56 protein-coding genes (2 of these 56 running past the window's edge) are annotated in these 57,151 nt (G+C 68.0%); 16 read left to right on the top strand and 40 right to left on the bottom strand.

Features of this window, described 5'->3' with window-relative positions; all coding sequences use genetic code 11:
- Positions 1-1,251, top strand: the 3' portion of a protein-coding gene (locus DTA22_RS09825; protein WP_112299311.1) for an NTP transferase domain-containing protein. It extends 498 nt beyond the left edge of the window; 1,251 of the gene's 1,749 nt are visible here — the last part of the coding sequence; its start codon lies beyond the left edge, outside the window; the stop codon is at positions 1,249-1,251.
- Positions 1,252-1,255: 4 nt separating this feature from the next.
- Here DTA22_RS09825 and DTA22_RS09820 read toward each other — a convergent pair whose 3' ends face one another.
- The 6 genes from DTA22_RS09820 to DTA22_RS09795 all read right to left on the bottom strand — a co-directional run bounded on the left by DTA22_RS09820 (position 1,256) and on the right by DTA22_RS09795 (position 8,951).
- Positions 1,256-1,960, bottom strand: coding sequence for a sirohydrochlorin chelatase (locus tag DTA22_RS09820; RefSeq protein WP_037245196.1), 705 nt, complete (start codon positions 1,958-1,960; stop codon positions 1,256-1,258).
- Positions 1,957-3,114 carry a uroporphyrinogen-III synthase gene (locus DTA22_RS09815; protein WP_005259684.1) on the bottom strand — a complete coding sequence of 386 codons (1,158 nt, stop codon included), beginning with the start codon at positions 3,112-3,114 and terminating at the stop codon, positions 1,957-1,959. Before DTA22_RS09815 ends, DTA22_RS09820 begins: the two co-directional genes overlap by 4 nt.
- On the bottom strand, positions 3,111-3,512 hold the full coding sequence (nirD, locus tag DTA22_RS09810; RefSeq protein ID WP_005574158.1) for a nitrite reductase small subunit NirD: 402 nt from the start codon (positions 3,510-3,512) through the stop codon (positions 3,111-3,113). Before nirD ends, DTA22_RS09815 begins: the two co-directional genes overlap by 4 nt.
- A gap of 81 nt (positions 3,513-3,593) precedes the next feature.
- Positions 3,594-6,104 (bottom strand): nitrite reductase large subunit NirB, encoded by a 2,511-nt coding sequence (nirB, locus tag DTA22_RS09805; protein ID WP_005574157.1) that lies wholly within the window; start codon positions 6,102-6,104, stop codon positions 3,594-3,596.
- A gap of 52 nt (positions 6,105-6,156) precedes the next feature.
- On the bottom strand, positions 6,157-7,569 hold the full coding sequence (locus DTA22_RS09800; RefSeq protein ID WP_052033811.1) for an MFS transporter: 1,413 nt from the start codon (positions 7,567-7,569) through the stop codon (positions 6,157-6,159).
- A gap of 131 nt (positions 7,570-7,700) precedes the next feature.
- The gene (locus DTA22_RS09795; RefSeq protein ID WP_112299310.1) at positions 7,701-8,951 is read right to left on the bottom strand and encodes a CynX/NimT family MFS transporter; all 1,251 of its coding nucleotides are present in this window, start codon (positions 8,949-8,951) and stop codon (positions 7,701-7,703) included.
- A gap of 11 nt (positions 8,952-8,962) precedes the next feature.
- Between DTA22_RS09795 and DTA22_RS09790 the strand changes: the two genes are divergently transcribed.
- Positions 8,963-9,628, top strand: a complete 666-nt coding sequence (locus DTA22_RS09790; RefSeq protein WP_112299309.1) for a FadR/GntR family transcriptional regulator — start codon at positions 8,963-8,965, stop codon at positions 9,626-9,628.
- Here DTA22_RS09790 and DTA22_RS09785 read toward each other — a convergent pair.
- From DTA22_RS09785 to DTA22_RS09775, 3 genes are all read right to left on the bottom strand, one after another.
- Positions 9,625-10,479 (bottom strand): TIGR02569 family protein, encoded by an 855-nt coding sequence (locus tag DTA22_RS09785; protein ID WP_005562508.1) that lies wholly within the window; start codon positions 10,477-10,479, stop codon positions 9,625-9,627. The two genes, DTA22_RS09790 and DTA22_RS09785, sit on opposite strands and share 4 nt — an antisense overlap.
- A 92-nt stretch (positions 10,480-10,571) precedes the next feature.
- On the bottom strand, positions 10,572-11,756 hold the full coding sequence (moeZ, locus tag DTA22_RS09780; protein ID WP_037245180.1) for an adenylyltransferase/sulfurtransferase MoeZ: 1,185 nt from the start codon (positions 11,754-11,756) through the stop codon (positions 10,572-10,574).
- A 134-nt stretch (positions 11,757-11,890) separates the two neighbouring features.
- The gene (locus DTA22_RS09775; RefSeq protein WP_112299308.1) at positions 11,891-13,027 is read right to left on the bottom strand and encodes a DUF3152 domain-containing protein; all 1,137 of its coding nucleotides are present in this window, start codon (positions 13,025-13,027) and stop codon (positions 11,891-11,893) included.
- Positions 13,028-13,251: 224 nt separating this feature from the next.
- Between DTA22_RS09775 and DTA22_RS09770 the strand changes: the two genes are divergently transcribed.
- Positions 13,252-13,923 carry a TetR/AcrR family transcriptional regulator gene (locus tag DTA22_RS09770; RefSeq protein ID WP_005259707.1) on the top strand — a complete coding sequence of 224 codons (672 nt, stop codon included), beginning with the start codon at positions 13,252-13,254 and terminating at the stop codon, positions 13,921-13,923.
- Positions 13,924-13,981: 58 nt separating this feature from the next.
- On the opposite strand, the gene DTA22_RS09765 is transcribed toward DTA22_RS09770, so the two are convergent.
- Together DTA22_RS09765 and DTA22_RS09760 are read right to left on the bottom strand one after the other, a co-directional pair.
- On the bottom strand, positions 13,982-14,212 hold the full coding sequence (locus DTA22_RS09765) for a DUF3107 domain-containing protein (RefSeq protein WP_005259708.1): 231 nt from the start codon (positions 14,210-14,212) through the stop codon (positions 13,982-13,984).
- 130 nt (positions 14,213-14,342) lie between these two features.
- A complete protein-coding gene (locus tag DTA22_RS09760) occupies positions 14,343-15,023 on the bottom strand; it encodes a ferritin-like fold-containing protein (protein ID WP_037245178.1) in 681 nt (226 codons plus the stop codon).
- A 322-nt stretch (positions 15,024-15,345) separates the two neighbouring features.
- On the opposite strand from DTA22_RS09760, the gene DTA22_RS09755 reads away from it, so the two are divergent.
- Both DTA22_RS09755 and DTA22_RS09750 read left to right on the top strand, forming a co-directional pair.
- The gene (locus DTA22_RS09755; RefSeq protein WP_037245175.1) at positions 15,346-16,989 is read left to right on the top strand and encodes a DEAD/DEAH box helicase; all 1,644 of its coding nucleotides are present in this window, start codon (positions 15,346-15,348) and stop codon (positions 16,987-16,989) included.
- Positions 16,990-16,998: 9 nt separating this feature from the next.
- Positions 16,999-18,213 carry an Rv3212 family protein gene (locus DTA22_RS09750; RefSeq protein WP_112299307.1) on the top strand — a complete coding sequence of 405 codons (1,215 nt, stop codon included), beginning with the start codon at positions 16,999-17,001 and terminating at the stop codon, positions 18,211-18,213.
- A 9-nt stretch (positions 18,214-18,222) separates the two neighbouring features.
- On the opposite strand, the gene DTA22_RS09745 is transcribed toward DTA22_RS09750, so the two are convergent.
- Entirely contained in the window at positions 18,223-18,636 is a 414-nt protein-coding gene (locus tag DTA22_RS09745) for a VOC family protein (RefSeq protein WP_112299306.1), read from the bottom strand.
- Positions 18,637-18,690: 54 nt separating this feature from the next.
- Complete coding sequence (locus tag DTA22_RS09740; RefSeq protein WP_037245167.1) at positions 18,691-19,677, bottom strand: GlxA family transcriptional regulator; 987 nt, start codon at positions 19,675-19,677, stop codon at positions 18,691-18,693.
- Positions 19,678-19,776: 99 nt separating this feature from the next.
- Here DTA22_RS09740 and DTA22_RS09735 point away from each other — a divergent pair, with 99 nt between their 5' ends.
- Together DTA22_RS09735 and DTA22_RS09730 are read left to right on the top strand one after the other, a co-directional pair.
- Positions 19,777-20,607: an NAD(P)H-dependent oxidoreductase gene (locus DTA22_RS09735; protein ID WP_112299305.1), complete on the top strand. Its 831-nt coding sequence runs from the start codon at positions 19,777-19,779 to the stop codon at positions 20,605-20,607.
- An 8-nt stretch (positions 20,608-20,615) separates the two neighbouring features.
- Complete coding sequence (locus tag DTA22_RS09730; RefSeq protein WP_112299304.1) at positions 20,616-21,446, top strand: SDR family oxidoreductase; 831 nt, start codon at positions 20,616-20,618, stop codon at positions 21,444-21,446.
- On the opposite strand, the gene DTA22_RS09725 is transcribed toward DTA22_RS09730, so the two are convergent.
- Positions 21,418-22,215, bottom strand: a complete 798-nt coding sequence (locus tag DTA22_RS09725) for a ParA family protein (protein ID WP_037245159.1) — start codon at positions 22,213-22,215, stop codon at positions 21,418-21,420. The two genes, DTA22_RS09730 and DTA22_RS09725, sit on opposite strands and share 29 nt — an antisense overlap.
- A 69-nt stretch (positions 22,216-22,284) precedes the next feature.
- Here DTA22_RS09725 and DTA22_RS09720 point away from each other — a divergent pair, with 69 nt between their 5' ends.
- The gene (locus DTA22_RS09720; RefSeq protein ID WP_005240106.1) at positions 22,285-22,899 is read left to right on the top strand and encodes an acid phosphatase; all 615 of its coding nucleotides are present in this window, start codon (positions 22,285-22,287) and stop codon (positions 22,897-22,899) included.
- The gene (locus DTA22_RS09715) at positions 22,896-23,375 is read left to right on the top strand and encodes a GNAT family N-acetyltransferase (protein WP_037245153.1); all 480 of its coding nucleotides are present in this window, start codon (positions 22,896-22,898) and stop codon (positions 23,373-23,375) included. Before DTA22_RS09720 ends, DTA22_RS09715 begins: the two co-directional genes overlap by 4 nt.
- Here the strand turns inward: DTA22_RS09715 and DTA22_RS09710 are convergent.
- A complete protein-coding gene (locus tag DTA22_RS09710; protein ID WP_005240102.1) occupies positions 23,372-23,809 on the bottom strand; it encodes a hypothetical protein in 438 nt (145 codons plus the stop codon). The genes DTA22_RS09715 and DTA22_RS09710 overlap by 4 nt on opposite strands.
- A 76-nt stretch (positions 23,810-23,885) precedes the next feature.
- On the opposite strand from DTA22_RS09710, the gene DTA22_RS09705 reads away from it, so the two are divergent.
- Together DTA22_RS09705 and DTA22_RS09700 are read left to right on the top strand one after the other, a co-directional pair.
- A complete protein-coding gene (locus tag DTA22_RS09705; RefSeq protein WP_037245151.1) occupies positions 23,886-24,842 on the top strand; it encodes a diacylglycerol/lipid kinase family protein in 957 nt (318 codons plus the stop codon).
- 239 nt (positions 24,843-25,081) lie between these two features.
- On the top strand, positions 25,082-25,336 hold the full coding sequence (locus DTA22_RS09700) for a WhiB family transcriptional regulator (protein ID WP_005240099.1): 255 nt from the start codon (positions 25,082-25,084) through the stop codon (positions 25,334-25,336).
- Between the two features lie 60 nt (positions 25,337-25,396).
- Here the strand turns inward: DTA22_RS09700 and DTA22_RS09695 are convergent, their stop codons facing one another.
- Both DTA22_RS09695 and DTA22_RS09690 read right to left on the bottom strand, forming a co-directional pair.
- A complete protein-coding gene (locus tag DTA22_RS09695) occupies positions 25,397-26,899 on the bottom strand; it encodes a sensor histidine kinase (protein WP_037245148.1) in 1,503 nt (500 codons plus the stop codon).
- A gap of 17 nt (positions 26,900-26,916) precedes the next feature.
- A complete protein-coding gene (locus tag DTA22_RS09690) occupies positions 26,917-27,132 on the bottom strand; it encodes a biotin/lipoyl-binding carrier protein (RefSeq protein ID WP_005240095.1) in 216 nt (71 codons plus the stop codon).
- A 94-nt stretch (positions 27,133-27,226) separates the two neighbouring features.
- On the opposite strand from DTA22_RS09690, the gene DTA22_RS37125 reads away from it, so the two are divergent.
- Positions 27,227-27,301 carry a 50S ribosomal protein bL37 gene (locus tag DTA22_RS37125; RefSeq protein ID WP_022597109.1) on the top strand — a complete coding sequence of 25 codons (75 nt, stop codon included), beginning with the start codon at positions 27,227-27,229 and terminating at the stop codon, positions 27,299-27,301.
- 70 nt (positions 27,302-27,371) lie between these two features.
- On the opposite strand, the gene rsrA is transcribed toward DTA22_RS37125, so the two are convergent.
- Together rsrA and DTA22_RS09675 are read right to left on the bottom strand one after the other, a co-directional pair.
- Positions 27,372-27,653 (bottom strand): mycothiol system anti-sigma-R factor, encoded by a 282-nt coding sequence (gene rsrA / locus DTA22_RS09680; protein WP_005240092.1) that lies wholly within the window; start codon positions 27,651-27,653, stop codon positions 27,372-27,374.
- Positions 27,650-28,387, bottom strand: a complete 738-nt coding sequence (locus tag DTA22_RS09675; protein ID WP_112299347.1) for a sigma-70 family RNA polymerase sigma factor — start codon at positions 28,385-28,387, stop codon at positions 27,650-27,652. The genes rsrA and DTA22_RS09675 overlap by 4 nt, the downstream gene beginning before the upstream one ends.
- Positions 28,388-28,485: 98 nt before the next feature.
- Between DTA22_RS09675 and ybaK the strand changes: the two genes are divergently transcribed.
- Entirely contained in the window at positions 28,486-28,980 is a 495-nt protein-coding gene (ybaK, locus tag DTA22_RS09670) for a Cys-tRNA(Pro) deacylase (RefSeq protein WP_112299303.1), read from the top strand.
- On the opposite strand, the gene DTA22_RS09665 is transcribed toward ybaK, so the two are convergent.
- Complete coding sequence (locus DTA22_RS09665) at positions 28,967-29,725, bottom strand: SOS response-associated peptidase (RefSeq protein WP_037245719.1); 759 nt, start codon at positions 29,723-29,725, stop codon at positions 28,967-28,969. The two genes, ybaK and DTA22_RS09665, sit on opposite strands and share 14 nt — an antisense overlap.
- Before the next feature lie 78 nt (positions 29,726-29,803).
- On the opposite strand from DTA22_RS09665, the gene aroA reads away from it, so the two are divergent.
- Complete coding sequence (aroA, locus tag DTA22_RS09660) at positions 29,804-31,120, top strand: 3-phosphoshikimate 1-carboxyvinyltransferase (protein WP_112299302.1); 1,317 nt, start codon at positions 29,804-29,806, stop codon at positions 31,118-31,120.
- Entirely contained in the window at positions 31,066-32,106 is a 1,041-nt protein-coding gene (gene rsgA / locus DTA22_RS09655) for a ribosome small subunit-dependent GTPase A (protein WP_081792784.1), read from the top strand. The genes aroA and rsgA overlap by 55 nt, the downstream gene beginning before the upstream one ends.
- Positions 32,107-32,135: 29 nt before the next feature.
- Here rsgA and DTA22_RS09650 read toward each other — a convergent pair whose 3' ends face one another.
- The 6 genes from DTA22_RS09650 to DTA22_RS09625 form a co-directional block, all read right to left on the bottom strand.
- Positions 32,136-33,374: a fatty acid desaturase family protein gene (locus tag DTA22_RS09650; RefSeq protein WP_037245142.1), complete on the bottom strand. Its 1,239-nt coding sequence runs from the start codon at positions 33,372-33,374 to the stop codon at positions 32,136-32,138.
- A 112-nt stretch (positions 33,375-33,486) separates the two neighbouring features.
- Entirely contained in the window at positions 33,487-34,743 is a 1,257-nt protein-coding gene (locus tag DTA22_RS09645; RefSeq protein WP_009479539.1) for a fatty acid desaturase family protein, read from the bottom strand.
- A gap of 62 nt (positions 34,744-34,805) precedes the next feature.
- A complete protein-coding gene (locus tag DTA22_RS09640) occupies positions 34,806-35,921 on the bottom strand; it encodes a ferredoxin reductase (RefSeq protein ID WP_037245141.1) in 1,116 nt (371 codons plus the stop codon).
- Positions 35,922-36,012: 91 nt separating this feature from the next.
- Positions 36,013-36,525: a DUF6912 family protein gene (locus DTA22_RS09635; protein ID WP_009479537.1), complete on the bottom strand. Its 513-nt coding sequence runs from the start codon at positions 36,523-36,525 to the stop codon at positions 36,013-36,015.
- A gap of 30 nt (positions 36,526-36,555) precedes the next feature.
- Complete coding sequence (locus DTA22_RS09630; RefSeq protein ID WP_037245137.1) at positions 36,556-37,980, bottom strand: WS/DGAT/MGAT family O-acyltransferase; 1,425 nt, start codon at positions 37,978-37,980, stop codon at positions 36,556-36,558.
- On the bottom strand, positions 37,974-38,411 hold the full coding sequence (locus tag DTA22_RS09625) for an HAD-IA family hydrolase (RefSeq protein WP_037245135.1): 438 nt from the start codon (positions 38,409-38,411) through the stop codon (positions 37,974-37,976). Before DTA22_RS09625 ends, DTA22_RS09630 begins: the two co-directional genes overlap by 7 nt.
- A 105-nt stretch (positions 38,412-38,516) precedes the next feature.
- On the opposite strand from DTA22_RS09625, the gene DTA22_RS09620 reads away from it, so the two are divergent.
- Complete coding sequence (locus DTA22_RS09620; protein WP_112299301.1) at positions 38,517-39,044, top strand: Rv3235 family protein; 528 nt, start codon at positions 38,517-38,519, stop codon at positions 39,042-39,044.
- Between the two features lie 16 nt (positions 39,045-39,060).
- Here the strand turns inward: DTA22_RS09620 and secA are convergent, their stop codons facing one another.
- The 14 genes from secA to DTA22_RS09550 all read right to left on the bottom strand — a co-directional run.
- On the bottom strand, positions 39,061-41,931 hold the full coding sequence (gene secA / locus DTA22_RS09615) for a preprotein translocase subunit SecA (protein ID WP_037245132.1): 2,871 nt from the start codon (positions 41,929-41,931) through the stop codon (positions 39,061-39,063).
- A 151-nt stretch (positions 41,932-42,082) separates the two neighbouring features.
- Positions 42,083-42,760, bottom strand: a complete 678-nt coding sequence (gene hpf, locus DTA22_RS09610) for a ribosome hibernation-promoting factor, HPF/YfiA family (protein ID WP_037245130.1) — start codon at positions 42,758-42,760, stop codon at positions 42,083-42,085.
- 171 nt (positions 42,761-42,931) lie between these two features.
- The gene (locus DTA22_RS09605) at positions 42,932-43,630 is read right to left on the bottom strand and encodes a ComF family protein (protein ID WP_112299300.1); all 699 of its coding nucleotides are present in this window, start codon (positions 43,628-43,630) and stop codon (positions 42,932-42,934) included.
- 31 nt (positions 43,631-43,661) lie between these two features.
- A complete protein-coding gene (gene lpqB / locus DTA22_RS09600; protein ID WP_081792783.1) occupies positions 43,662-45,455 on the bottom strand; it encodes an MtrAB system accessory lipoprotein LpqB in 1,794 nt (597 codons plus the stop codon).
- The gene (gene mtrB / locus DTA22_RS09595; protein WP_037245119.1) at positions 45,452-47,224 is read right to left on the bottom strand and encodes an MtrAB system histidine kinase MtrB; all 1,773 of its coding nucleotides are present in this window, start codon (positions 47,222-47,224) and stop codon (positions 45,452-45,454) included. The genes lpqB and mtrB overlap by 4 nt, the downstream gene beginning before the upstream one ends.
- On the bottom strand, positions 47,221-47,898 hold the full coding sequence (mtrA, locus tag DTA22_RS09590; protein ID WP_005240059.1) for an MtrAB system response regulator MtrA: 678 nt from the start codon (positions 47,896-47,898) through the stop codon (positions 47,221-47,223). The genes mtrB and mtrA overlap by 4 nt, the downstream gene beginning before the upstream one ends.
- 45 nt (positions 47,899-47,943) lie before the next feature.
- The gene (locus tag DTA22_RS09585; protein ID WP_037245116.1) at positions 47,944-48,627 is read right to left on the bottom strand and encodes a dTMP kinase; all 684 of its coding nucleotides are present in this window, start codon (positions 48,625-48,627) and stop codon (positions 47,944-47,946) included.
- Positions 48,628-48,683: 56 nt separating this feature from the next.
- Positions 48,684-50,168 (bottom strand): adenosylhomocysteinase, encoded by a 1,485-nt coding sequence (ahcY, locus tag DTA22_RS09580; RefSeq protein ID WP_037245113.1) that lies wholly within the window; start codon positions 50,166-50,168, stop codon positions 48,684-48,686.
- A 90-nt stretch (positions 50,169-50,258) separates the two neighbouring features.
- A complete protein-coding gene (locus DTA22_RS09575) occupies positions 50,259-50,879 on the bottom strand; it encodes a TetR/AcrR family transcriptional regulator (protein WP_037245110.1) in 621 nt (206 codons plus the stop codon).
- A gap of 84 nt (positions 50,880-50,963) precedes the next feature.
- The gene (locus DTA22_RS09570; protein ID WP_009479525.1) at positions 50,964-52,472 is read right to left on the bottom strand and encodes an amino acid permease; all 1,509 of its coding nucleotides are present in this window, start codon (positions 52,470-52,472) and stop codon (positions 50,964-50,966) included.
- A gap of 33 nt (positions 52,473-52,505) precedes the next feature.
- The gene (locus DTA22_RS09565; RefSeq protein ID WP_037245103.1) at positions 52,506-53,426 is read right to left on the bottom strand and encodes a cation diffusion facilitator family transporter; all 921 of its coding nucleotides are present in this window, start codon (positions 53,424-53,426) and stop codon (positions 52,506-52,508) included.
- Between the two features lie 78 nt (positions 53,427-53,504).
- A complete protein-coding gene (manA, locus tag DTA22_RS09560; protein WP_037245101.1) occupies positions 53,505-54,737 on the bottom strand; it encodes a mannose-6-phosphate isomerase, class I in 1,233 nt (410 codons plus the stop codon).
- Positions 54,737-55,816, bottom strand: coding sequence for a hypothetical protein (locus DTA22_RS09555; RefSeq protein WP_009479522.1), 1,080 nt, complete (start codon positions 55,814-55,816; stop codon positions 54,737-54,739). The genes manA and DTA22_RS09555 overlap by 1 nt, the downstream gene beginning before the upstream one ends.
- 77 nt (positions 55,817-55,893) lie before the next feature.
- Positions 55,894-57,151 carry the 3' portion of a phosphomannomutase/phosphoglucomutase gene (locus tag DTA22_RS09550; protein WP_112299299.1) on the bottom strand. It continues 110 nt past the right edge of the window, so the window shows 1,258 of its 1,368 coding nt (coding positions 111-1,368); its start codon lies off the right edge, out of view; the stop codon is at positions 55,894-55,896.

Here is a 57,151-nt window from a genome sequence, read left to right as displayed (position 1 = left end):
GACACGGTCCTCTTCCGCGGCGTCACGGACTGCGACACACCGGAGGACGTCGAGCGAGCCCGGAGCAGGGCCGCGGCGACGCCGGTCACGATCGACGAGGCCCGGGACGCGATCCTGACCGCCGTCCCCCCGCTCCCACCGCGGTCCGCGGCACTCGGCACGTCGCTCGGCGCCACCCTCGCCGAGCCGCTGCTCGCCGCCGAAGCTCTGCCTCGCATCGCCGTCTCCGCCATGGACGGATACGCCGTCGCAGGCGACGGTCCGTGGGTGCTGCGCGACGACATCCGGTACGCGGGGAGCTCCGAGGAACTCGAGCTGGCGGAGGGCGAAGCGGCCCGGATCGCGACGGGCGCGCACCTCCCCAGCGGTGCCACCGCCATCGTGCGGGACGAATTCGCCGTGGTGACAGACATTTCCGAGGGACCGCGACTGTCCCGCAAGGAGGACGCCCCCGTGCGCGACGACGCGCGGCGGCGCGGGGAGGACTGGCACGAGGGGTACCGGCTCGCAGTGGAGGGCACGGCCGTCACGCCCGCACTCGTCTCCGCCGCCGCGAGCGCGGAGGTGACCACCGCGGGGGTTCGCGGCCCCGTCCGCGCACACGTGGTGGTGACGGGTGACGAGATCCGGCGGGACGGTCCGCTGCGACACGGGCAGACGCGGGACGCCCTGGGACCCGTTCTCCCCCAGTTCCTCTCGTGGTGCGGCATCCGGACGGTCGCCGACACCCACCTGCGGGACACGTCCGACAGCTTCGACGAACTGTTCCGGGAAGTCCGCCAGCCCGATCTGATCGTGATCGTCGGGGCGACCGGTGGCGGCGCGGCCGACCAGTTGCGTGCCGCGCTCGACCGGGCGGAGGCCCGGATCGTGGTGGGGCGGGTGCGGTGCCGCCCGGGCGGTTCGCAGGTGACCGCCCTGCTACCCGACGGTCGGGTGGTGCTGGGGCTGCCCGGAAACCCGTACGCCGCGGTCGTCACGCTCCTGACCACGGTTCCGTCCATCGCGGCCGCACTCACCGGTCGCACCCCGGCGCCGCGTCAGCTGGGACGTATCGCGAATGCGTCCGAGGTCAGTGGCGACGCCACCCGGATCCTGCCCGCCGTCCCGCAACCGGACGGCACGTGGCGTGTCGACCCCGGAATCCGGACCGCGCATCTCGCGGGCCTGATCGACCGCGAGGCGCTCGCGCTGGTCCCGGCGGGTGCGGCCGACGGCGATCTGGCCGAGCTGATCCCGCTACCGCGCTGACGGTTCAGCGCTGGAACGACAGTGTGCGCAGCGCGGCCGGAATTCCACTGCGGTAGCGCTCCGCCACAAGGCCGACGATGGCCGGATCGACACCGAGCGGCTCGGCTACTCCGTCCGCACCGGCATCGGCGAGACGCGCGTGGAACAGTCCGTGGGCCAGGAGATACGACGCGACGAACACGCGCTTCTCGCCGTCCGCCCGCAGCCCGGCCACCACGTCGGGGACGCGCGGCTGCGCTGTCGCCACGTAGCCGATCCGGACCCGCGACGCCACGAGTTCCGACAGCAGCGCCGCGGCGCGCCGGACGTCGCGCAGGGCCCGCGGGTCGGACGAGCCGGCCGCGGCGAGCACGACCGCGTCGCCGGGCCGCCAGCCCGCGTCGACCAGCCGCCGCAGCAGGACCTCCGCGAGAACGGGGTCCGGTCCCAGCGCCCGGGTCACGGCCACCGACGGGTGACCGCTGTCCGCGACTTCCCGCGGAACATCGGTGTGGACGTGGTAGCCCGACGCGAGGAACGCCGGGACCACGACGGCGGGCCCGGTGATGTCGCGGAGCACCTCGGCGGGCGACGGCCCGAGAACGTCCACGAAGGACACCCGGGTCGGTCCGACCTGCTCGGCGACGGCGTCGGCGAGCGCGGCGATCATCTCCACGCCCCGGGGACTCCGCGTTCCGTGTGCCACCAGTACCAGTGCTGTCTCGTTCACTGCTGTCCCTCCTCACGTGAATCGACGCAGTCGACGGGGTCGAGCGCGAGGCGATATCCCCGCTTGACCACCGTCTGGACGGCTTTCGGTGCGCCCAGGGATGCGCGCAGCCTCGCCACGGCCGTCTCCACGGCGTGGGTGTCGCCGCCGCCACCGGGCAGCGCCGCGAGCAGTTCGTCCCGCGGCACGACCCGGCCGGGACGGGCGCCGAGTGTGCGCATCAGCGACATGGCGGCGGGGGGCAGCTGCCGCACCTCGCCGTCGACGACGACGCATCCGCCGCGGATGCTCAGCTCGTGTCCGGCGGTCTGGATCTTGTTCGCCCGCCTCGGCAGCTCGTCGGCGATGTGCCGGGCGAGTGCCCCCAGCCGCGAGCGTGCCGGCATCGTCGTCGGCACCTCGAGTTCGCGCAGCGGTCCGGCGGTCACCGGTCCCACGCAGGCCGCGAGAACTCGGTGCCGGAACGAGTGCAGCACCATCTCGATCATTCCGGTCTCCTTGGCGCGGGTCAGCAGCGAGGCCACCGCCGGTGCGCTGGTGAAGCTGACCGCGTCGAGTCCGCCGGAGGCGATCAGTTCGATCATCCGGTCCATCGGGGCCTGGTCCTCGAGCGGCGTCCACCGGTAGACGGGGACGGCGATCACGTCGGCGCCCGCGCAGCGGAGCACCTCGCAGAAGTCCGCGACCGGCTCCCATTCCGTGGTGGCACCGTGCAGCTGGACCGCGATGCGCTTGCCTTCGACGCCCTCACCGAGCAGGTGATCGAGCACCTCCGCCGACGACTCCGAGGCGGGTGACCACTCTTCCCGCAGGTCTGCGGCCCGGATCGCGCCCTTTGCCTTGGGTCCGCGGGCCAGCAGGCGGCTCGAGGCCAGTGCCCTGCCGAGCTCCTCCGCTTCGCCCCAGCCGTCCGCGGCCTCCATCCAGCCGCGGAAGCCGATCCCCGTCGTCGCGACGACGATCTCCGGCGGGTTGTCGATGATCTGGCGTGTGACGCGCTCGAGTTCCGTGTCGTCGGCCAGCGGGATGATGCGGATGGCCGGGGCGTGCACGACGGTGGCGCCGCGCCGCGTCAGCAGCGTGGCGAACTCTTCCGCACGCCGGGACGCCGTGATTCCGATCGTGAACCCGCACAGCGGCGTGTCGTCGTTCACGCGTTCGTGCTGTGAACCTGGACGACGCCGGCCCACACCCGCACGTCGTACACGGGCAGCCGCACCGACTCGTCGTCGAGGCAGCGTCCGTCGACCAGCGAGAACACCTGCTTGAGCAGCGGCGACGCCACGGTAGGCTCGCCGGCCCGGTCACCAACGAGGCCGCGGGACATCACGGCCGCGCGCCCGAACGGGTCGATGTTGCCCACGGCGCGCAGCGATCCGTCCTCGAGCAGGAACAGTGCCACCTGCTCCCCGCCCCGCAGCAGCACCGCCACCCCGAGACCGGGAATCAGCTGGCTGAGCGGGCACGCGGACGTCCATTCGAGACGGCCTGACTGGACGCTTTCACGCCTGGTTCCACTGGCACTGTGCACGTTCATGTCGACGACGGTCATCACAGTCCTCCTTCGGGCTGGTGTGTATCCGTGCTTGGATACATCGTTCGGGGTCGGTGTTTCCGCAGCGTTAAGCGGGGATTACTCCGATGTAGAAGCTGCGAATTTCGGCATTCCCATCAACACCGGGACCTTCCGGACGCCCGTGTCGTCGAACGAGACGGTCGGATCGGCCTCCTCGGGCGCGTTGACGAACGACACGAACCGCGACAGCTTCTCCGGGTCCTCGAGCACGCCCGCCCACTCGTCCTTGTATCCCAGAACGTGCTTGGCCATGGCCGCCTCGAGATCGGCGGCGATGCCCAGGCTGTCCTCGCACACCACGGCCTTGAGGTGGTCGAGCCCGCCCTCGAGGGAGTCGACCCACGGCGCGGTGCGCTGGAGACGGTCCGCGGTGCGGATGTAGAACATGAGGTACCGGTCGATGTAGCGGACGAGGGTTTCGTCGTCGAGCCCACCGGCGAGCAACTGGGCGTGCTTCGGAGACTGGCCGCCGTTGCCGCCGACGTACAGGTTCCAGCCGTTCTCGGTGGCGATGACGCCGACGTCCTTGCCGCGCGCCTCGGCGCATTCGCGGGCGCAGCCGGAAACACCGAACTTGATCTTGTGCGGGGACCGTAGGCCGCGGTACCGGTTCTCGAGGTCGACCGCCATCCCCACGGAGTCCTGCACGCCGTACCGGCACCAGGTGGATCCGACGCAGCTCTTCACGGTGCGCAGCGACTTGCCGTAGGCCTGACCGGACTCCATGCCCGCGTCGACGAGACGCTTCCAGATCGCGGGCAACTGCTCGACACGGGCGCCGAACAGGTCGATGCGCTGACCGCCGGTGACCTTCGTGTAGAGGCCGAAGTCGCGGGCCACCTCGCCGATGACGATGAGCTGTTCGGGCGTGCATTCGCCACCGGGCATCCGCGGCACCACCGAGTAGGTGCCGTTCTTCTGGATGTTGGCCAGGAAGTGGTCGTTCGTGTCCTGCAGACCCGCCTGGTTGCGGTGCAGGATGTGGTCCGAGTCGGTGGACGCCAGGATCGACGCGACGACGGGCTTGCAGATGTCGCAGCCCGAACCCTTCCCGTACTTCGAGATCAGCGCGGAGAACGTGCGCGTGTCCGTGGCCTGCACGATCTCGAACAGTTCGGCGCGGGACTGCTCGAAGTGCTCGCACAGCGCCTTCGACATCACCACGCCGGACGACGCGAGGAGCTGCTTGATGGTCGGCAGGCAGCCGCCGCACGTCGTTCCGGCGTTGGTGCAGCTCTTGACCTGCGCGATGTCGCAGGCGCCGTCGGCGATGGCACCGCAGATCGACCCCTTGGTGACGCCGTTGCACGAGCAGACCTCGGCGTCGTCGGGAAGGGACCCGGCGCCGGGCTTCTCCCCCGCCGGCGAGATGAGCGAGGCCGGATCGCCCGGCAGTTCGCGGCCGACGAGCGGGCGCAGCGAGGCGTACGCGGAGGCGTCGCCGACGAGGATGCCGCCGAGCAGCGTCTTCGCGTCGTCGGACACGACCAGCTTGGCGTAGGTGCCCTTGGCAGCGTCGCTGAGGACTACCTCCAGTGCGCCGGGGGTCTGAGCGTGCGCGTCGCCGAAGCTGGCGACGTCCACGCCCATCAGCTTGAGCTTGGTGGACAGGTCGGCGCCCGGGAACTCCGCCGCCCCGCCGAGCAGCCGGTCCGCGACGATCTCCGCGGTGGTGTAGCCGGGAGCGACGAGGCCGTAGCACCGTCCCTCCACCGCGGCGCACTCGCCGACCGCGTAGATGTTCTCGTCCGACGTGCGGCAGCCGAGGTCCGTGATGATCCCGCCCCGCTCGCCGACCTCGAGTCCGGCGTCGCGGGCGAGCTGGTCCTGCGGCCGCACACCGGCGGAGAACACCAGCAGCGCGGCCTCGATCACCGAACCGTCGGACAGTTCGACGCTGATCCCGTCCGGACCCTCGGTGATGCCGGCGGTGCCGACACCCGTGTGGACGGTGAGACCGAGGTCGGTGACCAGGTTGGCGAGCAGCGCTCCGCCGCCCTCGTCGACCTGCAGCGGCATCAGCCGGGGCGCGAACTCGACGACGTGCGGTGTCATGCCCATCAACTTGAGCGCGTTCGCGGCCTCGAGTCCGAGCAGACCACCACCGACGACGACACCGACGGCGCCGGGGCCGGCCGCGTCGGCACGCTTCCGGATGCCGTCGAGGTCGTCGAGCGTGCGGTAGACGAAGCACTCCGGACGGTCGTGCCCGGGGATCGGCGGCACGAACGGGTACGAACCGGTGGCCATCACGAGAGCGTCGTACGCGACGACCTCGCCCGAATCGGTGGTGACTTTGCGGGACTCCCGATCGATGGTGGCGGCCCGGCGGCCGATCCGGAGGTCGACGAGAGCGTCGTCCGGGTAGTCGTTACCCGCGAGCGCAAGCTCCTTGGGGTCCCACGCCCCCACGTAGGAGGACAGTCCCACCCGGTCGTACGCGGGGAGGGGCTCCTCGCAGAGCACCGTCACCGACCAGTCGTCCGACTCGTCGCGCGCACGCAACGCCTCGACGAATCGATGTCCGACCATTCCGTGTCCGATGACCACTGCTGACTTGCGGCTCATGCCGTCGCTCCTTCTAGCTGAATTGCTCGAGTTCATGCGGTACTGCGTGAGGTCACGCCGAGACCGACACCTTTTCGTCGTCGCCGTCGGAGACGGTGAGCCCACGAGTGACGGACGGGCGGCGCAGGAAGACGAACCAGGTGACGAAGATGCAGGCGATGTAGAAGGCGAGGAACACCCAGAACGCCATGGTCGCCGACTTCGCGGTGCCGCCGTAGGACGCGCGCAGCACCAGGTTGATGCCGACGCCGCCGAGGCCGCCGATGGCGCCCGCGAACCCGATGAGGGCGCCGGACATCGCCCGCGACCACGCCGCCTTGGCATCCCGGCTCAGTCCCTCGAGTCCCTGCGCCTTGGCCTCGAAGATCGACGGAATCATCTTGTAGACCGAGCCGTTGCCGATGCCCGCCAGCAGGATGAGGGTGATGAAGCCGAACACGAATGCCACCAGCACTCCGGCCGTTGCCGCGCCGGGCGTGCCGTCGTCGACGGTGCCCGCGGTCACCAGCACTGCGGCGGCGAGCGCCATGGCGACGAACGTGTACAGCGTGATCTTGCCGCCGCCGATGCGGTCGGCGAGCTTGCCGCCCATCGGGCGCGCGATGGAGCCGAGCAGCGGTCCGATGAAGGCGATCTGCGCGGCGCGCAGCGCAGCCTCCGCGGGGGTGGCGCCACCGGCGAGGAAGTTGATCTGCAGGACCTGGCCGAACGCGAAGCTGAAGCCGATGAACGATCCGAACGTGCCGATGTAGAGGAAGCTGATGACCCACGAGTCGGAGAACTTCAGCGCCTTGGCCATCGACCGGAGATCGGACTTCTGGTTGCCGAGGTTGTCCATGAACAGGGCGGCGCCGACCGCGGCAACGGCGATGAAGACCAGGTAGACGGCACAGACGATCCAGGGCTCCGTGTTACCCAGGGTGGCGATCACGAGCAGGCCGATCACCTGGATCATCGGGACACCGATGTTGCCGCCGCCGGCGTTGAGACCGAGCGCCCAGCCCTTGAGCCGCTGCGGGTAGAACGCGTTGATGTTGGTCATCGACGAGGCGAAGTTGCCGCCGCCGACGCCGGCGAGGGCGGCCACGAGGATGAACGTCGTGTACGACGCGCCGGGGTTCATCATCAGGTACAGGGTGAACAGCGTCGGCACGAGCAGGACCAGGGCGCTGAAGACGGTCCAGTTCCGGCCGCCGAATCGGGCCGTCGCCACCGTGTACGGGATTCGCAGAATCGAGCCGACGAGGGTCGGGACCGCGACCAGGAAGAACTTGCCCGCCGCGTCGATGCCGTAGATGTCGGTCGGCATGAACAGCACCATGACGGACCAGATCGACCAGACGGAGAAGCCGACGTGCTCAGCGACTACCGACCAGATCAGGTTCCGCTTGGCGATGTCCTTGCCGCCCGCCTCCCAGGCGTCGACGTCTTCCGCGTCCCAGTGCTCGATGTAGTGCTTCTTCACCCGGGCCTCCTCGTTGTGTGGGAGACCCAAAGGTAGAAAACCGGTGTTGCGGCGGTGCTGCGGTCGGTGACCGCGACGTCAACTGATCCTCACTTTTCAGCCGGGCCGATGTGAGGTTTCCTGCATGTTTCCTAGGCGTGTCGAAGAGCGTCCTGCGGCTCCGAATCGACGTGCCAGCTGTCCTCGAGCATGCGCGGCTTGCATGCCTGGAACGCAGCGAAGAGGAGGATCACCACACCGAACGTCAAGAATCCGAACGACAGGGTCCACCCGCCGGAGGCATCGTGGAACACCCCGAACAGTAGTGGACCGAGGCACGCGACGGCGTAGCCCACGCCCTGGGTGAAACCGGACAGCGTCGCCGAGCCGATGTGGCTGCGCGTGCGGAGGTTGATCAGCGTCAGCGACATCGGGAACGTGCTGGGCCCGAGCCCGAGCAGCACGATCCACAGGATGGGCGCGCTCATGGGGGCCAGCAGGAGCCCGCTGAAGGACACGAGGTAGCAGACCGCGCACCCGATCACGACCGGGAACGGGTTGCGCATGCGCGCGCACAGCGTGGGCGCGCCGAACGCCGCGACGAGGCCCATGAACGAGAACAGTCCCACCATGGCACCACCGAACGCCTCGCTCGCGCCGGCGTCGGACAGGATGTCGGGGATCCAGGTGAACATCGAGTACGTGATCATCGACGTCATCCCGAACATGCCGGCCATGCCCCAGCCGACGGGCGATCGCCAGGCCTTCCCGTGGGGACGGTCGGCCGGAACGTCCGCGGGCGGTTGCGCCGTCACGACCACGGCGCGACGTCGTTCGCGGGTGAGGAGGAGGATCCACGGGACCGCCGCGGCGAAGCCGAGGAGCGCCCACACGCCGATCGAGACCCGCCAGCCGAATGCCTCGGCGAGCGGGACGGCCACGAAGGCGGGGGCGATGGTGCCGATCTGCACGCCGACGATGTAGACCGAGCTCATCACGGCCAGCCGGTCGGAGAAGTAACGCTTGACGAGCGGCGGAATCACCACGTTGCCGATTCCCATGCCTGCCAGCGCCAGCGCCGACAGTGCCAGCAACGACCAGGTGTCGCTCATCAGGGCTCTCGTGAGCATGCCGACCGCGGCCATCAGCATCGCGACGAGGGCGGTCCGTTCCAGGCCCCACCGCTTGGCGATGAGCGGCGTCCCCAGTCCGAACAGCGCGAACATCGCCGTCGGCACCATTCCGAACACCCCGACGACCGTCGGCGAGAATCCGATGTCCTCCCGGATCTGCGAGGCAAGCGGGGTGAACGAGGTGACCGCCAGCCTCAGGACGAGAGCAGACATGGCGATCGCACAGAAGACGAGGAGGCGGCCGCGTAGAAGAGTCACGAGATAAATCATAGGATGACAGGATGACCTTTGGAAAACCCGTGCGCCGCTCGAGTCTGATCTCACAGGTCACCGAGCAGCTGCGCGACGAGATCTGCAGTGGTCGGTGGGCGGTGGGCGAGAAGATCCCCACCGAGACCGCGCTGTCCGAACTCACCGGGACGGGACGCAACACCGTCCGTGAGGCGGTGCAGGCGCTCGTCCACACCGGGCTGCTCGAACGGCGGCAGGGGTCCGGCACGTACGTCGTCGCCATCTCCGACGTCGGGGGCACACTGGGCAAGTACTTCGCCGGCGCGCACGAGCGCGATGTCACGGAACTGCGACAGGCACTCGACGTCACCGCCGCAGCCCTTGCCGCCCGGCGCCGCACCCCGGACGACGTCGCACGCTTGAAGGGTCTCCTCGACGAACGGTCCCGATGCTGGGCCGAATCCGACACGGAGGCCGCCGTCGCGGCGGACGTCGCCCTGCACCGCGCGATCGTCGAAGCGAGCCACAACGCCGTGTATCTGGAGTTCTACGACTCGCTGCTGCCCTCGATCGCCCAGACCGTCGACCGGCACGTGCACGCGACCGGTGCCGGGTTCCACGACGAACACGGGCGTCTGATCCAGGCGGTGGTCGACGGGGACGAGGCCGCGGCGACCACGGCCGCGCGCGACCTGTTCGCGGAGCTGCTCACCTAGAGCAGGAGGCGCACCACGTCGGCCGTGCGGGCGAGTCCGGGAAACGCCTCCGCGGTCGACCGGGGGTGCAGCACGTGGACGGCGAGCCTGAACAGCACCGCACGCAGAAGCATCTGCGGCCACTCGGGGAGATCTTCCCAGCGCCCGATGAGGGCCTCGTCGGCCCCGCCCCAGGAGATGGCGTCCACCACGGCCACCGCCGCCGCCCACGACGCGGGACGCCAGTACGGCGTGATGTCGGTGATCCCCGGCGCGAGGGCACCGGCGAACAGGACGGTGCCGAACAGATCTCCGTGGACCAGCTGGTCGGGGCTCGTGACGGGCTTGCGCAGCGTCGCGAGCCCGGTGATCAGTTCCAGGCTCTTGCGGCCGTCGGGGGACGGTGTCTCGAGCTGTTCCGCACCCTTCGCGCTGCGCAGCGGGATCTTCTCCCAGGCGGCCCGATCGGCCGCCACGAACACGTCGACCTCCGCCCACGGCGCGACCGGGGGCTGCACGAGGAACCGGGGACGGTCGAGCTGCGAGGTGGCGGCATGCAGCCGCCCCGACATCGACACGACCTCGTCGTGCCGCGGCTCGGGTGTGCCCTCGATGAACGTGTCGGCGCGCCACCCGGAGACCACGTACCTGCCGTCGGTGGACCGCACGGGGCGCGCGAGCCGCACCCCGTCCACCTCGAGCGTCTCGCGGACCTTGGCGGACCATGCGGCGCGCGCGTGGTCGGCGACGGCTGACAGGACTACGTCTCCACAGAGCCACCCGCCGTCCCAGTCCGCACCGAGTGGGATGGGCTCGACTTCCCGGAGGCCGAACGTGGAGCACACGTGCTGAGGGGGTTGGCCTGTGCTCACGGACTCAACGCTACCGCCGGGTGGGCCGGTGACACTGCAAGGCGCGCTGGCCCGGAGATCGCAATCACGCCACGACGAAGGTCAGACGAAGGTCAGTAGACGGGCAGGCTGGTGTCCACCTGTTTCGCCCACGCGATCACGCCGCCCTGCAGATGTGTGGCGTCCGAGAAGCCGGCCTTCTTCAGCGCGGCCAGCGCCTCCGCCGACCGGACGCCGGTCTTGCAGTGCAGCACGATCGGCTTGTTCTGCGGGAGCTCCGACAGCGCCTCGCCCGACAGGATGCGGTCCTTCGGGATCAGCACGGCACCGGGCAGGTGGACGATGTCCCACTCGACCGGCTCGCGCACGTCGATCAGTTCGATCTCCTTGCCGGAGTCGAGGAGGTCGCGCAGCTCCGTGGCCGTGATGGTAGAACCGGCCGCCGCCGCCTGCCCCTCGTCGGACACCACACCGCAGAACGCGTCGTAGTCGATCAGTTCGGTGATCGGGGTCCGCGCGGGATCGCGGCGCAACGTGATGGTGCGGTAGGTCATGTCGAGCGCGTCGTAGACCATCAGCCGGCCGAGCAGCGATTCCCCGATGCCGGTGATCAGCTTGACGGCCTCGGTGGCCATGATCGACCCGATCGACGCGCAGAGCACACCCAGCACGCCGCCCTCCGCGCACGACGGGACCATGCCCGGCGGGGGCGCCTCCGGGTACAGGTCCCGGTAGTTGAGTCCCCGACCGTTCGGCGCATCTTCCCAGAACACGGACGCCTGGCCCTCGAATCGGTAGATCGAGCCCCACACGTACGGCTTGTGCGCCAGGACGGCCGCGTCGTTGACGAGGTACCGGGTGGCGAAGTTGTCGGTGCCGTCGAGGATCAGGTCGTACTGCTCGAACAATTCGACGGCGTTGTCGGGCTCGAGCCGGAACTCGTGCAACCGGACGTCGACGTTGTCGTTGATCTCACGGATCGAGTCGCGCGCACTCTCGGCCTTCGGACGGCCCACGTCGGACCGGCCGTGGATCACCTGTCGCTGCAGGTTCGACATGTCGACTTCGTCGAACTCGACGATGCCGAGCGTCCCGACACCCGCCGCAGCCAGGTACAGCAGGGCGGGCGAGCCGAGGCCGCCCGCACCGATGACGAGGACCTTCGCGTTCTTCAGGCGCTTCTGCCCCGCCATGCCGACGTCCGGGATGATCAGGTGCCTGCTGTACCGCGCCACCTCGTCACGGGAAAGTTCGGCGTCCGGTTCCACCAGCGGCGGCAGTGCCTCGGTGGTCTTCACAGAACGGTCAAGCGACACGGTCCACTCCTGACGATTGCGCGACAGCTTCCGATGCGTCGGACAGCATTGAGTTCAACGCCCCGACGGGGTCCATTCTTCCCCTCCCGCCGGCAGTCGCGCGGGGCGGCCCCGGCTCACGCTCTCGGGAACGGCCACGGATTGAAATGGCAGGTCAGACCATTCATCGGGACGACACCCTCGGGGTCGAGCTGCGCGATGTCGTTGTTGGCCGTCCCGAACGTCTGCTGCATCATCACGGGCGCGAGGCCGCCTTCGGTCTCGCACGGCTGGTGGTCCTGGTAGCCGATGGCATGCCCGATCTCGTGGTTGATCTGGTATTGCCGGTACGACCCGATGTCCCCCTGGAACGCGATGGCACCCCGCACCCAGCGTGGCTCGTTGAGGACGACGCGATCGATGCCGGGGTTGTAGCACGACACCTCCAGCTGAATGTCGTAGCCGCACGCCTCGCGGATGGTCATCTGCGACGTCAGCGACACCCGGAAGTCGGGGTCGCCCTGGTCGACGCGGCGGAACGCGAACCGCGGGTCCTTCGTCCAGCTCTTCGGATTCGACAAGGTCTGGTCGACCATCCGGCCGAACGACTCGTCGCCGCCGAATCCGGAGGTGTCGACCCCGTCCTCGATCTCGACGCTGTACGTGAATTCCCGTTCGGTGCCCTGCCCGACCTTGGTCCCGCTTCCGGGAACCACGTGCCACGTGCCTGCGCCCACCGCCGTGAACGGACCGCCCTCGGGCAACGCGCCCGAGGGAAGTTCGGCGGCGAAGTTTCCGTCGGCTTCCGGGGGGATCCCGATGACGCTCGAACCGTCGGTGTCGCGGGACAGGGTGCCGAATCCGGGGGTGTCGGTCTCGGCCGTCGTCTCGTTGCCGCCGGTGTCCCGGACCGCGTCGACCACGACGAGAATGGTGACCACCAGGAGGATCGGGATGGCGTAGGCGCGCCACCCGTAGGTGGAGACGAACCGGCCGATGCGGCTCTGCTTCCTGGCCTGCCGCTCGGGGCGCGGGTTCCGGGGCCTGCCGACGTCGCGGCTGGTCGGGTCCCATTGCGCGCGGAGTGGTTGATGCGACTGCGCCTGCGGTGCCGACTGCGAAGCGCGGGGACGGACGTCACGCTGGTCGATGCTGCGCGATCGTCGCTCCCCGTCCTCGGAGCTCTGGGGAGCCCGGCCGCGAACACGCGGTCCTCCTCGGTCAGTCACGCAGCCCAGAATCTCACAGTCCGGCACCGCCCCGTCCCAGCGCACCGTCCGCAGGTCATTCGGCGTGTCACGCAGATGCGATCCGCAACGTCGCGGCTACCCGGATCACCAGGTGCCCCCGACCCCCGCAGGGCCCCAGTTACCGGTCAGGCAATATCCTTGACCGGGCGAGTCCAGCGAGTCCACCATGAACGGTTCACTACGCGCGGGTATCGTTCACACAGTTACACAGAATGTGACGCGGAATACTTGTGCAGATTGGAAGCGCTATGACTGAACTCGCGGATCGGACGAACTCCGATCGCGATGCCACCCCCGGAAAGGGCACCGGGGCCCGTCGCAGCACGCGACTCCCCCGCGACGCCCGGCGACTGCAGCTACTCGCCGCAGCCAGCGAGGTCTTCGTCACACGCGGATACCACGCTGCCGGTATGGACGAGATCGCCGAGTGCGCCGGTGTGAGCAAGCCCGTCCTCTATCAGCACTTCCCCGGAAAGCTCGAGCTGTACGTGGCGGTGCTGCAGAGCTATGTCGACAGCCTGATCTCCGGCGTCCGGCAGGCGCTGCGCTCGACCACGGACAACAAGCAGCGTGTCCGCGCCGCGGTGCAGGCGTTCTTCGACTTCGTCGACAACGACTCGCAGGGCTTCCGGCTCGTGTTCGAGTCGGACCTCATGGGTGAACCGCAGGTGCAGAGCCGCGTCGAGCAGGCCACCGAGGCGTGCGTGGACGCCGTGTTCGACCTCGTCAGCCACGACTCCGGTCTCGACCCGTACCGCGCCCGCATCCTCGCTGTCGGCCTCGTCGGCGCGAGCCAGTTCACCGCGCGGTACTGGCTCGAGGCGGCGCGCCCGATCCCGAAGGAAGAAGCGGTCGACACGACGGTCACGCTCGCGTGGGGCGGTCTGTCCCGCGTGCCGCTGCATCCCGAACAGCGCTAGCCACGACGCATGAGAAAGGGCCCGCAGTCGAGTTGACTGCGGGCCCTTTCTCGTGTGTTCACTTGGTCGGAGCGAATCCGACCTTGCGGATATCGGACGGGCCGATCTCCACGTAGGCGATCTTGCTGGACTGCACGAGGTACTTGCGTCCCTTGTCGTCCTGCAGAGACAGGATCCCGTCGCCACCGGTGAGGGCGTCCGAGACCAATGTCTCGACCTCGTCCGGGGTCTGCTCGCTGCTGACGATGAGCTCACGCGGGCTGTCGATTACACCGATCTTGACCTCCACGGTCAACCTCCGAACTCTCCGAGAAACATCAGCTGTCCTGGCAAGGCTAATGCAGCGGCCGCCGCCGGTGCGCGTCTGTGGGCTGTGCCCTGAGCGAACATGCCGTCAGACAAGCATGACGGCGGCGCCGTCAGACCAGGCCCAGCACGGCCATGCGTTCGGCGTGCATCTCCTGCATGCGGTCGAACAGTGCGACGACACCATTGAGGTCGCCGGACGCGGAGATGACGAGTTCCGTCAGCGCCTCCCGCTGCGCCAGGACGAACTGCGCCTGCGTGATGGCCTCCCCGAGCAGTCGCCTGCCCCACAGCATGAGGCGGTCCTTGTCGCGGTTGCTGGCCTTGATCGCCTGCTGCACCTCGTGGACGACGAACTCCGAGTGACCGGTCTGCGAGAGCACCTCCTCGACCGTCCGCGACACCTCGGCGGGCAGCGAGTGCCCGATCTCGCGGTAGAAGTCGGCGGCGATCCCGTCACCGACGTAGGCCTTCACCAATGCCTCGAGCCACGTCGACGGGGTGGTGGACGCGTGGTAGTTGTCGAGGGCACGGACGAACGGATCCATCGCCTCGAAGATGTCGAAGCCACGCGCGGTCAGCGCCGTCTCGAGCATCTCGAAGTGGCCCATCTCGGCGGCGGCCATGCTCGCGAGCGCCACTTTGCCCTGCAGGGTCCGCGCCATCTGCGCGTCCTCGGACAGCCGGTAGAACGCGGAGATCTCGCCGTACGCGAGGACCGCGAAGAGTTCACTGACGCCGGGGTGATCAGCGGGAATGGTGGAATCAGAGGATGCAGGCGTGTTGGGCTCCATGGCGCCACAGCCTAGTGCGTCGCCCAGTGATGTTTGCCATGCGTAACCGGTTGTGGGGCGTTCTCCGGCTACAATGATCATGGGCAACCGCTCGTCACCACGTTCGCCTCCATGGAGAACGCGGTTTGAGTGATGATCGATCACGATCCGATCAGCGGTTCCCACCGATAATGTGCGCGCACCTGATCGACGGTCCCAGCCGCGCCTCGCCGAAATCTTCGATTTCTGCGCTGAGGCAGAGGCAGGATCGACTCGGAAGAGGACATCGACGAGCGTCGACTGGGAAATCGGGCCGACCAGCGGCCTGGCCCTTACCTCGTGCGTGCGTGCAGCTACGAGGAAGGCCAGTCCCCTGAGCAAGATCACTGTCGACCATGAAGACGACGCAACCGAAACCACGCTGTCGGCGCAACTCGATTCCACGCACGTCGCCCCCACGTTCGCCGAGCTCGGAGTTCGTGACGAGATCGTCCGCGCTCTCGACGAGATCGGGATCGAGCGCACGTTCGCGATCCAGGAGCTGACGCTCCCCCTCGCCCTCGCCGGCGACGACCTGATCGGTCAGGCCCGTACGGGCATGGGCAAGACGTTCGGTTTCGGCGTCCCGCTGCTCCACCGCATCTCCAGCGGCACCACCGGTACGGCCGCACTCGACGGCACTCCCCGTGCGCTGGTCATCGTCCCCACCCGCGAGCTGTGCATCCAGGTCACCAAGGACCTCGAGGGCGCCGCGAAGTACCTGAAGGGCGAGAAGAACAAGCTCGAGGTCCTCGCCATCTACGGTGGCCGCCCCTACGAGACGCAGATCGCGACGCTCCAGAAGGGCGCCGACGTCGTCGTGGGCACCCCGGGCCGTCTGCTCGACCTCGCCAACCAGGGTCATCTGATCCTGGGCAAGGTCGAGGTCCTCGTTCTCGACGAGGCCGACGAGATGCTCGACCTGGGCTTCCTGCCCGACATCGAGCGCATCCTGGGAATGGTGCCGGACAAGCGTCAGACGATGCTGTTCTCGGCCACCATGCCGGGCCCGATCATCACGCTCGCCCGCACGTTCCTCACCCAGCCGACGCACATCCGCGCCGAGCAGGCCGACGACTCGGCGGTGCACGACCGGACCAGCCAGCACATTTACCGGGCGCATGCGCTCGACAAGGCGGAGATGGTGGCCCGGGTGCTGCAGGCCGACGGCCGCGGCGCGACGATGATCTTCACCCGCACGAAACGCACCGCCCAGAAGGTCGCCGACGATCTCGCCGAGCGCGGCTTCTCCGTCGGCTCCGTGCACGGCGACCTCAACCAGGTTGCTCGCGAGAAGGCGCTGAAGGCATTCCGCACCGGGAAGATCGACGTGCTCGTCGCAACGGACGTCGCGGCGCGCGGTATCGACATCGACGACGTCACCCACGTCATCAACTACCAGTGCCCGGAAGACGAGAAGACGTACGTCCACCGGATCGGCCGCACCGGCCGCGCGGGCCGCACCGGCATCGCCGTGACACTCGTGGACTGGGACGACATCCCCCGCTGGCAGCTCATCGACAAGGCTCTCGGCCTCGGCATCCCCGATCCGGCGGAGACGTACTCCAGCTCCCCGCACCTGTTCGAGGAGCTGTCGATCCCGGCCGACGCGACCGGCACGATCAAGCGCCCCCGGGTGGAGAGGGCCGCAAAGGCCGCACCCGAGCAGAGCGAGAACACGGGCACGGAGCAAAGCGAGAACACCGATACCGAGCAGGGCGAGAAGGCCGAGCGCACGGAGCGTCCGGCACGCACCCGCACCCGCCGCCGCACCCGTGGTGGCCGCCCCGCGGACTCCGTGGGCCCCAAGTCCGTCTCGCCGGAGCCGACGGCACCCGAATCCTCCGCTCCGAGCGGGGACACCGACGGCGAGGGTGCCTCCAAGCCCCGCCGGCGTCGTCGCCGCCGGACCACCAAGGTCGGCGCCGCCGCGACGACCGCGGAGTAAACAACCACCGTGCTGGCACCTGAGCGGCGCTCGCGCGCCGATCTCGTCGTCGCTGCCGGAATCGCCGTCGCGGTCGTGGTCGCCCTCACCGTGGTGTGGTTCCGCAGCGATGCCCGGGGCACCACCTCCGTCACCGCCGCCGAGCCGCCGCCTGCACTCGTTACGGCCCTGACGGTTCCGGAGACGCTGAGCCCGATCTGGGACTCCGCCAGTTCCGCCACGACCGCACCCCTCGTCGTCGGTGGTGCGGTCGTCACCGCCGACGGCGGGGACGTCGTGGGACGGGACCGGATGTCGGGTACCGAGCTGTGGCGGTACGAGCGTGATCTCGACCTGTGCGGTGTGACGGCGTCGTGGGAGAAGGTCGTGGCCGTCTACCACGACGACCGCGGCTGCTCCCAGGTCACCGAACTCGACGGCGGCACCGGCGAGCGCCTGGCGCAGCGCAGCAGTGACGCCGATTCCGAGGTGACGCTGAAGGCCGACGGAACGTATGTGGCGTCCCTCGGCGACCGCCGGCTGGAATTGTGGCGCTCCGACCTCGTCCGCACCGTCGAGTACGGACGGGTGGACGCGCCGGTGAATCCCAAGAAACAGCCACGCAGCGGGTGCACGCTGATCGACGTCGGTTCGAGCAGCAGCCGGCTGTCCGTTCTCGAACGCTGCCCCGGCGAGGTGGCCGATCGTCTGACGGTCATGAACCCGTCGCCGAAGGACAATCAGGAGCCCGAGGAGTACGGGTCGAGCGTCCTGGCGGGGGTGGATGCCGGCGTCGAGGGTGCACGCATCCTCGGGGTGTCGGGCGAGACCACGGCCGTCTATCTCCCCGCGGGCACGTCGTACGGACCGCGGATCGGCCTGTTCGACGGCACCGGCAACGCCGTGTCCGAATATGCCCTCTCCCTCCGGGTCGCACCGGATCCTGTCACGTCGACGAGCAGTTCGGTGGTCACCTGGTGGACCGGTTCGGACGTGGTGTCGCTCGGCGCATCCGATCTCGCACCGCGCTGGGTCTTCCCCGGCGCTCTCGGCCCGGGAGCCGTGATGGCCGGAAACCTGCTGGTTCCGGTGGAATCCGGGATCGCCGTGCTCGACCTGTCGACCGGTGCGGTGCTTCGCACGATCCCGGTGGCGCGTGACGCCGCGGCGGGGCCGATCACCACGACGGTGGCCGGCGACGTCGTGCTCGAACAGCGCGGCGACGATGTAGTGGCGCTGCGCTGAGGTCGCTGCTCACGCGGGTTCGGCGAACACCACGAGATAGCCGTCGAGATCGCGGATCCAGATCTCACGATGTCCCGCATTGGGATTGACGTGCACGTCCGTGACCACGTCGGCACCCGCCTCCCGCACCCGCGCGATTGTGCCGTCGAAGTCGGGGGTCTCGAACCAGATCGCCACCCCGTTTCCCCGCGGGAGTGACGGATCGCCGAGGGTGCCGTGGTGGTGGCCCTCGTCGAGCCGGTGCAGTTGCAGGATCATGTGCCCGTCGACGAGGAGTTGCTCGTAGTCCGGTCCACCGTGGCCGCTCCGCGCGCCGAGCACCTTCCGGTACCACTCGCCTGCACGTTCGACGTCGTCGACGGCGAGGAGCGGCTGAGCCCGCATCGTCAGGGTGTTGCTCCGAGGCGTATCCGAGACTGTCATGGCCCCGACGTTAGCGCCGTGTGCTCCCCGGCACTTGGACGAATGAGCATGCCGTCAACGGAAAGTGGCGCGGTACGCGGACGGTGAGACGCCGACCGTGCGCGAGAGGTGTTGTCGCAGCGACGTCGCGGTGCCGAAGCCCGCGGCCGCGGCCACGTCGTCCACCGGCAGGTCGGTGTTCTCCAGCAGTTCGCGGGCGCGGGTGATCCGCTGTTCGAGAATCCACTGCGTCGGCGACATCCCCGTCTCGGCCCGGAATCGCCGGGTGAACGTGCGCACGCTCATCGACTCCCACGCGGCCAGCTCCCGCAGCGACAGCGGTTGATCGAGATGCGACAGTGCCCGGGTCCGCGCCCGCGCCGTCGACGCACCGTCGGCCTCCGGGACGGGCTCGGTGATGAACTGCGCCTGGCCACCGCTGCGATGAGGCGGCACGACCGTTCCCCGCGCCACCTCGTTGGCCACCGACGCACCGTGGTCGAGACGAATCATGTACAGGCACAGATCGATTCCGGATGCGACGCCTGCGGCGGTGAGCACGCTGCCGTCGTGTGTGTAGAGCACGCCGGGGTCCAGGTGCACGTCGGGGTACAACCGCCGGAACGCGTCCGCCGACTTCCAGTGCGTCGTGGCACGCCGGTTCTCGAGAAGGCCGGCCGCCGCGAGGACGAACGAGCCGGTGCAGATCGATGCCACCCGCGTGCCCGGACGGATGTGCGCGAAGGCGTCCGCGAGGCGCCGGGGCAGGCGCCCGTCCTCCGGCGGGTCGTAGTCCTGATCGGATGCCGGGATCACGACGGTGTCGGCCGTGCCGAGCAGTGCCGGACCGTGCTCGACCGAGAGCGTCACGTCGGTGTCGGTCCGGACGGCGCCAGGGGTGAGGGCGCACGTGAGGACCTCGTACAGCGCCTCGCCGTCCCGCGATCTCGCCTCACCGAACAGTCGGTGGACGATCCCGAACTCGATCGGGAGCAGACCGTCGCGCACGAACACGACCACGCGATGGCGGCGCACACTCCGCCCGTTCCTCGGTTCGGACATGGCCCGATTATTTCACATATCGTCCCGCAGGCCACTGTCGTGACCACGTCCACGCGCCCATGATCGGAAGGGTCGGCACGACAGAGCGGAAGGTGGACCATGAAGATCCTGTGGGTATCGGCACATCCCGATCCGGAGTCCCTGAACGCGGCACTCCGCAGCGACGCTCTCGCGGCGCTGCGCGGCGCCGGCCACGACATCCGGACCTCGGACCTGTACGCGATGCGATGGAACCCGGTGGTGACGGCAGACGATTTCGGACACGACCCCCACCATCGCCTCCTGGTCGGCGCGCGGTCGGGTCAGGCCCTGACCGAGGGCACCCTGGCCCCCGACATCCGCGCCGAACATCGCAAGCTCGCGTGGGCCGATGCGGTGATCGTGCAGTTCCCGCTGTGGTGGTACGGCATGCCCGCGATCCTCAAGGGCTGGTTCGACCGGGTCTTCGTGGAGGGCTACGGCTACGGACTGCGCCGCGAGGACGGTTCCACCCGGCGGTACGGCGACGGAACCCTCGCAGGCAAGCGGGCGATGACGGTCGTCAGTTTCGGCGGCAGTGCCGACAGCGCGGGCCCGCGCGGGATCAACGGCCAGATGGACGAACTCCTGTTCCCGATCCACCACGGAATCTTCTGGTACACGGGGATGTCCGCACTGCCCCCGGTCCTGATCGACAGCGCGGACCGGTTGCCCGCCGAGCACTACCCCGGCGTCGCGGCGCGGCTGATCGATCGCCTGTCCGGCCTGTTCACCGACCCGCCGTTGCCTTTCCGCTCACAGAGCGGCGGCGACTACGACACCAGGTTCGTCCTGCACGAGGACCGCGCGCCCGGCGTCACGGGGTTGCGCGCCCACTACGCCGACGCGGATTCCGGCACGAGTGAATCGGCGACCGAAGTCCGCACTACCGCGGGATGTAACGTGTTCTAATTCACGGCATGGCAACCTACGTGATCACCGGCGCCGCCTCGGGCATCGGGGCGGCGAGCCGCCGCACGCTCGAGTCCGGCGGTCATACCGTCATCGGAATCGACCTCGCGCACACCGACGTGACCGCCGACCTGTCGACCCCCGGCGGACGGGCTGCGGCCGCCGACGCCGTGTCCGAGGCGAGCGGCGGCGTCGTGGACGGACTCGTGTGCTGCGCCGGACTCGGGTCGCTGTCCCACGTCCCGGGCGGCACACTCGTCGCCGTGAACTACTTCGGGGCCGTAGAACTCGTGACGGCCCTGAAGCCCGCTCTCGAGCGCGCGGGCGGCGCCTCGGTGGTGGTGATCTCGTCCAGTAGCACCACCACGCAGCCGGGGATTCCCGAGAATCTGGTGACCGCGTGCCTCGACGGCGACGAGACGGAGGCGGTGCGCATCGGCGATGAGGTGACCGCCATCCCGGCGTACCCGGCGTCCAAGCTCGCGCTGGCCTGGTGGATTCGGCGTGAAGCGGTACGGCCCGAGTGGATCGGCAACGGCATACGACTCAACGCGATCGCGCCGGGCATGATCGACACACCGATGACCAGCGGGGACGACCTCGACCCCGAACTCGCGAAGGCGCTGGATTTCTATCCGGTGCCGCTGGGCCGGCGCGGCCGCCCGGACGAGATCGCCGCGCTCGTCGAGTTCCTGCTCGGACCGGGGTCGACACTGTTCTGCGGCAGCGTCGTCTTCGCCGACGGGGGCACGGACGCCCAGTTACGCCAACAGGATTGGCCCGCCGCGTGGAATCCGACGCCCGAAGAACTTACTCGGCACTTCCAGGCGAAAACGTAGCGAGCTCGGATCCCGCCCAGTGCTTGGCGAGGTTCTCGGCCAGGTCCCGGTACGCCTGGGCACCCTTGTTCTTGCGCCCTGCCAGCACGGTGGCACCCGACGCCGTCGCTTCCGCGAATCGCACCGTCCGCGGGATCGGCGGAGCGAGGACCGGCAGGTTGTAGCGGTCGGACACGTCGGAGAGCACGTCCCGGCTGTGTGTCGTGCGGGCGTCGTACAGCGTCGGCAGCGCGCCGAGCAGGACCAGGTCGGGGTTGGTGATCTGCTGCACCTCGGTGACCGTCCGCAGTAACTGCCCCACACCGCGGTGGGCGAGCGTCTCGCACTGCAGCGGCACCAGTACCGACTGCGCCGCCGTGAGCCCGTTGAGAGTGAGCACACCGAGTGACGGCGGACAGTCGATGATGATCGTGTCGTAGTCGTCCAGCAGCGGCGCCAGAGCGCGCTTGAGGGCGAACTCGCGACCGGGACGCATGAGCAGCAACGCTTCCGCGCCCGCGAGGTCGATCGTCGCAGGCAGGAGGGCGACACCGTCCTCGGTGTCGATCACGGCGTCTTGCACCGCCAGATCACCGGTCAGCACCTCGTGGACGGAGGCGTCCAGGCGGTCCGGGTTGTGCCCGAGGGAGAACGTCAGACACCCCTGCGGGTCGAGATCCACCACCAGAACCTTCTGGCCCAGCCCGACGAGGGCTGCGCCGAGAGAAGCGACCGTGGTGGTCTTCGCGACCCCACCCTTCTGATTTGCCACTGCAAGAACCGTTGTCACGGCTCGATCCTTACCTACTTCGTCCCCGGAGGCGAGCCATACACGCAGATTGACTGACATGATGGATGGATGCCACCCAGTGATTCGCCGCGCGGCCGTCGGATCGTCCTCCTCCGACACGGCGAAACGGAATGGGCCCGTTGGGGTAAACACACCGGTCGGACCGACGTCCACCTCACCGAACTGGGTGAAGCCCAGGCACGGCGGGTGGGTCCGGCAATGGACGCCCTCGAGCTGCGCGACCCCCTCGTCATCGTCAGTCCGCGGCAACGCGCCCGGGAGACGGCGGAGCTGGCGGGATTGAAGATCCAGCGCACCTGGGACGCACTCGCCGAATGGGATTACGGGATCTACGAGGGCATGACGACCCCCGAGATCAGGCAGCAGGTGCCGGACTGGACCGTGTGGACGCATCCGTGCCCTCGCGGCGAGCAGGCCGAGCAGGTGCACACCCGGTGCGACCTCGTTCTGTCCGTCGCGCATTCGCAACTCGTCGACCGCGACGTGATCCTCGTCGGGCACGGCCACTTCTCGCGCGCGCTCATCGCTCGCTGGGCGGAGCTTCCGATCAGCGAGGGACGCCGGTTCGCGATGTCGCCGGGCGCGTACTCCGTCCTCGGCTTCGAGCACGGGGCGCAGCAGGTGGTCAGCCACAACGTGACAAGCGAGGAAGGTGCCCGATGATCAGACGCGCAGTACCCGAGGACGTCGCCGCGATCACCGCGATGATCTACGAACTCGCCGAACACCAGAGGGCCCGCGACGAGTGCACCGTCACCGCCGACCAGATCGACGACGCCCTGTTCGGCCCGCAGCCGTCCACGTTCGCCCACGTCGCGGCGAACGACGACGACCGGGTCGTCGGGATCGCGGTGTGGTTCCGGAACTTCTCCACCTGGGACGGAACACACGGCATCTATCTGGAGGACCTGTTCGTCAGCCCGTCCGAGCGCGGTTCCGGGCACGGCAAGGCCCTGCTCGCCACACTCGCGAAGGAGTGCGTCGACAACGGCTACACGCGACTGTCGTGGTCGGTGGTCAACTGGAACAAGCCGTCGATCGCGTTCTACGAGTCGCTGGACGCGCACCCGCAGGACGAATGGACCACGTACCGGCTCACCGGGGATCCGCTCGGCCGCCTCGCGTCCGAGGTGAGTTAGCGGTCCGACGGGTTGTCGGCGTCGGCCTCCTGGCCGTACTCGGCAGCCATCCACTTCGACGTCGGACTGCTGAACAGGCACCCGAGGGCCGCCACCACGACGACGCCGAGCAGCACACCGAAGAACGGCTGGTGCGAATCGGTGAGCAGCGACCACGCCACCGGGAGCAGGAGCAGTTGGGCGACGATCGCGATCGCCCGCCCCCAGCGCCGGCCGAAGATCAGGGCGAGCCCGGCGGCGAGCACGGCGCCACCGAGAATCGCGAACCAGGCCGCGGTGCCGTATCCACTGCTGACGCTCTGGTCGTGTCCGAGGAGTCCCCGGATCACCAGCACCACGGCGACCCCGACCGCCACCGCGCCCTCGAGCGACACCAGGGCGCCCGCCGCGCGGACCGTGGTGGGCGTGGACTTGCTGAGAGACGGCTTCGGCACGTCGGCCAGCCTAGAACACCCCGTCGCCGGCGGCCTCGGACGGTGACACGTGCCGCCCCGGCTAGGCTTGGGTCCCGTGCGCGCGCTGCTGATCGTCAACCCCAATGCCACATCGACGACCCCGGCCGGGCGTGATCTCCTCGCCCACGCGCTGTCGAGCCGGGTGCGGTTGACGGTCGCGCACACGACACACCGGGGTCACGCCGCCGAACTGGCGCAGCAGGCCTGCGTGGACGGGATGGGCCTGATCATCGTCCACGGCGGAGACGGCACCGTGAACGAGGTGGTCAACGGACTGCTCGGCACCCCGGAACCGAAGTCGATGAGCGCGGTGACGGTGGGGCCGATCCCCCCGATCGCCGTCGTCCCCGGCGGGTCGGCGAACGTGTTCGCCCGTTCGCTCGGCATCGCACCCGACCCGGTGGACGCCACCAACCAGCTCATCGACCTCCTCGCCCGCAGGCAGCGGCGCAGGATCGGTCTCGCGCACTGCGACAATCGCTGGTTCACGTTCAACGCCGGTCTCGGCTGGGACGCCCAGGTGTGTGAGGCGGTCGACATGCACCGCAAGAATGGGCGGCCGGCCACACCGGCGCAATATGTCCGCGCGGCGGTGCGCGTGTTCTTCCGATCGAAATACGCGGAGCCGACGCTCACCGTCGAGGTTCCCGATCGCGATCCGGTCGAGGGCGTTCATTACGCATTCGTGTCGAACGCGAGTCCCTGGACGTATCTGAACAAGCGGGAAGTCCACACCAATCCCGACACCACCTACGACACCGGCCTCGGCGTCTTCGCGATGCGATCCACCGCGATCCTCACCACGCTGCGGGTAGCCCGCCAGCTCCTGACCCCCGGAACCCGCCCGAAGGCGAAGAAGCTGGTCCGGGTCGACGACGTGCCGTGCGTGCGAATCACCGCGTCGGAGCCCATCGGACTGCAGATGGACGGCGACTACATCGGACTTCGCAAGGTCGTCGAGTTCGTGTCGGTGCCCGAGGCGCTGGATGTGGTCGCGCCGGCGCGACCCTGAGCAAATCTCGAGAATCCCCGTTTTCACCTAGCGGGAAGTGTCTGCACGGGGTACAAAGGACGGCGCGCCTCGAAGGGCAGCCTAAGTACGTGAGCTCCCCCACGGTGCGGCGGTTTTCTATTGACATCCCGCCAGTTCGTGAAAGCATTCACAAGCAACAGTGCGGAAACATTCTCTACGCACACATGAACTCATGAAGACGAAACGGTGCATTACGCACCCAGTTAAGGAGCAGAAGGATGGACTGGCGCCACAAGGCAATCTGTCGCGACGAAGACCCCGAGTTGTTCTTCCCTGTGGGCAACAGCGGTCCGGCTCTCGCGCAGATTGCTGATGCCAAGGTTGTCTGCAACCGCTGCCCGGTGACCGCCGAATGCCTCTCGTGGGCACTCGAGTCGGGCCAGGACGCCGGTGTGTGGGGCGGCATGAGCGAAGACGAGCGTCGCGCACTCAAGCGCCGCAACGCTCGGACGCGTGCCCGCACCACCGTCTGATACTTCGGAAGAAGACGGGCCCGGCACCACATGGTGCCGGGCCTTTTGCTTGCCCGCCGATCAGTACCGCGGCCCACGACGGCCCAGCGGCACGCGTAACACGGCATCCGTTCCACCGTCCGCCCCGGGATGCAGCCCGAGGGAACCGTTCAGCTCGGCGGCCACCAGGGTCCGGACGATCTGCAGACCGAGACGGTCCGACCGCTCGAGGCTGAAACCGGGCGGCAATCCCCTGCCGTCATCGTGGATCACGACGTCCAGCCACCGCGCGGAGCGTTCGGCCCTCATGGTGACCGTGCCCGGAGCGCCGGGCTCGAAGGCATGCTCGATCGCGTTCTGCACGAGTTCGGTCAGCACCATCACCAGCGGCGTGGCCCGCTCCGCGGAGAACACCCCGAAGCTGCCTTCTCGCCGGACCTTGATCGGCGTACTCACCGTCGCCACGTCGGACAGGATCGGCACCAGGCGGTCGACGACCTCGTCGAGGTTCACTTCCTCGTCCACCGACATCGACAGTGTGTCGTGCACGAGGGCGATCGAGGTGACGCGGCGCACCGATTCGCTCAGTGCCTGCCTGGCTTCCTCGTTGTTGGTGCGTCGGGCCTGCAGTCGCAGGAGCGCCGCCACGGTCTGCAGGTTGTTCTTCACCCGGTGATGGATCTCGCGGATCGTCGCATCCTTGCTGAGCAGGGCGCGATCCCGCCTCTTCACCTCGGTGACGTCCCGCACGACGACAGCGGCGCCCACCCGCTTCCCACCGGGTTTGAGGACCAGCGCCCGGAGCAGAACGGTCGCTCCCCTGGCCTCGATCTCCATGCGGCGGCCCGGCTTGTCGGCGATGGTGTCGCGGATGTACCCGGCGACCTCCTGCGACTCGAACGGATCCGTCACGAGCGACCGCGTGGTGGCGGCGAGGTTCTGGCCGATCAGGTCCGAGCTGAGCCCCATCCGGTGATAGGCCGACAGCGCATTGGGACTCGCGTAGACCACGCTGCCGTCGGTGTCGAGGCGGATGAAGCCGTCGCCGGCACGCGGACTCGAGTTGGTGTCCGACCGGGCCTCACGGATCGGGAAGGTGCCGTCGCTGATCATCTGGCACAGATCCTCGGCGCAGTCGAGATACGCGACCTCGAGGGGGCTCTGCGCCCGCTGATGCGACAGGTTGGTGTCCCGGCTCAGGACCGCGATCACCTCGCCGTTCCACCGCACCGGAACCGCTTCCCCACGCGGCGGCAGACCCGCGTGCCCGCCGCCGTCCTCGGGGCGCACGACGCGGCCCTCGAGCAGCGCCTGCAGCACCTGCGGGTGTTCCGACTCCGACACGACGGTCCCGACGACGTCCTCGGGGAACGCAGTCGACGCGGTGGTGGGCCTGCAGTGGGCGACGCAGATCACGGTGCCGGTGGCGTCGGTGGCCGCGGAATCCGTTCCGACCCAGAGCAGGACGTCCGCGAAGGAGAGGTCGGCGAGCAACTGCCATTCACCGACGACTCGCTGGAGATGATCGACGGCCTCGCCGGGCAGGTCGGTGTGTTCGGCGAGCAGGTCGCTCAGTGTGGACATCGTCGGTGGGTGTCAGCTCAGGAGATGACTGCGATCAGGTCGCCCTGCTGGATCACGTCGCCGACCTTGACGTCCACGGACGTGACCGTGCCGGGCTCTTCGGCGATGACGGGAATCTCCATCTTCATCGACTCGAGGATGACGAGCGTGTCGCCTTCCTTCACCTCGTCACCCGCGCTCACCACAACCTGATACACCGTCGAAACCATTTCGGCGCGCACGTCTTCTGCCATTGTGATCCTTCACTCCCGGGTGTCGAGAAAGCCCTGTTGCAAGGACACCCAACCACACGTGGAAGACTGTGGTGAAAAGAAGGGAGATCTACTCATGGGTAAGCGTGGTCGTAAGAAGCGCAGTCGCAAGGGCAACGCCGCAAACCACGGCAAGCGTCCCAACGCCTGACGCGCCGTAGAACGCACCAGGGGCCGGAAAGCAGCGATGCTTTCCGGCCCCTGATTGCTGTTCTGACGGATTATGCGTCGGGTTCCGTATTGGTGATGAGGATCGTCCGCCGCAACTCGATGGAGAGCCGCTGACGCAGGCTTTCCGGCGCGTGCTCACCGCCGCACTTGCGGTTCACGAGGCTCTTCACCTTCTCCTCGATCCCGTACGCCTCGAGACACGACCCGCACTCGTCGAGATGTCTCTGCAGCCGCGCCCTCGACGCCTCGTCGCATTCACGGTCCAGCATCAGCCAGACGTCTGCGATGACGGCGGAGCAGTCGAGCTGCTCGAATTCGTCCTGCTCGCTCACCGAGAAACCTCCTGCTCCGCACTCACTACACTGTCGCCGGGCACCTCGTGGGTGCCCCCACGGTTGAATCCACGTTCGCGTGCGACATCGGCGAGCAGACCCCGGAGCTGCTTGCGCCCGCGGTGCAGCCGCGACATCACGGTCCCGATCGGGGTGCCCATGATCTCGGCGATCTCCTTGTAGGGGAAGCCCTCGACGTCGGCGTAGTACACGGCCATCCGGAACTCCTCCGGCAGGGCCTGGAGCGCTTCCTTGATGTCGTCGTCGGGGAGCGCGTCCAGCGCCTCCACCTCGGCGGACCGCAGACCGGTCGACGAATGTTCCGCCGTCGCCGCGAGCTGCCAGTCGGTGATCTCGTCGGTGGGGTACTGCGCGGGCTGGCGCTGCTTCTTGCGGTACGAGTTGATGTACGTGTTCGTGAGAATCCGGTACAGCCACGCCTTGAGGTTGGTGCCCTCACGGAACGAACGGAACGCCGTGTAGGCCTTCACGTACGTTTCCTGCACGAGGTCCTCGGCGTCCGCCGGGTTCCTGGTCATCCTCAGAGCAGCACCGTACAGCTGATCCAGAAGTGGGAGCGCATCCCTTTCGAAACGCGCGATCAACTCGTCCTGTGGTTCGGCCTGGTCTGCCGTCGGACGGTCATGTTCCTGCACGCTGATCCCTTCGGTCGCCGTGGGCGTCAACGTTACCGCCAACTGCAGACGCGACGTGGGCTCCATCACCGAGGACATCACGATACGGACCACTCCCTTCGATGCACTGTTCTTCTGCAGGTACCAACACGCCTCCCGTCCGCTGTGTTCCCGACCGCGTGGCAGAGTGTCTGTCCATGGCCGGAACTGCCACTCCCGCGACGAAGCTGCTCGTCAAACATCGCATCGACCACACCGTGCACAGCTACGCGCACGATGCGCGGGCGGAATCGTACGGTTCGGAGGCCGTCGACGCCCTGGGCGAGACGGTCGGCGTCACCGCACACCAGGTGTTCAAGACGCTGGTGATCAAGCTCGACACCGGCAAGCTGGCGGTCGCGGTCCTGCCGGTGCCGGAGAAGCTGTCGCTGAAGGCGGCGGCCGCGGCGCTGGGCGCGGGCAAGGCGGTGATGGCGGAACGCACCGACGCGGAACGCTCCACCGGGTACGTCTTCGGGGGCATCTCACCGCTCGGACAGCGCAAGGCGCTCGCGACGGTCGTCGACGCGTCGGCGCTCGACTGGGACCGGGTGCTGTGCAGCGCCGGCAGGCGCGGACTCGAGATCGAACTCGCGCCCGCCGACCTGGTGCGGCTCAGCGGAGCCGTCACCGCCTCGGTCACAGCAGGCTGATCTGCTCCCCCACCTGCTCTTCGTCACGACCGGCCGCGTCGGGGTCGAGGAGTTCCGGTCCGTTGTTCTTCACACTGTTCACCAGCGTGGACACCCGCCGGACGGTGATGTCGGCGATCGCGTCGGGTGACACCGCGAGCAGATCCGTCGACGCGGGGTGCTCGGGATCGAGCCACGCGGTCCAGCGGTCGCGGGGCATCACCAGCGGCATCCGGTCGTGGACGTTCTCGAGCTGGGCGGCCGAGTCGACCGTGATGATGCTGCAGCTCAGGACCGGCGGTGAGTCCTCGACCGCGGGATCGTGCCAGACCGACCACAGCCCGGCCATGTACAGGCGGGAGCCGTCCTCCGGCGACATGTAGTACGGGATCTTCTTCGCCTTGCCGGGCTTCTTCCCGGCTGCTGCCGCATCGACCTCGGTCTGCCACTCGTACCAGCCGTCCATCGGAACGAGGCAGCGCTTGTACTTGAACGCGTTCCGGAAGGCCGGTTTGGTGTCGACCGAATCCGCTCGCGCGTTGAACAGCACCGGCCCCTTGCCTAGCTCCTTCGTCCAGGACGGCACGAGCCCCCACCGCATCCGCCGGATCCGCCGGGCGTCGTGACGGTCGACCACCGTCAGGACCTGCGTGGTGGGCGCCACGTTGTAGTCGGGCGGGCTCTCCTCCTCGCCCGCCTCGTCGATCGCATCGAGGTCGGCCGCGAGTGTCGCCGGATTCGCAGTGGTCGCATACCTGCCGCACATGCCCACCAGAGTGGCACGAACCACCGACACCCGCGACACACCGCCCACCCCGCCCGGCGACACGCCCGATAGGCGAAGATGGAGACCGTGAGCCTGAGCCTGTGGAACGCCCCCCGTGCCGAAGCGCCCGTCGTCGCGACGGTCGCCCTCCCCGGATCGAAGTCGATCACCAATCGCGCGCTGATCCTCGCCGCACTCGCGGACGGTCCGTCCACCCTCACCGGGGCATTGCGCAGCCGGGACACCGACCTCATGATCGGCGCGCTCCGCACGCTCGGCATCGGCATCGAGACGGCCGGCGCCGACACGACGCTGCGGGTCACCCCGGGTCCCGTCCATGGTGGTGCGGTCGACTGCGGCCTGGCGGGCACCGTCATGCGGTTCCTTCCCCCGGTCGCCGCGCTCGCGAGCGGAACGGTTCACTTCGACGGGGACGAGCAGGCGCGCACCCGGCCCCTCGACACCATCCTGGACGCGCTGCGCGGTCTCGGCGCGGACATCGACGGCGACTCCCTCCCGTTCACGGTCCGCGGTGCGGGTTCGCTGCGCGGTGGACGGGTCACGATCGACGCGTCCGGCTCGTCACAGTTCGTCTCCGGGCTGCTGCTGTCGGCGGCCGCTTTCGACGAGGGCGTCACGGTGCATCACGACGGCAAGACGGTGCCGTCCATGCCGCACATCGACATGACCGTCGAGATGCTGCGGGAGTCGGGTGTCGAGGTCTCCACCCCGGCGACGGGCGGGGAGGCCGACACGTGGCGGGTGAGCCCCGGTGTCGTCCGGGCCGTCGACCGGGCGATCGAGCCCGACCTGTCGAATGCCACCGCCTTCCTGGCCGCCGCCGCCGTCACCGGCGGTGAGGTGACGGTTCCCCTGTGGCCGAGCAGGACGACGCAACCCGGAGACGCAATCCGCGACATTCTGCTGGCGATGGGCGCGGACGTCCGGCTGGACGGCGCGAACCTCACGGTCCGCGGTCCGCAGCAGCTGAACAGCATCGACATCGACCTGCACGACGTGGGCGAACTCACCCCGACCGTCGCAGCGCTCGCCGCACTCGCACACGGTCCGTCGCACCTGCGGGGCATCGCGCATCTGCGCGGCCACGAGACCGACCGGCTGGCCGCACTCGCGCACGAGATCAACTCGCTGGGCGGGAACGTCACCGAGACCGAGGACGGCCTCACGATCGTCCCGGCAGACCTGCACGGTGGGACGTGGCGCTCCTACGCCGACCACCGAATGGCGACCGCGGGCGCCATCGTCGGGCTGCGCGTCGACGGCATCCGGATCGAGGACGTCGGCACCACGGCCAAGACCCTGCCCGGTTTCGAGAACCTGTGGGCCACAATGCTGTCCGCCGGTGCGGGCACCGAGCGGAAGGCGAGCTTCTGAGTCGCAGGCAGTATGACGAGTCCGACGTCCGGGTGCGCCCGGGCCGAGGAACGCGCCCGCGCACGAAGACCCGGCCGGAGCACCTCGCGGCGGAGTCGGCGATGGTCGTCTCGGTCGACCGCGGCCGGTGGGGTTGCGTGCTGGGCGGCGACCCCGACCGCCCCCTCGTCACCATGCGCGCCCGGGAACTGGGCCGCACCCCCATCGTGGTCGGCGACGAGGTGAGTGTGGTCGGCGATCTGTCCGGCAAGCCCGACACCCTGGCGCGGATCGTGCGGGTGGCCGAGCGCTCCACGGTGTTGCGACGCACCGCCGACGACACCGATCCGTACGAGCGGATCGTCGTGGCCAACGCCCAGCAGCTGCTGATCGTGGTGGCGCTGGCGGACCCGCCGCCGCGGACGGGATTCGTCGAACGTGCGCTCGTCGCCGCGTATGCGGGCGGGTTGAGTCCCATCGTGTGCCTGACGAAGAGCGATCTCGAGCCGCCCGAGGAGTTCGCGAGCGCGTTCGCGGACCTCGATGTCCCCGTCGTCGTGGCCGGTCGCGACGATCCGGTCGACGAGGTCCTGTCGATGCTGTCGGGCCGCCTCACCGCGCTGATCGGCCATTCGGGGGTCGGGAAGTCGACTCTCGTCAACCGTCTCGTGCCCGACGCCGACCGGGCCGTCGGCGTGGTCTCCGGCGTCGGAAAGGGCCGGCACACCTCCACGCAGTCGGTCGCGCTGCCGCTTCCGACGGGCGGTTGGGCGATCGACACTCCCGGTATCCGGTCGTTCGGACTTGCCCACATCTCCCCGGAGAACGTGGTGGCCGCGTTCTCCGATCTGGCCGCCGCCATCGAGGACTGTCCGAGAGGGTGTACCCACCTCGGCCCGCCCGCGGACCCGGAATGCGCGCTCGACCTACTGGAGGGCAAGGCCGCCAAACGCGTCGACGCGGTCCGTCACCTCCTCACGGCCATCGCGTCCAACGAAGCCTGGTGAGGGACGAACCGCGTCTGTAGCGGAACTTTCTAGCGGGACAGCAGCGCGCGTAGACCGCGGCGCTTGCGGGTGCGCTTGATCGCGGTACTCAGCCCCTGACGGCGGCCGGTCACGGGATCGATTGTCGCCGTGGTGTTTCCACCGAACTTGCGCTCCGACGCCGTCTCCGGCGCGTCATCCGCGGTCGCCTTGAGGTACTTGTTCGGCAACGACAGCTTGGCGATGGTGCGCCACGACTTCGCGTACTGCACGAGGAAGGGCCCGGTCGTGTACGGCAGGTCGTACTTGTCGCACAGTTCCCGCACCCGCACGGCGATCTCCGCGTAGCGGTTGCTGGGCAGGTCGGGGAACAGGTGGTGCTCGATCTGGTAGCTGAGGTTGCCGGACATGAAGTCCATGAGCTTGCCACCCTCGATGTTCGCGCTACCGAGCATCTGCCGCAGGTACCACTGGGCCGGCGTTTCCTTGTCGATGTCCGCCTTGGTGAATTTCTCGGCGCCGTCCGGGAAGTGCCCGCAGAAGATGATCGCGTTGGTCCACACGTTGCGGATCATGTTCGCGGCGATGTTGGCGGTGAGCGTGCTCTTCCACGCCGGACCCGTGACCGCGGGGTGGATTACGTAATCCTTGAGGATCTGCTTGCCGACCTTCTCACCGACCTCGCGGAGCTTGCGCTGGGTCTCCTCGCTCGGCACGCGCCCCTTGGCGACCTTGCCGAGTTCGAGATGCTGCGCCGCGATTCCGTACTCGAAGAACAGCGCGAGCAGCGTGTTGTACAGGAGATTGCCGGTGTTGAACGGCTTCCACCGCTGGTCGCGCGTGACGCGCAGCAGTCCGTATCCCACGTCGTCGTCCATGCCGAGGACGTTGGTGTACTTGTGGTGAATGTAGTTGTGCGTCTGCTTCCAGTGAGCGGACGGTCCCGTCACGTCCCACTCCCACGAGGTGGAGTGAATCTCGGGATCGTTCATCCAGTCCCACTGGCCGTGCATGACGTTGTGGCCGAGTTCCATGTTCTCGATGATCTTCGAGAGGGACAGCATGGCTGTGCCCGCCAGCCAGGCGGGACGCCGCTTGCTCGCGAAGAGGACGGCTCGGCCACCGATTTCGAGGGAACGCTGCAGTCTGATCGTGTTTCGCACGTACCGCGCGTCACGCTCCCCGCGGGACTCTTCGATATCGCGCCGGATCGCATCGAGCTCGCGTCCGAGCGACTCGATGTCGGCTTCGGTGAGATGTGCGTATTCCTTGACGTCTGCAATCGCCATGGGGGACCTCCTCCTGGCTGGGTCGACAGTTCGCACCCGAAAGGCGCTGACTCGACCTACCGTACCGTAAGTTACGACACCGTAGGTTACCTGAGTGTAGGTGTGAGTGAAATCACCGTCGGCGTCGGGGAATCTTGGCCTCCGCGCGGGCGCGCAACGCCGACAACAGACCCCGCCGCTGCCCCGTGACGGGATCCGTGCGCAACGTCTCGACCATCGCGGCACCCGCATCACGGGCGTCGCGGAACTTGCGTTCCGAGGACGTCTCCGGCGCGTCGTCCGCCGTCGCCCGCAAGAACCGGTCGGGCAGGGCGAGCTTGTGGATCGTGCGCAGAGCCAGCAGGTACTGCTTGGCGAGCGAACCCGTGGTGTACGGCAGGTCGTACTTCTCGCACAGCGCCCGCACCTTCACGGCGATCTCCGGGTACCGGTTGCTCGGCAGGTCCGGGAACAGGTGATGCTCGATCTGGTAGCTGAGGTTCCCGCTCATGAAACCCATGATCTTGCCGGAATCGAAATTCGCGCTGCCGAGCATCTGGCGGAGGTACCACTCGTGCCGGGTCTCGTTCTCGTACTCGTCCACCGTGAACTTCTCGGCACCGTCCGGGAAGTGCCCGCAGAAGATCACCACATAGGCCCACAGATTCCGCACGAGGTTGGCGGTGGCGTTGGCCGTCAGCGTCGACTTCCACGCCGGCCCCGCGAGCACCGGGAACAGGAGGAAGTCCTTGCCGACCTGGCGGAAGATCTTGCGCCCGAAATCCTTGTTGGCCTGGGAATTGAGCTGACCCTTCTCCGCACCCTCCAGCTCGGCGGCGAACGTGAGGTCGTGGAGCGCGATCCCCCACTCGAACGTGGCGGCCAGGATGATGTTGGCGAAGGGCTGCAGCAGATTGATCGGCCGCCACTCCTCGTCGCGGGTCATCCTGAGGATGCCGAACCCCACATCGGAATCCATTCCCACAATGTTGGTGAACGTGTGGTGGGAGTAGTTGTGCGCCCGCTTCCAATGCTCCGAGGGGCCCGTCTGATCCCACTCCCACGACATGGAGTGGATCTCCGGATCGTTCATCCAGTCCCACTGGCCGTGCATCACGTTGTGGCCGAGTTCCATGTTCTCGATGATCTTCGAGAGGGAGAGCATCGCGGTGCCCGCGAGCCAGGCCGGGCGGTAGCGGCTTCCGAACAACGCAAGCCGGCCACCGAGCTCCAACAGCCGTTGCGCCCTGATGGCCCGGCGGATGTAGCGGGCGTCGCGAACGCCCCGCGAATCCTCCACGTCGAGCCGGATCGCATCCAACTCACGCCCGAGCGATTCGATGTCCGCTTCGGTCAGATGCGCGAACTCTTTGATGTCGGTGATCGCCACCGTGCTCCTCCGTCTGGTGAGAGTCCGAGAATAGCGGAGTCAGGTGAACAACACGCTCACGCTCACGCGTCGAGCGTGCAGTCCCCTGCCGCCGCGGAGATACAAGTCTGGACTCGGTCACCTTCGGCGTGCTGCTTGCCCGACCTCAGGTCGATCGCATGCCCGGCGAGAATCGGCACGACACAGGTCTGGCAGATACCCATCCGGCAGCCGAACGGCATCAGTGCCCCGACCTGCTCACCGGCCTCGAGGAGAGTGGTGGCACCGTCGATCGACACGGTCTTGTCGGCCTTGGCGAACGTGACGGTCCCGCCCTCGCCGGACGTGTCCGCGCGGGAGACGGCGAACCGTTCGAGGTGCAACTTGCCCTCGATGCCCTCGTCGCGCCACAACGTCTCGATCTCGTCGAGCATCGGCAGCGGCCCGCAGGCCCACGTCTGCCGTTCACGCCAATCGGGACACACCTCGTCGAGCGAGGACAACGCGAACTTGCCCTGGCTGCGGGTGAGCTGGATCTTGCACCGGAAGTCGTCGTGCTCCTCGTGGAGCCGGGTGAGCTCGTCGGCGAACATCACGTCGGCGTCGGTGGGGGCCGAATGGACGTGGAAGACGTCGGGGAGCTGACCGCGCCGGTTCATCGTGCGCAGCATCGCCATGACGGGTGTGATGCCGCTGCCCGCGGTGAGGAACAGGATCCGCTCCGGCGGCGGATCGGGCAGCGCGAAGTTGCCCGTGGGCGTCGCGAGCCGCACGATCGTTCCCGAGGGCACGCCGTTGACGAGGTGACTCGACAGGAATCCCTCGGGCATCGCCTTGACGGCGATGGAGATGAGCTTGTCGTCCCAGTTCGGCGGCGACGTGAGGGAGTACGAGCGCCAGTGCCAGCGACCGTCGATGTGCAGACCGATGCCGATGTACTGGCCGGGCTCGTAGTCGAAGTCGAATCCCCAGCCCGGCTTGATGACGATCGTGGCCGAGTCCGCCGTCTCCGCGCGCACCTCCACGATCTGTCCGCGCAGTTCGCGAGCCGACCACAGCGGGTTGGCCAGGTGCAGGTAGTCGTCGGGCAGCAATGGCGTCGTGAGCCGTGCCGCCGCACCCCGCAACCAATTGAGCTTGGACCGCTTGGCGGGCACGACCGCTGCTGCGGGCGCCTCGATCCAATCCTTCAGACCCATCCGACCTCCACCTTTTCCGTCATGACCTACGCTACCGTAGGTTACCAAGCTACGGTACCGTAGGTTACCCCGAGGTAAGAGGACGGACCGGTCAGAGTAGTTCGAGAAGGAACGGAAGCTCCTGGGTGGCGTACCACGCCAGGACATGATCCTCCGCGTCACCGAGAACGAACTCGGCGTCCGGGTCCCCGAGATCCGCCTCGTCGATCGCCGACACGGCCCGTTCGATGTCCGGCTCCGCCTCCGCGAGATCCACGTGCACCGACGCGACCGTGCCGATCGTCACCGGACCGGGCAACCGGACCACGGCGTCGTCGAGGTCCGGTCGCGGCGTCACGTCGTCCACGTCCGCGGCGACCACGGCGCGACGGAAGCGAACCCCGTCGCTCCCGCTCTCCCCCACCCGGCCCGCAATCAGTCGTAGCGAGGCCCGGGCCGCCTCGGCCATCGCGACCTCGGCCAGTTCTTCGTCGTCGCCCGACGAGTACGCCTCGCGGAGCGTGGGGGTGACGGCGAAGGCGGTACGGCTCATCGGATCGAACTCCCGGTCGGCGACGAGCCGCTGAAGGATCTCGATCGTCGCGGGAACGTACACCCTCGTCATGCGTCACCCGTCATTCGCACCGCGGACTTCTCACCGGCTGGCATCCAACAACTCCTCGAGAGATTCGTACAGCAGCGCCGCCACCACGTCCACGTCGGCCATGGCGTCACGGTCTGCATTCAAACCGTAGTAGACGTTGCCGTCGTAGGACGTCAGGCCGATGCTCAAAGTCTGGTTTTTCAGCAGGGGCGACACCGGATACATCTCGAGCATCCGCGCTCCCCCGACGTACAGCGGCAACTGCGGTCCCGGCGCGTTGGTGATCATCAGATTGAACATCCGCTGCGAGAAGCTACTCGCCACACGGGCACTCATCGCGTGCAGCGTTGCGGGCGCGAATCCCGACAAACGCACCAGGGTCTCCGCGGTGACCCGCTGGCTCTGCTTGGCGTGCGCCTCCATGGCGTGCGCCACGTGCGACAGCCGCACCACGGCATTCGGTTCCCCGACCGGCAGGTCGATGAGGAACGACGACACCATGCTCCGCGGATCCGCCCACTCGCCGCGGCGTGACGCCTCGTCGTCGGCCTCGGGATCCGTTGCGTACACGGACATCGGCACCATGGCCCGGACCGTGGTCGACTCGGCCACCGGCTCACCGCGGGACAGCAGCCAGTACCGCATCGCGCCCGCCACGACGGCGAGGATGACGTCGTTGACCTCGCACCCGTACTGCGCGCGGATCTTCCGGTAGTCGCCCAGTTCGGTCTTGACCACCGCGAAGCGCCGATTGCGTGAAATGGTCGCATTGAGCGGACTTGCCGGCGCCACCTGCGTAGCGGTGCGCACCACGGCGGCGACCTTGCCGACGGCGCGCACGGTCTCGCCGAGCGCAGACGCCATGTCACCCAACGTCATCCGCAGCGCCGCCAGCCCTTCGCCCGGCCTCGACACCATCTCCGCCAGCGCCCCGGCGATGAGAGTGGACTCACTGGGGGCCGGGCTCGGCATCCAGAGTTCCTCGGCCATGGGCCGCCGGGTCTTCGCCGGGTCCAGGATCACCTGACCGATCTCGAGCGCCGTCTCACCGTCGACCAGCGAGGAATGGGACTTCGTGAAGATGGCGAAGCGGTTGTTCGACAACCCCTCCACCAGGTACATCTCCCACAGTGGTCGCGTGTTGTCGAGCGGCCGGGACGTGAGCCGTGCGACCAGATCGTGCAACTGGGCGTCCGATCCAGGCTTCGGCAGCGCCGACCGCCGGACGTGGTACTCGATGTCGAAGTCCTGGTCATCCACCCACACCGGCCGCGACAGCCCCAGCGCCACCTCCCGCACCTTCTGCCGGTAGCGCGGCACCAAGCTCAGCCGTTCCTCGACGAGGCTCAGTAATTCCTCGTAGGACAACCCGTTTCGCGGCTTGCGGAAGATCGCGAGCGACCCCACGTGCATCGGCGTACTGCTCGCCTCGAGAAAGTAGAACGACGCGTCCTGCGTAGTCAGTCTCGTCACCATGTCGGCGCCTGTCCCCCTTGCATCCCGTCTCGATCGACCTCGAGAAGTATCGCTATCTCCTCCGCGGTGGCGCCGCCGTCGACGTGGTGGATACCCACCATCCCGACGGCCACCGCACCCCGGACATTGACCGACAGGTCGTCGACGAAGATACAGTCCCCCGGGGCCAGACCGAGCGCGTCGGCCGTCAGCCGGTAGATCCGCGGGTCGGGTTTGGCGACACCGACGTCCCCGGACAGCACGACCTGATCGACCAGCCGGCCGTCACCGAGTTCCCGCAGCCACTGCGCGCCGGGACCACCAGGATCGTTGCTGAGGATCGCGGTCCGCACCCCACGGATCCGGGCACCGGCGAGAACGGACGACAGGCCGTCCATGTCCGAACCGGGACCCGCGAGAACGCCTCCGAAGTCCACTATCAATCCCCGCACGTCACCACCCTAGGGTCCGCTCCCCGGTTCGGCGACACGACGACGGGATCCGTGCGAGTATGACCGCTACGACGGCCGTCTCATGCCGAAACCGGGGGGTAAGAAATGAGTGAGTCCTACACGTTCCTGTCACGGGTGCCGCGCTTCGAACCGGCGGCCGGTGACATTCCCGGGCCACCTCGGCCTGGGCATTCGGCGGCGGCGCCGTCGGGCGGGCGGCACGCGTCCGGGCGCGGCAGGCACCGCTCGTCGCCCCATTCGGGGGCGTCGCCACGCACCGCCGCGACGCAGCCGGGAACTCTGCCTCTTCCGTCGCCGGATGTCCAGCGGTTCACGGAGCAGGCGTTCCGGCTCGTCCTCGAAGTGCTGGATCGGCGCCGCAACGTACGGCAACTGCGGCCGCTGGTGACGCCGTCGCTCGTCGACGTCGTGCGCACGCTCGCGCTGTCGGAGTCGCCCGCCCGGCGACTCGGTGTCGCGACGCTCGTCCGCGTGCACCTGCGTGCGGTGGAGCCGTGCGCATTCGAGGCCTTCGGCACCTACGGCCGAGGACCGCGGATCTTCGTGATCGCGGCCCGTGTCGAACAGGAGTCCGACACGGGCTGGACCGTCACCTCACTGGTGATCGGCTGATCGTCTTCTGCTGCGGTCAGCGCTTGCGCTTGGTCCGCGGGGCCTTCTTGCCCTTCGACTGCGACCGGGCGGCCTCACGCCGCTGGCGACGGGTTCCGGCGTCGGAGGTATCGTCCGACTCGGCCGCTCCGCGGCGGCTGAGCTGGGCGTTGCCGTCCTCGGCAGGCCCGGAGTAGGTGAGCCCGCGGGGCTCGCCGTCGTCCAGTCCCTTCGCACGGAGGGCGGACGGTGCCGCCGTGCCCTGCGCCTGCTGCGCCGCCTCCTGGGTGGGCAGTGGCCGCGGCGCGGCCGGGGCGGGCGAGGCCGACGCCGTCGCCGCAGCGGAGGCCGCGGTGACGCTGACGCCAGGGGCCTGTGCCGCCTGCGGGGCGGCCGCCTCGACCTGAAGGTTGAACAGGAATCCGACCGACTCCTCCTTCAGGCCCTCGAGCATGCCGCCGAACATGTCGAAACCTTCGCGCTGGTACTCGACGAGCGGATCACGCTGGGCCATCGCCCGCAGGCCGATGCCTTCCTTGAGGTAGTCCATCTCGTAGAGGTGTTCGCGCCACTTGCGGTCGAGCACGCTCAGCAGGACGCGGCGCTCCAGTTCGCGCATCGATCCCTCGCCGGCGACGCCGTCGATCTCGGCCTCGCGCCGGGCGTAGGCGTCGTGTGCATCCTTCAGCAGGGTCTCACGCAGTTCTTCGGCGGTGATGTCGTTGGTCTCACCGTCGTCGCTGTCGCCGACCAGTTCCTTGTAGTCGAGGCCGACCGGGTACAGCGTCTTGAGGGCCGTCCACAGTTGTTCGAGATCCCAGTCCTCGACGTACCCTTCGGCGGTGGCGCCGTCGACGTAGGCGGTGACCACGTCGGTGATCATCTTCTCGACCTGGCCCTCCATATCCTTGCCTTCGAGGATCTGGCGGCGCTCGTTGTAGATGACCGTGCGCTGCTGGTTCATCACCTCGTCGTACTTGAGGACGTTCTTGCGGATCTCGAAGTTCTGCTGCTCGACCTGCGTCTGCGCGCTCTTGATGGCCTTCGAGACCATCTTCGCCTCGATCGGAACGTCGTCGGGCAGGTTGAGCCGGGTCATGATCGACTCGAGCGCCGCGCCGTTGAACCGTCGCATCAACTCGTCGCCGAGCGACAGGTAGAACCGCGACTCACCCGGATCGCCCTGACGGCCGGACCGGCCGCGCAACTGGTTGTCGATGCGCCGGGACTCGTGCCGCTCGGTGCCGAGGACGTACAGTCCGCCCGCCTCACGAACCTTGTCCGCGTCCGCCTTCACCTCGGCCTTGACCTGGTCGAGGACGTCGTCCCACGCCGCCTCGTAGTCGTCGGGCGTGTGAACGGGGTCGAGCCCCTGCTTGCGGAGCGCGATGTCCGCGATGATGTCGGGGTTGCCGCCGAGCACGACGTCGGTACCACGACCGGCCATGTTGGTCGCCACGGTGACGGCGCCCGACCTGCCGGCCTCGGCGATGATCTGGGCTTCCTGCTCGTGGAACTTCGCGTTCAGCACGTTGTGTGCCACGCCGCGTTTGGTGAATTGCTTCGACAGGTACTCGGACCGCTCGACGCTGGTCGTGCCGATCAGGACCGGCTGACCCTTCTCGTGCCGCTCCACCACGTCGTCGACGACGGCGTCGAACTTGGCTTCCTCGGTCTTGTAGATCAGGTCGCCGTTGTCGACGCGGACCATCGGCCGGTTGGTGGGGATCGGGATGACGCCGAGGTTGTAGATCTGGTGCAGCTCGGCGGCCTCGGTCTCGGCCGTACCCGTCATGCCCGACAGCTTGTCGTAGAGGCGGAAGTAGTTCTGCAGCGTGATCGTGGCGAGGGTCTGGTTCTCGGCCTTGATCTCGACCTTCTCCTTGGCCTCGATGGCCTGGTGCATGCCCTCGTTGTACCGGCGGCCGACGAGGACGCGGCCGGTGAACTCGTCGACGATGATCACCTCACCGTCGCGGACGATGTAGTCCTTGTCCTTCGTGTAGAGCTCCTTGGCCTTGATGGCGTTGTTCAGGTAGCTCACGAGCGGCGAGTTGGCGGCCTCGTACAGGTTGTCGATGCCGAGCTGGTCCTCGACGAGTTCGACGCCGGCCTCGTGGACGCCGATGGTGCGTTTGCGGATGTCGACCTCGTAGTGCACGTCACGCTTGAGCAGCGGCGCGATGCGCGCGAACTCCGCGTACCACTTGCTCGAGGCGTCGGCAGGGCCGGAGATGATGAGGGGGGTCCGGGCCTCGTCGATGAGGATGGAGTCGACCTCGTCGACGACCGCGAAGCTGTGACCGCGCTGGACGAGATCGTCCAGGGAGTGCGTCATGTTGTCACGCAGGTAGTCGAACCCGAACTCGTTGTTGGTGCCGTATGTGATGTCGGCCGCATAGGCTGCGCGACGCTCGGCAGGCGACATGCCGGACAGGATCACGCTGGTGTCGAGGCCGAGGAAGCGGTGGACGCGGCCCATCCACTCGGAGTCGCGCTTGGCGAGGTAGTCGTTGACCGTGACGACGTGCACGCCGTCCCCGGCGATCGCGTTGAGGTACGCGGGCAACACGCAGGTCAGGGTCTTGCCCTCACCCGTCTTCATCTCGGCGATGTTGCCGAAGTGGAGGGCGGCGCCGCCCATGATCTGCACGTGGAAGTGCCGCTGGTCGATGACCCGCCAGGACGCCTCGCGGGCGACGGCGAACGCCTCGGGCAGCAGCTCGTCGAGCGTCTCGCCGTCGCGGTAGCGGGCGCGGAACTCCTCGGTCTTCGCGCGGAGTTGCTCGTCGGTCAGGTCTTCGACCTCGGGCGACAGCGAGGAAACGTGGTCGGCGATGTGCTTGAGCCGCTTGACCATGCGACCTTCACCAACACGGAGCAGCTTCGATAGCGACAGCGACGGCACAGTCTTGTTCGTCCTCAATCTTCGGCAGTGGATGGGTGACACACAAAATCCGGCCGGAGGTCCGAGAACCCCGGCCGGATTCCATGGTAGGCGCTTCCGCGATCGGACGAGTAGACCGACCGCTCGGATCGTCAGGCGGAACGGGAGTACATCACGCCAGACGGATCAATCCGTAGTCGAACGCGTGCCGTCGGTAGACGACGGTCGCCTTGTCCGACTCCTTGTCGTGGAACAGGAAGAAATCGTGTCCCACCAGCTCCATCTCGTACAAAGCGTCGTCGACGGTCATCGGCGTGGCCTTGTGTTCCTTGGTACGCACGACATGACCCGGCGTGTGCTCGTCCGACACCTGACCGTCCAGGGAGATGTCGGGACTGATGCCGAGACTGTCGTCCTCGGCGAGTGCGGCGGTGGCCTCCGCCACCGACACCGGGGTCTTTTCCCCGTAGTGGACCTTTTTGCGATCCTTGGTGCGGCGGAGCCTGCTCTCGAGCTTGGCGGTCACCGACTCGAATGCTGCATAGAAGCTGTCGGCGCATGCCTCGGCTCGGGCTACCGGCCCCTTGCCTCGGGCAGTGATCTCGACGCGCTGGCAGTTTTTCCTCTGGCGTCGATTGGGTTCGTGGTGAAGTTCGACATCGAACAGGAATATGGAGGGATCGAAGCGCTCGAGGCGCGACAGCTTCTCGGAGACGTACACGCGGAAGTGGTCGGGTACCTCGACGTTGCGTCCCTTGACGACGATCTCGGCGTTGGGGGTATCCGTCTTCTCTTGTGCATCCGTTGTGCGGTCGTCGACGAAAACCGAGGCTTGCGAAGGGGTCGTCACTCGTACCTCCCGATTACGGCCCCGCCCCTTGATGGGCGGCGGCGAGTTTGAGCAATGCCGGAAGGGGGTCCGCCCGGCACCAGGTTCGAAGTTCCACCTCCTACCTGTGTTTTCGGGTGTGTCCGCGACGCTAGTACGTAACGCGCGCGAGTGCCACTGTTCGGCAGAATTTCATCTGACACCCGCCACGACGACCACCGCGCTCACTCGGATACCTGCTCGCGACAGCACCCGGACCGACTCGGCGGCGGTCGCCCCGGTGGTCGACACGTCGTCCAGCAGTACCACCGAGATACGTTGCAGTGCAGCCGGTCCCGACGAGAGAAGCCGCGCGAATCCTTCCCCGCTGCGCGTCAACCGGACGCCACCCTCGAGGTTTACTCGACGTTGATCTGCGCTCAGTCCGACCGAATCGCGCACGGCGTGTCGCATCACGAGCGCGGGGCACACGCGTCTGCCTCCCACCGCGGCGACGGCGATCCGGGCGACGGGGTCGCCGCCGCGTGCACGGGCGGCCCGGGGACGCGTCGGAGCCGGCACCAGAACCACCGGGGCCACGTTCGGCGGGTCGAGTTCACCCCACTGCTGCAGACGGCCCAGGGCGCCAGCGACGGCGGATCCGAGGGGCGCAGCGAGATCACGCCGCCCGCGTTCCTTCGCGGCGATCACGGCCCGACGGCGGGCACCCGAGTACGGTCCGAGTGCCCACACCCCGACCCCGGGATCGACGCGGGGCCGGAGCAGCACGGGATCGTCTGCCAACTCCGTGGCGCAGCGGGCACACCACTGAGTGCCCGGCACCCCGCACCCGCCGCATTCGGCGGGCAGGATCAGGTCGAGCAGGCTCCGGAGGCCGGGCAGGGCGCGCATGCGGGCAGTATCGGCGACCGCACCGACAGCCTCAGCCCGGCAGGACCGGGATCGCCTTCACACCCGTCAACCCGGGAACCTCCCGCCAGTACCGGTCGCCCGCCGGATCGTTGTTGTTCAACTGGAACACCGCCCGGGAGTCGGCGACGAACTCCGTGGTCGTCGACGCGTCCACGGCGACCACCGGTGCGGTCAGGTTGCGACTCGGCAGCGCGTCCATCCGCGAGCCGTCGACGGCCACCTGCACCACCGGGATGTCCGAGGCGGCGCGCGCGACGACGATCGTGTCGCTCGTGCTCCAGTCCAGGGACAGCGCCGGGCTGCCCAGGCCGATCGCGACCGCACGGGGATTCGTCAAAGCGTACTCACCACCCGGCATCTGGGTGACGATGGCGAGATAGACCTTGCCGTCGACGATCAGTGCCGCCCGTACCCCGTCGCGGGACAGCCGCAACTCGGTGATCGTGGCACCGAGCGCGGTGACGGCGCCGGCGTCGACGTTGACCACCGACGTCCGGCCGGTGCCGGGCTCGCGCAACACCCGAATGACGGTGTTGCCGTTGACCGCTGCCCAGATCGCCGAATTGTCGGGTGCCCATGTCGGGCGGGTGATCGCGCCGCCCTCGAGCACCGACGCGGCACCGTCCTCGTACGCGCCGACCATGAGCGAACTCGCGGGTTCCGGCGCGGGACGCCCGGTGTCCGCGACTGCGGCGACCAGCTTTCCGTCCTGGGACAGTGCGAGCGAACGCATGTTGCGGGCCGAACCGAAGTACCCGGGCACCGGAGTGACACCGGTTTCGGTGACGCTCACCATCGACCCCTCACGCAGCGCGTGCAACCCCACGGTGGCGCTCGACGTCGCGAACGGGTTCATGGACGCGACGTCGGCGGTGGTCCACCCGTTCGGGAACCGCTCGTCGAAGGGCTCGCCGTCGGCGAGCAGTACATAGGGACCCGAGATCTCCGCGTTGGCCAGCGTCCAGATCACCTGCGCTGCGAACAGCTGCTTCGCCTGCGCGTCCATCGGCGGCACGCCGGCGAAGTCGATCCGGATCCCGCCGAGCCCCACCCCCACCTGCGCGGTGCGGCCGTCGGCCTTCGTGATTGGGCCCCGCACCGACACCCCGTCGCCGAGCTCGTTGCGCACGGCCGGGGCCAGGGCGGCCTTCGGGCCGTCGATCAGCAGGCCGATCAGCTGCGACGCCATCTGGTCCTGGGCGCCCGACACCCAGCGCGGATCCGGCACCACCGTCGTCCCGGCCGGGTCGAGGAAGTACAGCGATTTGCGCTGGTAGGTGTTAAGGAACTGCGCCCGGTCGAGGATCACGCCTGCGGGGAGCTCGGAGATCCGCCACTCACCGCCCTGCAGCTCCAGACTGATCTTCGTCTCGAAACTGCCCTCCTCCGCCACGTACAGTCCGCCGGGCTCGAGCTGCCCCACCTTGTTGGCGCGGATCGTGTACGTCGCCTGGTCGGCCGACCGTGTCTCCGGCAGGACGTCGACCTTGTCGACGATGGTCGCACTGGCCGCGTCGTCCCACCTGCCGGACACACCGGGGGTGAGGAATTGGCGGGCGGCGAGGTGCCGGTCGGACGGATCGGTGCTGGCCTTGAAGAAGTCGCGCAGCAGCAGGTCGGGTTCACGCCCCGGCGCCGGGGCCGCGACGCTCGATCCGGGCGAGTCACGATTGATCGTGCCGATCGCCTGCGGTGTGGAGGAATCCGGGAGGCTGGCGCACCCACTGACCGTCACGAGGACCGCGAGGGCGATCGCACCGCACACCGACCGCGACTGAAGGGCGGATCGCCGGCCGGGCATCACAGGTCCCGCTCCGGAAGGTGCGAACCGTCTCGGTCACCGACGTGCGCACGCTCACGCTTCTGGGGAACCGTGCGGGACTCGTCGGCCGCCGTCTCCGGACTCTCGTTGCGCACCGGCAACGTGGTGTCACCCGGGACGGGCTGCCCCTGAACGTATTTCGCGGTTCCCGGCTTCAGCGGCAGCGGGCTCGACACGACCTTCCGGCCCCGCACCCGCGGCAGCGTCAGCCGGAAGCAGGCGCCCTGCCCTGGTTCGCCCCACGCCTCGAGCCTGCCGTCGTGGAGATTCGCGTCCTCCACGCTGATCGCGAGTCCGAGGCCGGTACCGCCCGACCGTCGCACACGCGACGGGTCGGACCGCCAGAACCTGTTGAACACCAGCTTCTCCTCGCCCGGCCGCAGGCCCACGCCCTGGTCGCGCACGATGAACGCCGCAGCGCTGTCGTCGGCGCGCAGGCGCAGGAGCACCGGTTTGCCTTCTCCGTGATCGATCGCATTCGCGAGGAGGTTCCGCAGAATGCGTTCCACGCGACGCGGGTCCACCTCGGCCATGACTGCCTGATCGGGCAGGTCCACGATCAGTTCGGTCCCGCTCTCACGGGCGAGGTGACGGACCGTCGAGACCGCCGCGCGCGCACACATCCGGACGTCCAGTTGCTCGGCGGCCAGTTCCGCGACACCGGCGTCGTGCCTGCTGATCTCGAGGAGGTCGGCCAGCAGCCCCTCGAACCGGTCGAGTTCGGCGACGAGCAACTCCGACGACCGCCGGAGGACGGGGTCGAGATCGTCGCTGCCGTCGTGGATGAGATCGGCCGCCATGCGCACCGTCGTCAGCGGTGTCCGCAGCTCGTGGCTCACGTCGGAGGTGAATCTCTTCTGAAGGTTTCCGAACTCTTCGAGCTGGGTGATCTGTTTCGACAGGCTCTCCGCCATCTCGTTGAACGACATCGCGAGCCGGGCCATGTCGTCCTCACCGCGCACGGGCATGCGTTCCTTCAGCCGGCCGTCGGCGAACCGCACCGCGATCCGGGACGCCGACCGGATGGGCAGAACCACCTGCCGTGCGACGAGGAGCGCGATGGCCGCGAGCAGCACGGCGAGCACCGCACCACCCACCAGTAGCGTGCCGCGGACCAGCGACAGGCTGCGGTCCTCACTGGCCAGCGGGAACACGAGGTACAGCTCGAGCGTGGAGATCGCCGACGCGGTCGGGCTCCCGACTATCAGAGCCGGCCCCGAATAGCCTTCGGGATCGTTCACCGTGGCGAACTGGTAGGCCACCTGACCGGCCTGGACGAACGCCCGCAGTGATTCCGGGATCTGGTCCGCCGGACCGCTGGATGTCGGGGCGCGCGGACCGTCACCGGGCACGATCAGCACGGGATCGAACGTTCCCGCCGACCCCGACGCCTGACCGGCGTCGGGCTCCCGGTTCGTCAGCGCCGCCCGGGCGCCGTCGAGCTGGGTAGTGGGCGAACTACTGTCGTCCGCGCCGGCCAGCTGCCCCTCCACCGTGCTGCGGGCACGGTCCATCTCCTCGGTCGCCGCGTTGATCTTCGTTTCGAGCAGACGGTCGGTGATCTGACTCGTCAGCACGACGCCGAGCACGACGATGACGATGAGCGACAACGTCAACGTCGAGACGACGACCCTCAGCTGCAGCGATCGACGCCACGTGTGCGCGAGGGTATTGCTCAGTGAGTGACCCCACCGAAGGATCGGCGAAACGCGTCGGTTGACACGACGCCGCCATCGGGAAACACCTGTCACGGCGGTCCGGCCTTGTAGCCGACCCCCCTGACCGTCAAAACCACTTCGGGATTCTCGGGATCAGTCTCGACCTTGGCCCGCAGACGCTGAACGTGCACGTTGACCAGGCGGGTGTCGGCTGCATGTCGGTAACCCCACACCTGCTCGAGCAGGACCTCGCGGGTGAACACCTGTCGCGGCTTGCGCGCCAGAGCCACCAGGAGGTCGAACTCGAGGGGGGTGAGGGAAATCAGTTCTTCGCCCCGGCTCACCTTGTGGGCGGGAACGTCGATGACGATGTCGGCGATGCTGAGCAGCTCCGCCGGCTCGTCCTCGGTCCGGCGAAGCCGTGCCCGGACCCGCGCTACCAGTTCCTTCGGCTTGAACGGCTTCATGATGTAGTCGTCCGCGCCGGATTCCAATCCGAGGACCACGTCGACGGTGTCCGTCTTCGCGGTCAGCATCACGATGGGGACACCGGAATCGGCCCGCAGGACGCGGCACACGTCGATGCCGTTCATGCCGGGCAGCATCAGGTCGAGCAGCACCAGGTCCGGGCGTGTCTCCCGGACCGCGGTGAGCGCCTGGGTCCCGTCCCCCACCACATACGGATCGAATCCTTCGCCGCGGAGGACGATCGTGAGCATCTCCGCGAGCGCAGTGTCGTCGTCGACAACCAGAATCCTTGGCTTCATGTCCCTATCGTTGCATCTTCGGAGGCCGTAACAGCCCGTTCGCCGTTACGGCGTGCCGTGTTCTTTCTCGTCACGGCGTGCCGTGTCGTCACTCAAGAGTGCCAGGTTTTCGGCGAGCGTGACCGGATCGGTGTCCGGAGTGAGCACCCACCACGGCGAAATCCAGTCCTTCACGGCCAGCTCGCGGTACACCTCGCCGGTGCGTTCCTGCAGTCCACGGTCGCGTTCGTAGGCGTCGAGCGACCGGCTCGCATCCGCCGATTCGCGGCCGCGGGCGCGTTGCGCGGCGAGGGCAACGGGAACGTCCAAATACAGTTGCAGGTCGGGCCGGGGCAGCCCCAACCGTACGAATTCGAGGTTCGCCACCCACTCGACGAACTCGCCGTCCGCCCCCTGATGCAACCGGGCCGCACCGTAGGCGGCGTTGGACGCCACATAGCGGTCGAGAATCACCAGGTCGTGTTCGGCGAGCAGCGCGGACAGCTCCCCGACGGCGCCGGACCGGTCCAGCGCGAACATCACGGCCATCGCGTGCACGGAGTCGCTGAGGTCACCGTGCGCGCCCTTGAGAGCCTCGGACGCCAGATCCGCGTGCACGGACCTGCCGTACCGCGGAAAGTCGAGGGTGCCGACCGTCAGGCCCTGTTCGGTGAGGCGTGCCACCACTGCGCCGACGAGTGTTCGCTTGCCCGCGCCGTCCAGGCCTTCCAGCGCAATCAGTTTTCCCACGAGGAAGAAGGCTATCCCCCGGCCCGTACGCGACGGACCGGGGGACGCCGCGATCTCTAGTACCGGTAGTGCTCGGGCTTGAACGGGCCCTCGACGTCGACGCCGATGTACTCCGCCTGCTCCTTCGTGAGCTTGGTGAGCGTGCCACCGAGCGCTTCGACGTGGATCTTCGCGACCTTCTCGTCGAGGTGCTTCGGGAGGCGGTACACCTCGTTGTCGTACTCCTCCGGCTTCGTCCACAGTTCGATCTGCGCGATCACCTGGTTGGAGAAGCTGTTGCTCATCACGAACGAGGGGTGGCCGGTGGCGTTGCCGAGGTTCAGCAGGCGGCCCTCGGACAGCACGATGATCGAGTGGCCGTCCTTGAACCGGAACTCGTCCACCTGCGGCTTGATGTTGATGCGGGTGACCTCGCCGGAGCGCTCGAGGCCGGCCATGTCGATCTCGTTGTCGAAGTGGCCGATGTTGCCCAGGATGGCCTGGTGCTTCATCTGCTTCATGTGCTCGAACGTGATGATGTCCTTGTTGCCCGTGGACGTGATGACGATGTCGGCCCAGCCGATGGCCTGCTCTACCGTCTTCACCTCGAAGCCGTCCATCAGCGCCTGGAGGGCGTTGATGGGGTCGACCTCGGTGACCGCGACGCGGGCACCCTGTCCACGCAGAGCCTCCGCGCAGCCCTTGCCGACGTCGCCGTAACCGCAGACGAGCGCGGCCTTGCCGCCGATCAGCACGTCGGTGCCGCGGTTGATGCCGTCGAGCAGCGAGTGCCGGGTGCCGTACTTGTTGTCGAACTTGCTCTTGGTGACCGAGTCGTTGACGTTGATGGCCGGGAACGCGAGTTCACCGGCGGCCGCGACCTGGTAGAGACGCAGGACACCGGTCGTGGTCTCCTCGGTGACGCCCTGGACCGATTCCGCAACCTTGGTCCACTTGGTCTTGTCGGCTTCGAGGGACTGACGCAGCAGGGCGAGGAACACCTTGTACTCGTCGGAATCCTGCTCGTCGTCCGTGGGCGGCACGACGCCTGCCTTCTCGAACTGCGCGCCCTTGAGGACGAGCATCGTGGCGTCGCCGCCGTCGTCGAGGATCATGTTCGCGGGCTTGTCTGCGTCCGGCCAGGTGAGCATCTGCTCGGCGGCCCACCAGTACTCCTCGAGCGTCTCGCCCTTCCACGCGAAGACCGGGGTGCCCTGCGGCTCCTCGGGCGTGCCGTGCGGGCCGACGACGATCGCGGCGGCGGCGTGATCCTGCGTCGAGAAGATGTTGCACGAGGCCCAGCGGACCTCGGCGCCCAGCGCAACGAGCGTCTCGATGAGGACGGCCGTCTGGATGGTCATGTGCAGCGAACCGGAAATGCGAGCACCCTTGAGCGGCAGCACCTCTGCGTACTCGCGGCGAAGCGCCATCAGTCCCGGCATCTCGTGCTCGGCGAGCCGGATCTCCTTGCGGCCGAACTCGGCGAGCGAAAGGTCCGCCACCTTGAAATCGATCCCGTTTCGGCTCTCGGCCACGGGCGTGGTTGAAACTGAGGTCGTCATCTGCCTCTCCTGGTTGACTGCTGTTTCGATCAAGGCTATCGGTACTGCGGGCCGAGGGTCACACTCACGTGAGGCTGCGCCGCGGAGCGGTCACTCCCGATCGGCCCCGTCGACCGCCTCGTCCACGAAAGGCCCCAGAAGAGCACCCAGATCCTCGGCGACGTTGGCCTCGGATTCGGGTGGCATCGAGATGTAACTCATAGCGAGGCGCACGATGGCGCGGCTGAGAATCCCCGCGTCCGACGGGTTCGCCCGCACCCAGCACCGCTGGAAGACGTCGGCGAGCCGCGTGGACGCCCGCTCGATGATCGGCGCGCTCTCGGTCGTGATCAGACGCAGCAGATCGGGCTTGGTCTCGCCGCGCAGAAGTGACTGCACGAGCGGGTCGGACAGGCTCGCCGCGAAGAACGCGGTGAACCCGGAGAGCAGCGCGGCACGACCCTCCCCGACGTTCGCCACGAGCGCCTCGTCGACGGCGTCGACCAGCTCGTCGGCCAGCCGGAGGGCGTACGCCTCCGCCAGCCCCTGCCGGGACTTGAACTCGTTGTAGAGCGTCTGCCTGCTCACCCCGGCGCCGGTCGCGACATCCGACATCGTGATGTCCGACCAGTCCTTCTCGAACAAGAGATCCCGCATCGCATCGAGCACCGACTGACGCAGCAGCAACCGCGCAGCCTCCTGATAGGGCACCCGGACACGCGACGAAGTCATGGCGAAGACATTAGTGCCCGCCGCCTGCGGGGTACTCGCCCGGTACTGCCGCTCCGGCCCCCGGACGTCGAATCCCGTTGCGTGTCAGACCTCGCCGCGGCTTCGTCGCTCCATCATCGAGTGGCGGCGGCTGTAGGCGAAGTAGATGATCACGCCGAGCGCCATCCACACGATGAACCGGATCCACGTCTCCACGGACAGATTCACCATCAACCACAGGCAGGCGAGGACGGCGAGGACGGGCACCCACGGAACCAGTGGGACACGGAATCCGCGGGGCAGGTCCGGTCGCGTCCGGCGCAGCACGATCACGCCGACCGACACGAGGACGAACGCGAACAGCGTTCCGATGTTGACCATCTCCTCGAGGGTGCCGATCGGGAAGATTCCCGCGAGCACCGCCACCACGACACCGACCAGCACGGTGATCCGGACGGGTGTGCCGTGCTTGCCGGTCGGCGCAAGCCGCCTCGGCATCAGTCCGTCCCGGGACATGGCGAACAGAACCCGGGTCTGCCCGAGCATCAGCACCATCACCACGGTGGTCAGGCCCGCCAGCGCACCGAACGAGATCAGGTTCTTCGCCCACGTGATCCCGTGGATGCCGAACGCAGTGGCCAGATTGGAACTGTCCCCGGCCAATTCGTGGTAGTCGACCATGCCGGTGAGCACCAGCGTCACCGCCACGTACAGGATCGTCACGATCAGCAGCGATCCCAGAATTCCGCGGGGCAACGCCTTCTGCGGATCCTTCGTCTCCTCGGCGGTGGTGGCGACGATGTCGAAACCGATGAACGCGAAGAACACCAGGCTCGCCGCCGCCAACAGCCCGTACCAGCCGAACGTGCTGCCGCCGGCTCCCGTGACGTAGGAGAACAGGGACTGATGGATGCCCTCGCCCGTGCTGCCCGCCTCGGACGGGGGGATGTACGGGGAGTAGTTGTCGGTGTCGATGTAGAACGCGCCCACCACCACCACGACGAGCACCACCGCCACCTTGATCGAGGTGATCACGAGCGAGACCCGCGACGACAGCTTGGTGCCCGTCGCCAGCACGACGGTGATGATCGCGACGATGAGTACCGCACCCCAGTCGAACGTGACCGAGCCGATCTGCGCCACCGGTGTGTGGTTGCCGATCACCTCACCGAGATAGAGCGACCAGCCCTTCGCCACGACCGACGCGGCGAGCGCGAATTCGAGGATGAGGTCCCAGCCGATGATCCACGCGATCAGTTCACCGAACGTCGCGTAGGAGAACGTGTACGCGCTGCCCGCGACCGGGACGGTCGAGGCGAACTCGGCATAGCAGAGCGCGGCGAGCCCGCACGCGATGGCGGCGATCACGAACGCCGCCGACACCGAGGGACCGGCGACGTTGCCTGCGGTGCGCGCGGTGAGCGTGAAGATGCCGGCACCGATGACGACGGCGACACCGAAGACGGTCAGGTCCCACGCCGTCAGATCCTTGCGGAGTTTGGTTTCCGGTTCGTCCGTGTCTCGGATCGACTGCTCGATCGACTTGGTGCGGAACAATCCGGTCGGCCTGCCGCCTAGGTGCGGTTCTCCGCTGCCTTTGTCCTGGATGGCCACATCAGCCTCCTCAATCGAAAGTTGCCGTTCAGCCTATGCTTCGGTTGCCCGGAACAGGTCGGGTTCGATGTAGATGCGGCGAGCCGCGGGGACTGCGCCGCGTACGCGCGCCTCGGCCTCGTCGATGGCTTCCGCGACCGCGCTGATGTCCGATCCGGCGGCCACGGCCACTTTCGCGGCCACGAGGATTTCCTCGGGTCCGAGGTACTGCGTCTTGCAATGGATGACGCGCTCGATCTTCTCGCCGTCGACGAGCGCGGCGAGAATGCGTGACTCCTCGTCGGCGGTCGCTCCTTCACCGATCAGCAGGCTCTGCATCTCGACGATGAGGATGATCGCGATGATTCCGAGCAGGGCGCCGATGCAGAGGGTGCCGACACCGTCCCACACCGGATCCCCGGTGAGCATCGTCAGTCCGACACCACCGAGCGCGAGAACCAGACCGACCAGCGCGCCGGTGTCCTCGAGCAGCACGACGGGAAGCTCCGGGCTGCGCGACGTGCGAATGAATCCCCACCAGCTCGCCCGCCCCTTGAGGGGACGCGACTCCCGCACCGCGGTGATGAAGCTGAACGTCTCGAGCCCGATGGCGATCACCAGGATGACCACCGCCACGAGGGGGGACGTCAGTTCCTCGGGGTGCTGGATCTTGTGGATGCCCTCGTAGATCGCGAACAGCGAACCGAGGCTGAACAACACGAGTGCGACGACGAACGAGTAGAAGTATCGGCTACGCCCGTAACCGAACTGGTGCAGATCGTCGGCGGCGCGTTCGGCCTTCTTCTGGCCGAGCAGCAGCAGGCCCTGGTTGGAGGTATCGGCCACCGAGTGCACGGATTCCGCCAGCATGGACGACGAGCCGGTGATCAGGAAGCCGGCGAACTTGGCAACCGCGATACCGGCATTGGCGCCGAGCGCGGCGAGAATCGCCTTCTTTCCCCCATGAGCCGACAACTGACTTCTCCTCTCGGTCGCACACGACCCTCACGACGGGCCGCGGAGCCCTTCTCGGATCGCAGGGCGGGTCACAGGCTACGCGATCGGCGGGCCGACCCTCGCACTGAACAACTGGGCGCACTCGGTGCCCGCGGTCACCACCACTTCAGGGTCCTCGGCCGCAATCCAGACGGCGTTGCCCTGAGACAATTCGAGGGCATCGGTTCCGCACCGCAGCTCCACCGAACCCGAGGTGCACAGCAGAATGTGCGGCCCCTCCGAGTCGAGCCGGTGCTCGGTCGGGCCGTCCGGCGACAGGTCGATCCGCGCGAGGACGAACTCCGGCGCGGGCGTGGCGTACACGAACTCGCCACGGCCCGGGCGCTCCTCCGCCTCCAGTATCGGAATGTCGACGGTGTCGAAGTCGAGGACGCGCAGCAACTCCGGAACGTCCACGTGCTTCGGTGTGAGCCCCCCGCGCAGCACGTTGTCGGAGTTGGCCATGATCTCGACGGCCATCCCGTGCAAGTAGGCGTGGAGGTTGCCCGCGTCGAGATACAGCCCCTGCCCTGGTTCGAGGGTGACCCGGTTCAGGAGGAGCGCGGCGAGCACACCCGCGTCCCCCGGGTACACCTCGCTCAATTCGAGGGCCGTGCGGATCTCCGCCGCGAACTCACCGTCCTTGGTGTTCGACAGATAGGCAACGCATCCGTCGAGCACCCTCGGCATCAGCGCGCCGAGCACCGGCTGCGGCAACGTGATCCACGTGGTGAACAGCGCGCGGAGACCGTCCGAGTCGGGTTGCCCCGCAATCAGGCCGGCGTAGGGCTGCAGTTCCGGAACCGCGATCGCCTCGAGCAGTTTGACCGTGCGCTCGGGGTCCCGGAAACCGGCGAGCGCGTGGAACCGGCTGAGCGCCACGACGAGTTCCGGTTTGTGGCTGGCGTCCTTGTAGTTGCGGACCGACGATTCGAGGGGAATTCCCGCCTCGTTCTCCCGGGCGAACCCCTCCCACGCCTGCTCGGCGCTCGGATGGGCCTGCAACGACAGCGGTTCCTCCGACGCGAGCAACTTCAGCAGGAACGGGAGGCGTTCGCCGAACGTCTCCACACTCCGCTTGCCGAGCTGGCGTTCGGGTTCCGAGTGCACCAGGTCCAGAAGGGACCGGGGCCCCTCCTCGGTGAGGACGCGGGCGGGATCACCCGGGTGCGCGCCCAACCACAGTTCCGCCTCCGGATGGGCCGTCGGAACCGGAAGTCCACGCAGCTGTGCGATGGCTGTGCGCGATCCCCATGCGTAGGACCGGAGCGCACCTTCGAGTCGGTGCACTAGATACCGCCGATCAACTGGAGATACGCGGCAGTCATGTCGAGCCTGCCGACGAGAACCGCCGCCTGTTCCAGCTCGGGACGCTGCGACGGAACCTGCCCCTCGTCCGAGGACGCGACGACGAGGTCGACGTCGCCCAGGGCGGCGATCCTGCGTTCGACGAGCATCCGATCGGCGTCGGCCGACAACACGAACGTGCGCACCGGGCTCGCCGAGGGCGGACCGTCCAACTCGGGATCGTGGAATATCGAGTCGTGCGCGGAGAGCGCCTGGTCGACACGGAACGTGCCCGCCGCGCTCAGGACGTCCGGGAGTTCCGACGCGGTCGCCACGCGGCCCGCGTGCAGCAGCGCCTCGGCGCCGTGCCGGGCCAGTTCCACCGTGCTCTCCGTGTCACCCGTGAGCACGATGCGGCGTCCCTGCATGCGGGAGGCCAGCGATTTCGCGGGATTGTGGAACACCTCGCTGTTCGGCCTGTCACGCAGCGCCTCACCGTCGACGGCGTCGGCGATCTGCTCGAGGTCGGGAACCTCGTCGCCCCAGCGTTCCGAACCGACCACCCGGAGGACGGCCAGCAGTACGGCGAAGTACCGCAGCAGACCGTGCCGGGTGAGTGCCCGGACCCGCGGCGCGAACATGACGACCCGTCCGGCCGCCGCGGCCTGCAAGGGCCCTTCGTCCGGCGCCGCCACCACCACTTCGGCGCCGCGGCGCACCGCCGCGTCGATGGCCTGCACGAGCCGGGGGTCGCCTGCGTCGTCGCCGGCCACCACCACCACGTCGAGTGGGCCCACCCACACGGGGGTCCGGGTGGCACGCACCAGCGGGAAACCGATCCGTTCGGCGAGGACCGCCGTCAGGATCGCAGCCCCACGGCTGGCACGCCCCGCGCCGGTCACCACCACCACGCTGCGCGGACGCAGTCCCTGCAGTCGTTCGAGAGCCCCCTCCTCGACCGCGGACCGGGTGGCCCGGATCTGGGCACCCCCCATGGCGGCGGAACGCAACACACCCTCGGTGTCCGCCGCTACCAGTGCGTCCCCGTCGTCCAGATCGAACAGGGGCGTCGGCGCTGTCATGACACCGCACCCCCTTTCTTCATCGGTGCAAGCCACATTCGCAACACGAGCAGAACCTGTAGTTCCAACTATGGCAGTCAGGCTCGGACGATGCCCAGTATCTCGGTAACGAGTGCATCTACCTCGGCCGCCGTCGCCGCCTCCACGTTGAGTCGCAGCAGCGGTTCGGTGTTGGAGGCCCGCAAGTTGAACCACGCGCCGTCCGCCAGTTCGACCGTGACACCGTCGAGCCGGTCCACAACCGTGGTGCGGTCCGCGAACGCCGACAGCACCGCGTCGGTCCTTTCGGCGGCGTCCGCGACGGTCGAGTTGATCTCTCCCGACGCCGCGTACCGCTCGTACTTCGCCATCAGCTCGGACAGCGGACGGTCCTGCTCCCCCAGTGCCGCGAGAACATGCAGTCCGGCGAGCATCCCGGAGTCGGCGCCCCAGAAGTCGCGGAAGTAGTAGTGCGCGGAGTGCTCGCCGCCGAAGATCGCGCCCGTCTCGGCCATCTGCTGCTTGATGAACGAGTGCCCCACCCGGGTGCGGACCGGGTGTCCGCCCAACTCACTCACCAGCTCGGGCACCGCGCGGGACGTGATGAGGTTGTGGATGACGGTCGCGCCGGGCTCCTTCGCCAGCTCCCGCTCCGCGACCAGGGCGGTGACGGCGGACGGCGACACCGGGTTGCCGAGCTCGTCGACCACGAAGCAGCGGTCCGCGTCGCCGTCGAAGGCCAGACCGATGTCGGCACCGGTCTCACGGACGTACCGTTGCAGATCCACGAGGTTCGCCGGGTCGAGCGGATTCGCCTCGTGATTCGGGAACGTACCGTCGAGCTCGAAGTACAGCGGCTCCAGCTTCACCGGCATGGGCTCGAACACGGCGGGAACGGTGTGCCCGCCCATTCCGTTGCCCGCGTCGACAGCCACCGTCAGCGGGCGGAGGTCGGAGAGGTTCACCAGTCCGCGGACGAAACTCGCGTACTGCTCGAGCACGTCCTCCTCGGACACCGTGCCGGGAGCGCCGTCGAACGCAGGAACCCCGTCGACGACCTCGGCCGCAATCGTGGAAAGGCCCGTCTCCTGCCCCACCGGCTTGGCGCCAGCGCGGCACAGCTTGATGCCGTTGTACTTCGCCGGGTTGTGGCTCGCCGTGAACATCGCACCCGGGCAGTCGAACAGCCCCGAAGCGAAATACAGCTGGTCGGTGGACGCGAGTCCGATGAGGACGACGTCCAGTCCCTGGGCGGTGACGCCGTCGGCGAACGCTCGGGCCAGCTCCGGAGAGGACGCGCGCATGTCGTAGCCGATCACGACCTTCGTGGCGCTGTCCTCGCGGACGAGTCGTGCG

It is taken from the genome of Rhodococcus wratislaviensis, from assembly GCF_900455735.1.
GTDB lineage: Bacteria > Actinomycetota > Actinomycetes > Mycobacteriales > Mycobacteriaceae > Rhodococcus_F > Rhodococcus_F wratislaviensis.
Note: the sequence above shows the minus strand (reverse complement) of the source record. Positions and strands in the feature narration are given on the sequence as shown.

What these genes read in the sequence shown, in the direction of transcription:
- DTA22_RS09715 (WP_037245153.1), top strand. Translation starts at nt 22,896, where the DNA reads ATGATCAGACGCGCAGTACCCGAGGACGTCGCCGCGATCACCGCGATG.
- ahcY (WP_037245113.1), bottom strand. Translation starts at nt 50,168, where the DNA reads ATGACGACCTCAGTTTCAACCACGCCCGTGGCCGAGAGCCGAAACGGG.
- DTA22_RS09790 (WP_112299309.1), top strand. Translation starts at nt 8,963, where the DNA reads ATGACCTTTGGAAAACCCGTGCGCCGCTCGAGTCTGATCTCACAGGTC.
- DTA22_RS09745 (WP_112299306.1), bottom strand. Translation starts at nt 18,636, where the DNA reads ATGACAGTCTCGGATACGCCTCGGAGCAACACCCTGACGATGCGGGCT.
- aroA (WP_112299302.1), top strand. Translation starts at nt 29,804, where the DNA reads ATGGAGACCGTGAGCCTGAGCCTGTGGAACGCCCCCCGTGCCGAAGCG.
- DTA22_RS09675 (WP_112299347.1), bottom strand. Translation starts at nt 28,387, where the DNA reads ATGTCCTCGGTGATGGAGCCCACGTCGCGTCTGCAGTTGGCGGTAACG.
- ybaK (WP_112299303.1), top strand. Translation starts at nt 28,486, where the DNA reads ATGGCCGGAACTGCCACTCCCGCGACGAAGCTGCTCGTCAAACATCGC.
- DTA22_RS09690 (WP_005240095.1), bottom strand. Translation starts at nt 27,132, where the DNA reads ATGGCAGAAGACGTGCGCGCCGAAATGGTTTCGACGGTGTATCAGGTT.
- DTA22_RS09605 (WP_112299300.1), bottom strand. Translation starts at nt 43,630, where the DNA reads ATGCGCGCCCTGCCCGGCCTCCGGAGCCTGCTCGACCTGATCCTGCCC.
- DTA22_RS09555 (WP_009479522.1), bottom strand. Translation starts at nt 55,816, where the DNA reads ATGACAGCGCCGACGCCCCTGTTCGATCTGGACGACGGGGACGCACTG.
- DTA22_RS09740 (WP_037245167.1), bottom strand. Translation starts at nt 19,677, where the DNA reads ATGTCCGAACCGAGGAACGGGCGGAGTGTGCGCCGCCATCGCGTGGTC.
- DTA22_RS09650 (WP_037245142.1), bottom strand. Translation starts at nt 33,374, where the DNA reads ATGGCGATTGCAGACGTCAAGGAATACGCACATCTCACCGAAGCCGAC.
- DTA22_RS09730 (WP_112299304.1), top strand. Translation starts at nt 20,616, where the DNA reads ATGGCAACCTACGTGATCACCGGCGCCGCCTCGGGCATCGGGGCGGCG.
- DTA22_RS09575 (WP_037245110.1), bottom strand. Translation starts at nt 50,879, where the DNA reads ATGACTTCGTCGCGTGTCCGGGTGCCCTATCAGGAGGCTGCGCGGTTG.
- DTA22_RS09620 (WP_112299301.1), top strand. Translation starts at nt 38,517, where the DNA reads ATGAGTGAGTCCTACACGTTCCTGTCACGGGTGCCGCGCTTCGAACCG.
- DTA22_RS09700 (WP_005240099.1), top strand. Translation starts at nt 25,082, where the DNA reads ATGGACTGGCGCCACAAGGCAATCTGTCGCGACGAAGACCCCGAGTTG.
- DTA22_RS09795 (WP_112299310.1), bottom strand. Translation starts at nt 8,951, where the DNA reads ATGATTTATCTCGTGACTCTTCTACGCGGCCGCCTCCTCGTCTTCTGT.
- DTA22_RS09770 (WP_005259707.1), top strand. Translation starts at nt 13,252, where the DNA reads ATGACTGAACTCGCGGATCGGACGAACTCCGATCGCGATGCCACCCCC.
- mtrA (WP_005240059.1), bottom strand. Translation starts at nt 47,898, where the DNA reads ATGAAGCCAAGGATTCTGGTTGTCGACGACGACACTGCGCTCGCGGAG.
- DTA22_RS09640 (WP_037245141.1), bottom strand. Translation starts at nt 35,921, where the DNA reads ATGGGTCTGAAGGATTGGATCGAGGCGCCCGCAGCAGCGGTCGTGCCC.
- DTA22_RS09760 (WP_037245178.1), bottom strand. Translation starts at nt 15,023, where the DNA reads ATGGAGCCCAACACGCCTGCATCCTCTGATTCCACCATTCCCGCTGAT.
- DTA22_RS09695 (WP_037245148.1), bottom strand. Translation starts at nt 26,899, where the DNA reads ATGTCCACACTGAGCGACCTGCTCGCCGAACACACCGACCTGCCCGGC.
- DTA22_RS09720 (WP_005240106.1), top strand. Translation starts at nt 22,285, where the DNA reads ATGCCACCCAGTGATTCGCCGCGCGGCCGTCGGATCGTCCTCCTCCGA.
- DTA22_RS09735 (WP_112299305.1), top strand. Translation starts at nt 19,777, where the DNA reads ATGAAGATCCTGTGGGTATCGGCACATCCCGATCCGGAGTCCCTGAAC.
- DTA22_RS09665 (WP_037245719.1), bottom strand. Translation starts at nt 29,725, where the DNA reads ATGTGCGGCAGGTATGCGACCACTGCGAATCCGGCGACACTCGCGGCC.
- nirD (WP_005574158.1), bottom strand. Translation starts at nt 3,512, where the DNA reads ATGACCGTCGTCGACATGAACGTGCACAGTGCCAGTGGAACCAGGCGT.
- nirB (WP_005574157.1), bottom strand. Translation starts at nt 6,104, where the DNA reads ATGAGCCGCAAGTCAGCAGTGGTCATCGGACACGGAATGGTCGGACAT.
- DTA22_RS09630 (WP_037245137.1), bottom strand. Translation starts at nt 37,980, where the DNA reads ATGGTGACGAGACTGACTACGCAGGACGCGTCGTTCTACTTTCTCGAG.
- DTA22_RS09635 (WP_009479537.1), bottom strand. Translation starts at nt 36,525, where the DNA reads ATGACGAGGGTGTACGTTCCCGCGACGATCGAGATCCTTCAGCGGCTC.